We start from the raw sequence: 47,788 nt of genomic DNA on the forward strand, positions 1-47,788 counted from the left end.
CGAAAACCGAGCATCGGGTTCTCCTCTTTCGGTTCGTAGCGGTTACCGCCAATCAGATTGGCATATTCATTGGACTTGAAATCGGACATGCGCACGATGACCGGCTTTCCGGTAAAACCGGCGGCGAGGGTGGAGATGCCCTCCACCAGTTTTTCTACATAGAACTCCACCGGGCCGGGATAACCGGCAATCTGTTTTTCTATTCGCTTTCGAAGTGTCTCCGGCAGTTGTTCATACTCCATCAGTGCATGGGGGTGGATGCCGATGGTGGTGTTGATGATGAACTCGACTCGGGCGAGCCCGATACCGGCGTTGGGGATGCGGCTAAAACCGAAGGCCCGCCCTGGATTGCCTACATTCATCATAATCTTGGTGGAGAGCGGGGGCAGGGTGACCTTATCCCCCTGGGTCACGGTGTATCTTAGCAGGCCTTCATAGATCAACCCGTCGTCTCCTTCTGCACAGGAGACGGTCACCGCCTCGCCATCTTTCAATTTGGTGGTGGCATTTCCACAACCGACCACCGCAGGGATACCCAGTTCCCGAGCGATAATGGCGGCATGACAGGTGCGTCCACCACGATTGGTGACGATGGCCGAAGCCCTCTTCATGACCGGTTCCCAGTCGGGATCTGTCATGTCTGTTACCAGTACATCGCCCTCTTCGACGCGGGCCATCTCCGAGACATCCGCAATGATCTTGACGGAGCCGGAGCCGACACGCTGTCCGATGGCGCGACCCTGCACCCGCACCACCCCCCGTTCTTCCAAGTGAAAACGCTCCACCTTGGCATGGTCGATGCGGCTCTCAACCGTCTCGGGTCTTGCTTGAAGGATATAAAGCTGGCCATCTTCACCATCCAGTCCCCACTCGATATCCATCGGACGGCCATAGTGTTCTTCAATGGTCAGTGCCTGGCGTGCCAGCGCCTCGACCTGTTCATCGGTGAGTGAAAACCGGCGTTGCGCCTCGGTAGCCACATCCACCGTGACCACGTTTTCCTGCGCCCCCTTGCCGTAGATCATCTTCAGGGCCTTGCTGCCGAGGGTACGGCGCAAAATGGCAGGGCGCCCGGCTTTCAGGTTGGCTTTGTGAAGATAGAACTCATCAGGATTGACTGCCCCCTGCACGACGGTTTCGCCCAGACCATAGGCGCTGGTAATAAAGACTACGTCGTCGAAACCGGATTCGGTATCCAGGGTAAACATTACGCCGGCGGAGCCGATGTCCGAGCGCACCATGCGTTGAATGCCGGCGGAAAGGGCGATCTCATCATGATCAAAACCCTGATGTACCCGGTAGGCGATGGCACGGTTGTTATAGAGAGAAGCGAAGACACGCCTGATGGCGAGGAGTATCTCATCGATGCCGGTAACATTGAGATAGGTCTCCTGCTGTCCCGCAAAGGATGCATCCGGCAGATCCTCTGCGGTAGCGGATGAGCGTACTGCTACTGCAGGATCTCCATCGTTGTCGCGCGCCAGTTTCTGATAACCGGCGGTGACGGCATTTTCGAGCACTGTCGGCAGGGAAGCATCCATGATTGCCTGACGGATGGCGTGGCCGACCTTTGCCAGTGCCTCTAAGTCGTTAATGTCGAGGGGGGACAGTAGAGAATCAATGCGTTCTTCAAGTCGATTGTGGTGGATGAACTCACGAAAAGCGTGGGCAGTTGTGGCAAAACCGCCGGGTACGCTGACGCCCATCTCAGAAAGTGTGCTGATCATCTCTCCCAGCGAGGCATTTTTCCCACCGACTTGGTTGACCTGCTGCATGTTGAGATTTTCGAACCAGATGATTTGCTCGCTCACCGTTTGTCCTCCGTTATCGGCGTGATGGGATGGTTCACACATGGTAGCTCCCCTTCTATTGATTGCCCTTGTTTTTTTGTTGGCAACTGCCACCGCTGCAAAGACAGCTCTTTCCGCAGCCGGCCCCCTCTTCACGTGCCGGCCCCAACTCGGGGTGTGCCTTTGAAAAACGCCGGCTGACGGACTGCACCAACAACCAACAGAGTAGCAGTGTGGGAATCAACACTATTGCAATAAGTACGTCGCGCAACATGACTATTGCCCTCCAAGCCCTGCAAAGCCCATAAACGACAGGGAGAGCAGGCCGCCCAGCATCAGACTGACGGCTGCGCCTTGAGTCACACTGGGTAAATTTGAAAGCTCAAGTTTTTCCCGCAGCCCGGCCATCAACATAATGGCCAGAATAAAGCCGGTGCCCGCTCCCAAAGCGTAGACCAGTGACTGCAGGAAATCATACTCCTTGAAGGTTTGGAAAAGCGCCAGGCCAAGAATTGCGCAATTGGTGGTGATCAGGGGAAGGAAGATACCCAAAGCGCGAAACAGGCCGGGGGAGAATTTTTTCAGTGTCATCTCGACCAGCTGGACCGCACTGGCAATCACTACGATGTAGGCGATCAAGCGCAGAAATTCGATATCCAAACCGACCAGCACGATATTGATTCCGTAGGCACAGACCGAACTCACCAGCATCACGAACATCGTCGCCAGTCCCATCGGCACAGCGGTGTTCAATTTCCCGGATACGCCCAGGAAAGGGCAAAGGCCGAGAAACAGAGCGAGCACGAAGTTGTTGGCCAGCACGGCATTCAGAAAGATAAAGCTGAGGGATTCATAATTCATCTGACTTCCACCACTGCGTCTGATTCACTCTGTGCCTTTCGCTGTTTGAACCATTCAAACAATAGCAGCCATGCGCCGAGCACGATGAAACCTCCGGCAGGCAATACCATGACGACCCAGGGTTCGAACTGCGGCCCGAAGAGGTCGAAACCAAAGAGCTTGCCGGCGCCCAACACCTCTCTGACGACACCCAGGCAGAGCAGGGCAAAGGTAAAACCGGCCCCCATGCCCAGTGCATTGACGAATGCCTTCAGTGGTCTGTTCTTTGATGCGTAGGCTTCAGCGCGTCCCAGTATCATGCAATTCACCACGATCAACTGGATGAAAGCGCCGAGTGCGTTGTAGAGATCCAACGAGATGGCCTGGATGGTATAGTCGACGATGGTGACAAAGGTGGCGATGATGACGATATAGGTGGCGATGCGCACCTGTTTGGGAATCTGCCGGCGGAGCAATGAGATCAGAATACCGGATGCCAGTAAAACAAAGGTGGTTGCAACCCCCATCGCCAGTGCATTGATTGCGGAGTTGGTGACGGCCAGTACCGGACACATGCCCAGGAGCATGGCGAAAACCGGGTTCTCACGCCAGAGGCCTTCGGAGAAGGTGTCCCAGGTTATTGTGTTGTTTTGTTTTCTTGTCATGTTTCAATCTCGGATTGAAAAGTCTCTGTAAATTTAGGTAACAGGATTCAGGTGACAGGTTTCAGGATTTTTTGGTCCCCTCCCTCGGCCCCGGCTTCCTGCTTCGCTCTACCTCCTGCATCCATGCAGTCGTGTTCCTCCCAAGGGAGGGGACCATTCTGCGAGGGCGGAGAAATAATGTGATAGTTTCCTCTTGACTCGAATAATGCCCCCGCAATAATCCTGCTGTCACCTGTCACCTGTCACCTGTCACCTGTTCCACACTTCCCGCCTCGATGACTTTAAGATGCGGTACCAACATCGGTAACAGTGCCTTTGCTGATTCGTTCAATGCCTTGCCTACCGCCTTGGATGAGATAGTGGCGCCGGAGATGGCATCGATCTCCCATGGATTTTGTTTGCTGCCGTGTTTGACGGTAACTATCTCATTGGCCAGCGCTTCACCGTCTTCAGCGAGTGTAACGTCCAGTGCCTCGAAGTTGGCCACGAATGCCGGGTCGGTAATGATCTTGTCACCCAGTCCAGGGGTCTCAGCCAGTTTCAGTACCTTGATGCCGCGAATGCATTGACAAGTCGGGTCGTATCCGTAGAGCAGGTGGATCAGGTTGGCATAACCCTGGGCCCTTGTATTGGCGGCGATACCGAGCAACTTTCCCTTGTCGTCGTATCCGGCGTAGAACCGCATGCCACCGGGTTGCTTCTTTTCCGTGGCGGGAGAGACACCCTTTTCCGTCACCACAAAATCCCTCCGCGTCACTGCGCCGGGGACTACCTGAAAGAGCGCCGCTTCTATGGCGCGGCGCTGGTTCTCGTCAATATAGGGTTTAGTGAAATGGAAGGTGAGCACCACCAGCAAACCTGAGAACATGGCGACGCCCACCAGGGTTCTTATCATAGGGCCTGCCGGGGTGGCCGGTTGCTGCAACTGCTCTTCCACGACACTCACTTACTTGCCCTCTGCCCGAAGACACGGGGTTGTGTAATCTGTTCGATGAGCGGTGTGGCCGCATTGCCCAGAAGGATGGCGTACATCACCCCTTCGGTGAGTCCGCCATAGACACGGATGACAACCGTCAGAGATCCGATCAACAGACCATAGATGAGAATGCCGAGCGGGGTGACCGGTGAACCCACCATGTCGGATGCCATGAACCAGGCACCCAGCATCAGACCGCCGGAGAGCAGCATGAATATCGCATCGGGCGCCCGTTCAGGATCAACGAGAGACAGCAGAACAGATGTCAGAGCAACGCCGCCCATCACAGTGAGCGGAATTCTCCAGTCGAGCATTCGCCGAAAGGCAAGATAGAGGCCACAGACCAATATCAACAGTGCTGAGGTTTCCCCTGCAGAGCCCGTTGTCATACCGGTCAACAGTTCGATGGTATCAGTCTGAATGCCTTCGAATTTGTGCAGGGCAAGGGGAGTGGCGCCAGAGAAGGCGTCTACCTGCAACAGCTCGACCCAGCTATCCACACTGGGCGGACGAAGAAAGGGCAATGCCAGCGTGGAGGGGACAAACTGGCTGAAACGGCCGTCGAAGAAGGCAGGGGTCCAGGTTGTGATGGCCACAGGAAAAGCGGCCTGTACAAAGGCGCGTCCCACCAGGGCGGGGTTGAGCACGTTCATGCCCAGTCCGCCAAAGAGCGCCTTGCCCAGTGATATGGCGGCAAAACCTGCAACGGCTCCCATCCACAGCGGAAAGGCGGGTGGCAGCGTCAGGGCCAGCAGAATGCCGGTGATAGTCGCCGACCAGTCTCCAAGGCTGTTGGAACCACTGCTCATCCAGTTGAAAAAACGTTCTGTGAGCAGACAGCTGAGGGTGACCGTGATCAGTAGTGCGAGGACGCTTAGACCGAACTGCCAGATAGCGAAGCCGACAATTGGCAGCAGGGCATAGACCACGTTGCGCATGATGCGCACCACATCATCGGGTGCGTGTGCATGGGGCGTCGTGCGCAGTTCGATTTGTGGTTTGGTTTTCATTTTATTTTTAACCGCAAAGGGCGCTAAGGACACAAGGATGATGTCTTGTGAATAGTGGTAGCTGTTTAGAGAGCAAAAAGCACTTAACGCTCTTTGCGCTCTTCGCGGTTACAAACAAGATCATGCCGCCTGCTCCCGGTTGACCGCCTTGGCGATGCGGAAATACTGCACCAGCGGGATGTTCGAGGGGCAGACATAGGAACAGCTGCCGCACTCGAAGCAGTCGTTCAGGTGGAACTCATCGGCCATGGTTGCGTATTTGCGTTTTGCGGCGAGCTGGCCCAGGTGTGAGGGGTTGAGGTGCATCGGGCAGGCGTCGAGACAGCGGGCGCACTTGATGCAGGGCCAGATTCGCAGGGTCTCGGCCTCGATGTTCGGTTCGTTGAGCACCAGCAGTCCAGAGGTACCTTTGGAGACCGGCGTATCCAGCGCAGAGACTGCGGGTCCCATCATCGGACCACCGAGAATGAATTCGGTTTGTGATCCTTCATAACCCACCTGATCCAAAACGAATCCGATAGGTGTGCCCAGGGGCACGAGATAGTTGCCGGGATGTTTGACTCCAGGACCGGCAACGGTGATGACACGTTCGATCAGACCCTCCCCTTTGGGTAGTAACTGGCCAAGAGCGGCCAGGGTGCCGACATTATTCACCACGACACCAATTTCAGCCGGTATGCCACCGGCAGGCACCTCGCGACCCAGTAGCGATTTGATCAGCATCTTTTCCGAGCCTTGGGGATATTTGGTTTCCACAGCCTCGACACTGATACTGCCGTCTCTGGGCAGGTTGGCGCGCAGCGTCTCTACTGCGTCCATCTTGTTGTCTTCGATGCCGATCACCGCCTGTTTGGTCCCGGTGGCGCGCATGGCATAGCGAATGCCGCGCATCAGTGCACGGGGATGCTCCAGCATCATGCGGTGATCGCAGCTGAGATAGGGTTCGCATTCACAGCCGTTGACTACCAGTGTGTCAACAGACTTGTCTTCCGGAATGGTGAGTTTGACGTGAGAAGGGAAGGCTGCGCCTCCCAGTCCCACCATGCCGCTGTTCTGAATGGCCTGACGCAAGGCCCCATCCGACATGTCACCAATTGTCTGTTCCTCTCCCCAGAGCACTTCCTGGGTGGCGCCCTCATAAACTTCGAGAAGAATGGACGGTGCATTCCGGCCCTGGGCAGTGGGCATCAGTTCGATGCCTTTGATTCGCCCGGTGGCAGGCGCGTGTATCGGCACTGAAACAAACCCATCTGCTTTTGCGATAGGCTGTCCCCGTACCACCTCATCACCCTTTCTGACGATCGGGATGGCAGGTTTGCCGATATGCTGGTTGAGGGGGATGACCAGCATCCCGGGAAAAGGCAGACGACGTATCGGCGTCTTGCCTGTCACTGTTTTGTTGCTTGGCGGATGGATGCCGTGATTGAAGCTTGGGCGTCCAAAAAGATTAAACAGTGACATTGCTTTGACCTTATCCCAGGATCCTGTGGACGTTATCAGCCCAGGGCTTTCAGTGCAGCGTCGTAGTTGGGCTCATCGACGATCTCGGGAACCTGCTGGGTGTAGGTCACTTTGCCGTCTTCAACGATGACGATGGCGCGGGAGCACAAGCCCTCCAGAGGGCCGTCGGTGATCAGCAGGCCATAGTCTTTGGCAAATGCCTTGCTCTTCATCAGTGACAGAGAAACCACGTTTTCGAGGCCCTCTGCGGTACAGAAGCGGCCTTGTGCGAAGGGCAGGTCACAGGAGATCACCAGGCAGACCGCATCATCGCGATTGTTGAAGTTCTCATTGAACTTGCGGGCCGAAGCGGCGCAGGTTGCTGTGTCCAGACTGGGCACGATGTTCAGCAGTACCTTTTTCCCGGAAAAATCCTCCAGTCCTTTGCTGGACAGATCCCCTGCGGTGAGGCTGAACGCCGGGGCGTCGGAACCGACGGCAGGCAGTTCACCGCTGGTGTTGATCTCGTTTCCTTTGAGTGTAATTTTAGCCATGTTTATTTCTCTACAGTTTGGTCGTTAAATATCGGAGCACAGATTTTAATAGGTTTTTGCCCTAATTTGTTACTGAAATTTCTCAGCCCGTTTGACCAGCTTTTCGATATCCTTCTCGCCCATGTTCCAGGGGGTACCGGGATGCAGGCAGCCGGCGGTGCACTTCTCTGCTGCCTTGACGATGTCCTTGTAGGTACCTGCCTGTGGATCCATGACCACGGCGAGCTTGTCGTCGTTGTAGGCGAAGATCTTCGGATTGATATCGGTGCACTCGTCGCAGGCGGTGCATTCCGGGGTCTCGATCCAGACCGGTTCATAATCTCCGGCAGGCGCGGCGCCTATACCCCCACCAAGGCTGCGGCCATTTGCTGAAATCGATCCCGCCAGCGCAGTTGCATTGCCTGATGCAGCCATCGACAGCAGGGTGGAGCTGAGACGGTTGGCCATATCGACCTTGGCCTGCTCCACCAAAGCGTTGACATCGACCTTGTCGAGTTCGCCGGCGATGTCCTTGAGCTGGTGCCAGAATTGGCGGCGCTCTTCGGCGGATTTGACAATCTCTGCGGAGCAGAGGATGCGCATCAGGCGGTTTTTGCCATCAACACCCCAGATGTAGGGGTAGTTACCCTCGCGCTCGTCTTTGTCCATATCGAGGAACTTGTGGAAGGGGATCATCTCATCGCCCCAGGTCTCCAGCGGCGCTTTGCGAAAGTGTTTGCGGAAGCGGCCTTCGGAAACGGCGAAATCAGCGAAGGTCATAGGCACATCCAGTTTCGCCTCCTGATCGTTCTCATCGATATAATCGAGGCTGTAGGAGGGCCAATCTTCCTCAATGGCGGGATTGCCCTCCAGGTCGATGCAATCCTGCAGAGTCTCGCCGGCATCCGGGTCGAACTTTATCAGCGGGTAGGCGCGGGATTCCACTGCCATTTTCGACTGGCGTGCGGTGGCGTCGTCGGCCACGCCATGCTCCGGCTGGCAGACTGCGTAGATGTTGAAGAGTGCCGGACGGCGGCTGTTGAGGCCGTCGATATAGCCCTCGATCAGATGGGTGGTGTTGCTGACCGAGCCCTGTAGTACATACGAGGTGCGATGTGCCATACCGATCAGGCTCATCTCCTTGCGGATCTCCTCTTTGCCTTTCATCGCTTTGCCGTAGGGGGACATGTCGGCCACCTGAGAGATGAAGCCCGAGGTGCAGGCCTGACCGCCGGTGTTGGAGTAGACTTGGGTATCGAGCACCAGCACCTTGATCGGCATCCCTGATGCAAGTGCCCGGGAGAGGTTCTGGAAGCCGATGTCGTACATGGCGCCGTCGCCGCCTATCGCGACCACCGGCGGGCACATCAGCCACTCTTCGTCTGTAAACCCTTTCCATCTGTACTGTTGGAAGAAGGGCTCATGTTCCGCAGGGTTGTATTTGCCGGCCAGCTCAAGCTCGGCGCAGCGGATTGCCTTGAATCCGCCCGCCATCTTCGCCATGTGGCCTTCGAACAGCCCCATTGCTACGGATGGGCTGTCCTGGAACAGATGGCTGGTCCAGGGGAACGGATAGGGGTTGAATGGATAGGTGGATCCCCATACCGAGGTACAGCCGGTGGCGTTGACAATGCCCAGCTCGGCGCGGCCGTTCTTGGTCGGTCCCTCGCGGTAACGCCAGTGTAGATCGCGCAGGTCATTGAGTACGCCGGTGACCCACTTTAGCCACTCCTTGTCCACCAGGGTGTTTTCGTGGTCTGGGTCGATGCTGTCGCTGAGGCGGGAGAGGGTCAGGTCGCCCTCGTTGCTGTCCGCTGCCTTGATGAGGGCGTCCGGGTCACTCAGGTCGACACCGGAGGCGAGCTTGAGGCGGATGTGTTGTTCCAGACTGGCGATCAGATTGTCCAGTTTCGTCAGTTGCTTTTTTACCCGTGGCTGCATCAGCGCGGTGACTGTGCCGGTGAAGAGATGGGTGGCGGTCTTTTCGCCGCAGCCGAGGCAGGAGCCGTCGCCGCAGTCCATCGAGCTGTAGTTGTGCTTGTCGAGCAATAGGGTCTGAAGTGCGCCGATCTTCTCGTCGAGGTCATCGATGCGGTTGTAGGCCGCGTTGCTGGTGGGCAGGTCGAGCCAGAAATTCCAGTCGTTGCGCATCTTTTCGATGGCTGCGTTGTCCTGCGGTTCGGCGACCAACGCCAAGTCGTCACAGACATCGACGCACTCCATGCAGCCCTTGCAAGTGTAAGGGTTGATGGTGATGGAGAAGAGTCCGCCAGAGTTGGGTGCCTTCTTCTCTTTGAGGTTCCAGTAGGGTTTTGTGGCAGCGAAATCGAAGCTGCCCAGCGCATCGACAAAGCGGCCGAACTCTGCTTCCAGGTCGCTTCTGCGTGTTTCAGCGCCCTCGGTCTCCTCTTCCTGATCACTGGCAGCGATGGTTTCGAGGATCGCCCGGTCGAGCAGGCTGCGTACCTCGGCGCTCTCTCCCTGTTCGTTGATCAGTTCGCGCAGTCGTTTCTCCACCTTGCGGGTTTCGCGGCGCAGATACTGAGTCGGCATGCCCCCCGTCTCGATCTTGTTGATGACCGACGTGAAGATCTCGCCGATGGTGTTGACCAGGCCGGGGATCGAGGAGTCGGGGCAGATGGTATAGCAGTCCCCGCAAGCGGTGCAGTTTTCTGCCACCCACTTCGGATATTCGAAGCGGATCTGGGTCATATCACGGAAGATGCCAGTGGAGGCGGGTACCAGCGACAGTGCCTGATAGGGGTCGGCCAGGTTGTCGGAACCCTTGCCGCTGGCGTAGAAGCTGCCGGTCTGTTCCCAGAAGCGGTGTATGTCGGAGATGCCGCCGTTGCCCTCGGGCAGTTGTTTCAGCATCACCGGCAGGCCGATCTCTTTCTTCAGCTTGCTGCTGCTTTGGGGACCCACCTGCATGTTGGTGATTGAGTGGATCTCGTCGAAACCACGGTGCACGATGCGCAGGTTGTCTTCCACTACGCGCTGACCTTTGGCGCCGAACTTATCCTGCAACTGGTCTTCGATCGATTTGAAAAGCTTGTTCTCGTCGAGACCGGCCATCTCCATCAACGGCGAACCGGCGAAGAAGGCACCCTGAAAGGCGTTGCCCTGCATGCGCAGCTGCAGTTCCGGGTTGCTGGCCTCTTCCCGGGCGATCTTGAAGCCGTCGATGTAGAAGATCTGGATCTCGTTCTCCAGCGCCTGCTGCTGCATCCAGCGTGGAAAACTGGTCCAGACCGCCTCGGGGCTCTCCAGATTGGACTGGATGATCAGGGTGCCGCCTTTTATCAGACCGGAGAGCGGGTTGGAATGGCTATATACGTTGGGATCGGGACTCAGCACCACGTCCACATAGTGGTATTCGCAGTTGAGTGGGATCGGCGTGGGGGCCGCTGACAGATAGTAGGTGGTGGGTTGACCCTTCTTCTCGGATCCATACTTCGGGTTTGCCTTGATCTCGTAGCCGAGCAGGTCGTAGAGGGTCATCACCAGGTTCTTGCCGGTAGTGATGGCGCCCCAGCCCCCCACCGAATGCATCCGCACCGTGATGGAACCTTCCGGCATCAGATTGGGATTTTCGGAGCCGTGCACCGAAAGCTTGCCCACATTGGGATAGGCATCCAGCAGTTTCTGGATGTGGATCTCCTGCTTCGGGTTGGCCGCTTCTTCGCGCACGAAATCGATGCCGAGGTAGAAGAAGGTCTTCTGATCGCCATCGGGCAGCATGTTCTCAATCGCGCCGATCAGCCCCTCTGGCTGCAGGTCGCGAGAACCCATGCCGTAGGCGCCGGAGTAGAGGCGCGGCGCGTCTTTCAGGGTTTTGTAGGTGGCGTAGTCGGGATAGGGTTGTTTACCGTCAGCCTGACCGTTCTCCATGCACTTGGAGAGGGCGGCGCGTATTTCACGCATCAGTGGAAGATCTTCCGCCAGTGGCTGGTCGGTGCGCTCAAGCACTACTACGCCTTTTTTGCCCTGCAGCGCCTTGCCGAGCAGGTCGCCGGGGAACGGGCGGAACAGGGTGACATCGATCACGCCTATTTTCAGTTGGCGGGTCTTTGCCAGATATTCGGCTACGCTGCGAGCCTGTACCACCATCGAGCCCATGCCTACGATCAGATAATCGGCCTTGTCGGCATTAAAGCTGCCGATGCGGTCATAGCGGCGGCCGGTCAGTTCATAGTATTCGTCCATGACCTGTTCGGTGAGATCGGTGATATGGTCGTAGAAGTAGGGACGCTGCGCCGCCTGGGTCTGCATATAGGCGTCCTGGTTCTGTACCCCGCCTGACTGCATCGGGTTGTCCACGTCCCAGATCATGGGGATGCGGCGGCGTTTCTCGCCGTAGAGCATCTTTTGCGCCGGGGTGGGGGATTCGATCTCGTCATCGGGACGGCCGAGGAACTCCGCGATCAACTCGCGTTCGGGCACCTGCAGAGGTTCGATCAGATGGGTGGTGAGAAAACCATCCTGGGCCACCACAGCAGGCGTTAGCGACAGCTCGGCGATCTTGCGACCGATCAGATTGAGGTCGGCAGCGCCTTGGGCATCGTTGGCGAAGAGCTGGAAAAAGCCGGTGTCGTCGATGCAGTGAAAATCATCGTGGCCGCAGTGGACGTTGAGGGACGCCTTGGTGATGGCGCGGCAGCCGATGTTCAGCACGTAGGGAAGGCGTTTTCCGGCTGCGGCATAGAGGGACTCGTGCATGAACGCGACGCCCTGGGCCGATGAAAAGTTGGTGGAACGCAGACCGGTCATTGACATGCCTGCGGTAACTGCGGCTGCAGCGTGTTCAGATTCAGGTTCCACGAAGATCAGAGCGCGGTCCGAGATATTCACATGTCCCTTGGCCATCTCTTCCGCCCAATATTCACCCATCTGGGTCGACGGTGTGATGGGGTAGGCGCCGGCTGCATCGGATGCCTCACGCTCGCACATGATGACTGCAGTATTACCGTCCATCGCCATGCGGATGCCAGGGTACTTGAAGGTCTTGGTCTCTTTTTTGCCGAACATAGTCTCTGTCTCGTTTCAGTCAGCCTGGGTGTTGGTAACGCGGAGGCCGCAATGCCGCAAAGAACGCGGGGTTATATTTTTTCCTGTTGCTTCTTTGAACAGTTCAGGTATTGGTATCTTGAGTAATTTCCCTCTAAAAAACTTTACGCTTTACGCGTTGCTGCAATCTCAGTGTTAGATTACAGAGTGCTGGGGCAACGCCTCCTTGCGCACAATATGCTTTGCCTGACGGCCCTTGATCGCGATGTCGCCATCCAGCCAGACTATGGCGCCGGTGGGGCAGCGTTGGGTGGCTACGGGGGAGGCCAGGGCATTCTTTTCGTAGTCGATCACTGCAAGGTTGTCGTGGATGGTGATCAGCGCTTCCGGACTGTCTTTTGCACAACGCTCGCAGGCAGTGCAGGCCACGGCGCAATCGGCTTCAGCCCCGTCACCATTATCCAGGTTTTTACACGCCACCCATAACCTGTGGCTGATTGGCTGGATGGAGAAGAGTTCCTTAGGGCAGACATCGACACAGTCCCCACAGGCCGTGCACTTGGCATTAGTGACCACGGGGAGGCCATGTTGATCCATGGTGATGGCGTCGAGTTCGCAGAACTCAGCACAATCGCCGATTCCAATACATCCCCAACTGCAACCTTTCGGACCACCGGCCACAACGGCTGCTGCCCTGCATGAAGAGAGGCCTTGGTAATGCGCCCGCATACGCGCGACATGGGTGCCACCCGCACAGGCGAGGCGAGCCACCCGCTGTTCCACTTCACCCGCCGCTACGCCAAGGTAATCCGCAATCTCTTCAATGGCATCCTGCGAATTCACCGTGCACTGCGCCGGTTCCAGACTGCCGTCGACCAATCCTTCAGCAAAAGGGCGACAACCCGCGGTACCGCAGGCGCCGCAGTTGGTCAGTGGCAGCATCTCTTCGACTTCATCGATGCGAGGATCTTCGAATACCCACAGCTTACGGTTTGCAATGGCCAGGGTAAGAGATAAAACAAGCCCCAAACCGCTCATGAAAGCGATTGCGATAGAGATATGAATAAGGTTGTCGTAGTCCAAATTTCCAACCACTTTCAGGTTGTCATCAACGGGTAACAAAAACCGCAGTATTACTGGGAGTCTAAGGGAGGGAGATGTATTAATCTAGATAATATTATTAATACTCAGTATTAAAATTAATGAGAGGAATATCTAGCATTGAATTATTAAATATTAACCTGATAACCTCTAAAATTCAGCCATGATCGGAGAGTTTTTTCAATCCGCAAATAACGCAATTTTCCCTTGTACATTAAGTCATTGCATCCGTCCAATAAGCCCTATTGTGTAATCATTAAATCGGCCGATGCAGATGAATAACCATCAGGTTTTCATACAAAATCAATGCATTTGCGTTGTTCGCGGACAAATCTCTTTCCCTAAACGCAGCTGTGTTATAGGGGTAATCAGTATTAATGGCTGATCCCGAAAAAGGCTTGATCTCGTGGGTCTGCCACGTGCGTTCCTGAAAATGTTCATGGCACTGTGGGCATGACAAGGCGTGGCGAACAGAGTCGCCCATCGTGAGACTTCTTTTCCTGTTTCCGCACAGCCACCAGGCAATAACAGTCGTTGAGGTATTTACCCAGGAGGCGTGGTTGTTGGCGGAAATGAAATGAAGAGTGGAAGATACCGGGCGGCCAGATAGGATATTGCTCTTCTCCGGTATCCTCTTGTTGTTGCTGTATTCAGAAGCACTTATGCGGATCGCTCAAGTCTTCTCCCGTATTTAACTCCTTCTGCAACAATAGCTTATAGGTCTTTAGTATCAGACGCTCATGAAGCGTCTTTGGCGGACTCATTTCATCGACCACCGTCTGAAAACGATCTATTTTCTTATTGTGAGACATTTTGGAATTTTGCTGCACTGTCATAGTCATATTCCCGATCCCCTACTCACTTTTAAGTGTAGGTCTATTTTGGAAGAAAAATAATCGGCAGCGCCTGATCTGAGTGTAGGAATTTTCCGATATCAGAGGATTGAGAGATCGCGATTAGAATAATCGCCGGTTTGCCTATCTCCCTGTGGGCGCTGGTGAACTCCGGATTTAGCGGGAAGGCTTGTCGATATTCGGTTTCCGCTTCGTCCAGCCGTCCCTGTTCCTGCAGAAAGTAGCCCATGTTTTGTGTGCCGCCACGGAAGAATCGCTTGCAGGATCTGACTGTTTGATCGAAAATGATCGAGTCTCAAAGTCACGAAAGTGGCGAGATGACTAAGGGAGTCAGCCTAATGGCAAATAATCGCATTCCCGGACCGATTGGCATGGCAGCAGATCCATCCATGGTGGATAGCGGTACATTGTGCATTACGGCCAGCTCGTCCCCCGGTCCACTCTCCCTGCAGTCCCCCACAACAAGCCAATTTGTAGCACTTGCCCTCGCGCGGCTGGTAAATGCAACCCAGCACTTCGCCGATAGGCGGATCCAGAATACTCAACTACGTAGAAAATATCTGGCCGAATGCAAGCGATGCATTCAGGCACTGCCGCCGCTGTTTCAGCAGCACCAGATCAGCGACAGGCATGCACAGCGCTTCGCCAGTGGGTTAAGCCACGAGATAGCTGGCCTGCAGGCGCTGATCGGCGCCGGAACCGTTCCGGCATACTACAAACTGCTGATCACCATTCGCGGCCATGATGGAGCGGGCATCCAGGCGCTCTTGCATACCCACTTCATCCAGTTGGGTGACGCCGAAAAAGAACACTTCTGCTTGGGGCTGATCAATACCCTTACGCCCAATCTCTTCGGTCTGCGGGGGATAGCCGGTCTGTTCAGAATCGAGGTCTGGCTGCGATTTATGACTGCCTGTCTGGTTTGGATGCAGGAGGCCAGCCGCATGGCCGAGGCCCTCACCTGGCGACCGGAGCTTATTCGAGTCAGCACCTATCGGCTCGTGGAACACAAAAGCACGACCCGGCCGCCCCCTGCGCCACGTGCACGACCCAGCCCACCGCCACCAAAACCGACGAATGATGAGAACCTGGCTCAGGTTGACCAGAACCAACAGGCTGCGACGTTGGAGAGTGCCGCAAAGGATGGCGCCCCGTTCTGCGAAGAGTGCGAGAAGGCCCGCCGCAGCCAAGAAGCGGAGGCGCAGGGTGCCGCATGAGTGGTGACAGTGTCCAACAGATCATCGATTACCTGTGGCCGGAAGGCGACAGCCTGACCGGCCCTCAGGTCTACGCAGTGCTGGACGGGGGGCGCGACCGGCGCATCGAGCCGATGGTACGACTAAGCCGCCTGGAACACGCCTGCCTCTTCTCAGGACGACTTACAGCACGCATGCAGGCAGCTGCCCCCTATGTGGTTCACCTGGCACCCGATGCACGTTTCACCCGAGAGTTGCTGGAGACAGGCTGGGGAGAGAGCTGGGGCTTTTTCACCATCGTGCCGGTCGATGTCACGCTGGAGCAGCACCGCCGCCATTTTCGCACGCTGTTGCGGATCCAGGACGAGTCGGGCCGTATCTTGATGTTTCGCTTCTACGACCCGAGAGTGCTGCGAGTCTATCTGCCGACCTGTACGGGTGACGAGGCGAGGCAGTTTTTTGGGCCAGTGCCGCAGATGGTTGCCGAAGCCGAGGATGGCGGCAGTCTGGTCACCTATACTCCCAAGACAACGGGCGTCACTGCGCAGAGCCTCTCTTTCAAACCCGCTCCGTCCCCTGAACCTGCAGATTGATGAAAGGATGGCCATCCGCATGCTGACTATCCGGGCAACACAGAAAGAGATTCTGGCGAGAGCCTCATTTGAGAGATGGCTTGTCGACCACGCGCGACAGTTTTTTCCGACGGAGTGCGCAACGCTCGGCACCGGAGGCACGCTCGACTTCATCCGTGAGATGGCACAGCAGGCTCGGCGCCGTGGTCTCACCGAGGGGCCGCAAATCTGCAGTTATGTCGACCTGGCGTTCACCTTCGAGCGCGATTTCGAAACCCGCCCGTGGGCCGCTGAACTCGTCGCCGAGGCGGCCGGCGCCTGGAGTGAGTTCACCATGGATGCCCTCTTCGAGGCGGCCATGGCTGAGCTGGATCCGGAGGCAAGCCTCGGGGTTGAGGACGAGGAGGACTTTCAGGTAGTCGAGGAGGATGAGACGGACGAGGATGAGTACGCAGAGGCTGAACCGGAAGACGAAGAAGAAGACGAAGAAGACGAAGAAGAAGACGACGAAGATGAGGGTGAAGGCGTGAATCGCGACGAGCAGCCGCTGGGACCCGGGAGTGGGGATGGAGGACCGGAACGATGAATGGGCCTGCGGTGCAGAACAGGGCCGGTAACCTCAGGGCGGCAAAGGCCGCTTCCAACGAGGCCAACAACTCCGGTGAGAAGCCTTGCCCACTTAACCACGTCACACCGCACATCGAGTTCGAGCACAAGGTCGTCCTGCTCGATCGCAAGCTATACAAGCATCAGACTAGGGAGCCGAAGAAGCGCCACATCCACCCCGACCCCACGTACATCCTGGTGTGGGCCACACAGAGCAACAAGGGCGAAAAGCCCTGGGAAAAGAAGGGCAAACTCACGGTCTCCCCCGCGAATGTGGAGGTCTTCCTCGATGAGAAGTGCAGGAAGAAGCTCAAGAAGGGCCTTACACACAAGCAGCTCACGGGGGGGACAAAGAAGAAGCTGTGGCTTCGCGGCGTCACCGCGGGCAAGTTCAAGGTAAAGCTCACGCTGGAGGATCCCGGGGATGCGAAGATAAAGCTCAAGGACAACCCCGCCGAGCAGGAGATGGGGGTTGCCGAGCTCGAGTTGTTGGTCCATCAACACGATCCAGCGGCCGTGGCTGCATTGAGGGTCAACCCCGACGAGGAGCCACTCAGCACCTACCATACAAACCTGAAGAACAAGGTGCTGCCGGATCAGAAGAAGCTGTCGGACAAGGAGAAGGTCAAGAAGGGGCGACTGCTGCACGAGCAGTCGGGAGCGCACTTTGGCCGCGCGAAGCTCATCATCAAGAAGCTCGATGCCAGTCAGTGGCCTGAAGGCACTGACGCCTATGAGGTGGTGTTGGGCGAGAAGAACGATTCCGGCTCCCTGGCGATCTTCGACAAGGAGTTTGACGGCACGAAGAAGCCGTTCCCCCTGAAGTACAAGGTTTCTGACCTCAAGGCGGCGGAGAAGACGGTCTGGCTGGAGGGAGGTTCGAGTACGAAGCGATGGCGCGACGCGCGCCTTGACCTCGGTCTGGATCGCCCCGCCGGCGGACTGCCCAAGAAGGCCAAGCACAACGGCGACTGGTCACGCTGTACTGTCGTCAAGATCAAGGAGGTGAAGCTTGAGTACAGACCCCCGAGGCGCAGGGCGAATGCCTGGGACGCGGTAAATAACCGCTTCTTCATCAACATGAAGTCCGATCCGAACGGGCGCAAGATCACGCTGGGTGTCCAGCTCACCGAGAAGCTCAGAGGTGTGGTAGTGCACTTCATGCTGGTCGAGCACAAAGACAATCGCAAGGCGGCCAACTGGGGTAAGGACATGCCGACCGGTGCGCCGTCGAACAAATGGGTCTGGAAGGACATCACGAAAGCCGTCAAGCACAACGACAAGAGCAACCGACAAAAGATCCTGCACCTGTCGAAGAAGACAAACAGGAAGGGTTATGCGAAGAAGGAAGTGACCCTCTCACGCTTCGGCGGCGACAAGTTCTATCTGGCAGCGTACATCGAACAGGATCCGCATCTGGCGAAGTATATCGATGGTCATGCCGATCTCGGCAAGCGCAAGCCGGTAATGCGGGCTGATCCGATCCAGGTTTGGCGGAAGTTCTGGTACAAAGAGGTCAAGGTCAGGGGAATCACGGTGAGGGGGTTCGGCAACGCGGCAGACACCTACTCAGACGTGAAGGGGGTCATGTTGGCGGCACGGCGCGTCGAGATGAAACGCAGAACGGCAAACCGCTTGCGACCCCGTGTGATCTACCCCAAGCACATGGTGAGCTACTATTGGGACTCCGCCACCAACAGGTACGTGAACAACTATCCAAACGACAACGGCGATGCGCTCGTCGTGGGCGACGACAATGAGAGCAAATTCTTCAAGTTGGCGAAGAGCGAGAAGGACAAGCCGGTGATGGTCCCGATGCTGAATGCCCACGCCCTCTGGATCAAGGGCGGCAACACAGCTTCCAAGAACATCGCATGGCAGGAATCAACGGTTTTTCCGATCACGGTCGATGTCGGAAAGGGGATCCTCGATCCACCCTTGGCTGGCGGCACGCTCCTCAAGCAGGGGCGATGGGAGGCGGAGGACTGGACGCCGCCTGCGGTACCGCCAGGATCCCCCCCCGGGACCCCGCCCACTCCCGGATCCTGGGGCAATCGCAGCAGCGGGAACCTGGCAGCGCGCGACCTGGATCTGAACCCAGGTCGCAGTGATCCCGAGACGGTCAGGATCAAGGTTCCGGCGGGTGTTACGGTCGCCGTCAGCAAGACCCGGATACGTATTCGCGGACTCGCCGTGCGTCATTGCCAATCGTTTCTCGGCACTTCTTACGCCGATGGAATCGTGAACGCGTACACGCCGAATGACGAGCAGGACTTCATCAACACGATCAACCACGAGCTTGGGCACTCGTTCAAGCAGGTTGCGAAGGTGCGGCCGGCGGGCATCCCTGTTCACAAGCTGCAATATGACAAGGATGGCTCGCACTGCAACTTCGCGGGCAAGAAATGCCTGATGTATGAGAGTGGACCGCAGCCGGGATCGCTTAACCGCTACTGTTCTGTGTGCCATCCCTATGTGCTCGTACAGGACATGTCTTCGGTATGATTCTGCTGCGTTCTGTTCTAATTTCTCTACTGCTCGCATCGACCATTTGGTTTGGTGCAGCAGATGCAGACTGGTCGAGCGCCAACAGTGAGGGGCAAGAGATGATTACAGTAAATGAACGGATAGCTGAGTTGCTGCGCTTCCCCGACGAAGCGTACTTCTCGCTGACCGATGACCAACTGCTCGACCTCCAGGACGCCCTGTCCGAGATCGTCGAGAGCGGGGAAACAGGCGCAGCGGATGCATTGCGACCGCAGGTGGCGCTTGGGGCTCCTCGACGAGTGGATCTGCAGGCGCAGAGTAGGGTTCCCCTCTTTCTGGGCAGGTTTCAGACGGGTCTGCGCGCCTGGCAGGTTAACCCTGACCCAAACACCTATTTCTTCGTGAGGAACAATAGGACAGGTGCGCTCATCTTCTCTCTTCCTTTCATCGACATGCGTCGTGGGCACCAACAGCGACCCTCGGGAGTGGGAGAGCCGCCAGACGAGCTGAATGCCACTTCCACGAGTTCGGGGGTCGATGCGGTAGATCTACTTGAAAAAATGGCCGGCCGGTTGAACCCCGGGCTAAACTCCATAACCGCAGTGGTTTACGATATCTGCTCAAACACAGTCGACATCCAACTCGACGGAGTAACCAGGACAGAGCCATCCATGTCGCTGGAGAGTGACTTCGTTCGTCATGAGCTGGATTGCAGCCCAACCGTCGACACCGAGATCACAGTGCCGGCGACCGGCTCAGCGAGCCGCGGTATCGAGATTCGCGTAGCCGCCCAGATGGCGACCAGACAGGGTCTCGTCCGGGCCGAGGGGGATCGACTGCTCCTCTCCTGGCATCTGATCCTCGTCCGTCTCGATGCGCCACCGGTCATCGTCTCCGCATTTGTACCGGTTCAAGAGGCCAGGAACCCAGAGGGCGAAACTGTATACAATGCCCGGTTCGTGGCCGAGCTCGGAGCCCAGGGGCACCCGGTTCCGCCGGGGAACTACCAAGTCTACAGCGATCTTGGCGCTGGGTTCCGGGGACCTTTCCCACTCGCTGTCACGGAGTAGGGGGTTCTGGAAGATTGAAGTGCCATTCTACTTGCCCCCCAATTGACCAGCCAGGCAAGTGGGGGGAGGGAGTGAAAATCAGAATGTGGCGTTATGCTTTCTTGCGGCGACGGGCGAAGCCCACGCCGGTCAGGCCAAGTGCTGTCAATGCGAGGGTCGAAGGTTCGGGGATGTTAAATGTGATGTTATCAACGCGAAAGAAGTCGTTGCTTCGCGAACTTAATTCAATCCAAGTGAGATTGGTATGACCGGAAAATGCTACCGTAACCGGTTCTGTAAGAAAATCGCCGAAAAGTTCTGACGTACCATCAGAAAATGTAATACGCCCGCCAAAACTCGAAGACACGAGACTCTGAAAATCAAACAATGCACCGAACATGTCTAGTTTAACTGTACTCTGCTCGATTCCGTTGTTAGTTCTCTCTAATGCCAGATACTGACCATCTCCAATGAAGGAATCTGAAGGGTTCACGTCATAGTCGCCTACAAGAACTGATAGTCGAAAACCGTCTTCGATGTAGTTAGCTGTTTGATCTGTTCCAATAGTTGCCGATTCAAAGTCGATAACTACAGCCTGTGCAGCATGCATGAATGTCATTGAAACTGTCACAAGTAACATTACCAACAATCCGTAGGATGTCTTTATCATTACTTTTCTCCGAAAGTGCGAAATTTGCGGCGCAATATTTACGCCACACAAAGAGGAAATTACAGGGGACAGGCCACAGTCACAACTTCTCATCGCACAAGACTGAAGCCCTACTCCTCCCTTCAGACAAATCAGCGCTCCTAATCTCTGTATAGACTATATCTGGGAATATGGTTCGATATATTTTCGTTCATAGATTGATCTGAGTCAGGTTATAAGAATTCCACTTTCACCTCCTGCCACCTTTTCTTCCTGGAGTTGAGTGAAAAGGGGGGATTACTATTCAGTACGGTTGTATTTTTTGTGTACGCCCGGCATGGGCATGAACTAGGGAAAGTTCATGCTCTTATCTGTGGAGATCTGCTTAACAAGCGATCGGCAGATACCCAGCCCTCTGTATACGGATCGCCTATTGGGGACAGTGGCGAAAACCTCGCACCAAAGTAAGAAGCTTGATGAGACTCGGTGTTAGCGTCCAATCAGCGGTTGCCTGTGGCATTACCAGCAAAGGCCCATGGCGCAGTTCAAACACGCCGGGGATACAGCAGGCATTATCCAACGCCTATCTGAAATCTCAGGGGCTATATGCGCTGCGTGATGGTTGGATCAAGCTTCATCATTCCAAGTGAAACGCCCTGTGCGGAGCCGCATGCAGGGTGTGGTGGGGGCTGGGGGTTAGAAACCTCCGGCTACCCGATTAGGCGCTGGTCTTCTATGTTTAAGCCGCATAGTCTCTATTTTTAGCGCTATGCTTTAAAAGACTCTCCGCAGGAATAGAGAAAGTTTCGTGTAGCCTTTCTATCATGCGGAGAGTCAACGGGCGTTTTCGAGCTAGAATTTCGTATACACGATTTTTGCGCCCAATAGCAGGTACAAGATCATCAACTGTAAGACCCTGTTGCTCCATGCGGAATTTTATAGCCTCAATGGGATCAGGGAAGTCAATTGGATAATGAATTCGCTCGTAGGCTTCGACTAACGTAACCAAGATATCCAGATGGTCACCCTCTGGTGTATTGGCTTCGGCAGACATGAGCGATTCAATTTCCTTGAGTGTATTCTGATAATCAGCTTCGGATTTAATAGGATGAATTTCCATGGGTACCTCAGATTGTTTGGGCAGCGATATCATCGTATTGCCTGTGAGTACCGAAAAAACGAATATAAACAACACGGTAAGGATAATTAATCCATACTATCAAACGATATTTATTACCAGCAATGTTAAATACAACTCTTCCACCCTTGAGAATACTGGCATTCGAGAACTGGGCTTTGACTTCATTTGGTGTAGCCCAGTCGGCCTTTAAGGTTTCCCGATACCAAGCCATTCCGGGCTCGATTGAATCTGAATAAGTCGGTGAATTTGTCCAAAATGCTTTCAGGGTTGACAGAGCAATAATACGCATGAATTTAATGGTAGTCCCGTATTGGGACTGCCGCAACTCAAATTTTAGTATTACCCCGTGTTCAACGCCTATCTGAAATCTCAGGGGCTAGATACGCTGCGCGATGGTTGGATCAAGCTTCATCATTCCAAGTGAAACGCCCTGTGTGGAGCCGCATGCAGGGTGTTGTGGGGGGCTGGGGGTTAGAAACCTCCGGCTACCCGACTGATGTACTGTGTATTGTCACTAGTGCAGGGGTCGTCTGACTGACACGATCAGTCCCTCCACCGGCCTGCCTGCTTCCTTACGCAGGACATGGTTCTCGATGGATAACAGATCGAATCCGCAGACCGACAGCAGATCACGCAAATAATTTTCCGCATGGCTGTATCTGCCGTGGGGAAGCAGGATGAAGGTGTCACCCGGTTGCGGGTCGACGATCATCTCGATGGAGAACAGCAGCAGTCCACCGGGTTTCAACGCCTCGAAAGATGCATGGGTGACTTCCTCAAGCGCGCCAAAATAGCACAGCGTATCAGCGGAGACGATCAGGTCGAAAACAGACTCCCTTGCTTGGATATAGTGGGTCAGCTCTTCAGCAATCAGTTCGTCGTAGGCCTCGCAACCCGTTGCCTTCTCCAGCATGGTTCGGGAGAGATCGACCCCGACCAGGCGCCTTGCATATGGGCGCAACAGGGGGCCGCACCAACCAGTGCCGCAACCGACATCGAGTACCATGAGTTCCGCGTTTTGTTGTGGGATAAGGGTTGCAACTGCCTCTGCCAAGAGTTCCGGTGCCCGGTATTCGAGTTTTTTCAGGACCTTGTCGAAGCTGCCGGCAAATTTGTCGAAGATCTCCTCGACGAAGGCGTCGGAGGCCCGCTCCGGTATATTCTCTCCGGTAGTGGCAGCCAGCATATGCCGTGCAACGGGATTGTCAGGATCGAACAACAACCACTCTCGAAAAACATCTACCGCCTCCTCCAGTCGGCCCAATCGGTAGAGCGAATAACCCAGCCAGCGGTAGGAGGCGGAATTTGGGGCATTGAATGAAATCGACTTGCGGTAGGCATCTATCGCCTCCTCGTAGCGCTCCAGTTCAACCAGGATGCTGCCGATGTTATGCCATACATCCGCATGTTCGGGTGAGACATCGATGGCCTGTCGATAGCACGACATCGCCTCCTGATAGTGAGCCTGTTCTCTGAGCACGGTTCCCAGGTTGTTGAGTGCATCGGCGTTTTTTGGATCGAGGGCAAGGCAGGCCCGATAGGCCGCCTTTGCCTCATCCAGTCGACCCAGTTCCTTCAGCACGTTGCCCAGGTTGTTGTGGGCCTCCCTGTAGGCCGGGTTTGATTTGATGGCGTCACGAATCAGTTTGACAGCTTCCTCTCCTCGTCCGGTTTGGTGCTGCAGAACACCCAGATAGTGGAGCGCATCCGGTTGGGCGGGAGCCGCCTCAAGTATTCGTCGGTAGAGGGTCCTCGCGTCGTCGATTTGCCCTTCGCGGTGAAGCGTCACTGCCAACTTGACAGCATCGTCGAGAGATATTTTTTTATTCGACTTATCCATTTATTCCATAACTGTGTTATTTCTTGTTGGCAATCACCAGCAATCCCGCCACCGGTTTGCCCATCTCCATCCGGAGGGTTTCGTTAGTGACAGTGATCTCCCCAAACCCTGATTCCTGCAGGATGGATTTTATGTAGGACTCTGTATGGCTGTAACGCCCGTGGGGAGAGAGATGAAAACCTGTCTCGGTCTCCTCTTCAAGCCGTTCCAGCGTAAAGACGATCAGGCCCCCGGGTTGCAGGGTGAGCCAGGCGGCGGAGATCACCGGTTGCAGGTCGCCGAAGTAGACCAAGGTGTCGGCGGAGACGATAAGGTTAAAGCGCTCTGGTGTGGTTTGAAAGAAGTGGGTCAATTCCGCTTTTATCAGCTGTTCGTAAATCTTCCGTTCTGCAGCCTTCTCCAGCATCTTCCGGGAGAGGTCGACACCGATCAGACGTGAGACGATGGGCTTGAGCAGTGGGCCACAGAGTCCTGTGCCGCAGCCGGCATCAAGCGTGGTGCAGTCGTTCTCAGACGAGATGCGCTTGATGACCGCGTCGGCGATGACTTGGGGGGCGCAATACTCCAGTCCTTCGAGTCGTGCATCAAAGGTGGGAGCGAAGCTGTCGAACAGCGACTGCACATAGCGATCAGTCGCCCGCATGGGGATCTCCTCGCCACTGCAGGCAGCGAGCATGTGCTTGGCAAAGGGGTTGTCCGGTTCCACTTCTGTCCAGCGCCGGAACGCTTCCGTTGCCTCCCCAACCTGGCCAGTGGCTTCCAGCATCATGCCGAGATGATGTAGGGCATCGCAGCAATCGGGATCGAGTGCGAGGGCTTTGCGGCAGTGTTGGATCGCCTCGGCGAATCGGGCCTGCTCCCGAAGGATGCGGCAGAGGTTGACGTAGGTATCCACACCGTAGGCCACCGATTTTTCCAGGGCCGCCTCGGCTGCTTCATAGTCACCTTGGGCCGCGAGGACCAGTCCCAGGTTGTGGCGGGCCTCGGCAAAATCGGGTTTCAGATCTGACGCCTGTTGCAGGAGTTGCCGGGCCGCTTCCAGTTTGCCCTGTTCCTTCAACAGGATGCCCAGGTTATTCAGAGCCTGGAAATGACCGGGTTGCAGTTCGATAGCGCGGCGCAGGATCGGTTCCGCCTCATCCCATCGCTCCTGATTCTTGAGTACCGCCCCCAGATTGCTGTGGGCGTCGGTGAACTCAGGATTTAGCGAGATGGCTTGTCGATATTCGGCTTCCGCTTCGTCCAGCCGTCCCTGTTCCTGTAGAAAGTTGCCCAGGTTGTTGTGCGCCGCCACGTAAGCGGGGTCGAGTCGAATAGCCTGTCTGAGATTCTCTTCTGCCCCTTCAGCGTCTCCCGACTGAACCTTGATCAGCCCGAGAAAGTGGTGTGCCTCGGCGTACTCCGGCGCAAGGTCGAGAATACGCTCGTAGATGAGTTGCGCTTCCGTCAGTCGACCTTGCTGATGGCGTTCGAGAGCAATCTGCAGAGCTTCGCCGATGGTGACTTCAGAACCGTCTGCGGCGTCATCTTCTTGTTGGTCGGTTGTTGTGTGCGAGGTCATTAGCAGTGTCCGGGGATGGATCCGTAGACTATGTACTTTTAGTGCAAGGACTTTAGTATGCGGGATTATGAGACCAAAAAGAAAAGCACCCATTCAGTTCATGATCTGAAGGTTCACTTAGTCTGGATTACGCAGCACTGATCCTTGTTGCTGAAGTTATTTTTGCCTCCTGTGCAAAACTTCACTACTATCAGTTTACGAAAAGAGTAAATAATAAAATCAATTACTTACATGGCTTACTGGACTACCTACAAACGAAATTCACTTTTGCCCGAGTCGCCGGGAGAGTGGGAGATCGTCGCTGATGAGGATGCGCAGACCGTGTGGTCGAGGATCCCGCAGCTCCAGCGGAGCGCGTTCCCGCAGGTCGAAAGTCTTGCCTACCGCGTGCTCAGAATTCCGCTGCCTTTCTATCCCGGTCACCATCTCTACGAATTCGTCATTCCCGAACTGACGCCTGTGTTGCCCTGTTACGCACTGGTCGGGCCGGACGAGATGCACATGCTTGACTGGACCAATTCCACGATTTTGAGGCTTGGCCTGCTTGGCAGCTTCCGCATCAACGAAGAAACTGTACTTGATTATGTACGTTTCTTCTGTGCACATGTGGCACATGTGGCACATGTGGCAGGACGCTACGGACGCTTCCTGCTGTTGGAGTCCTCGGATATTTCAAAACAGAAAGGGTTCGCCGACGAACATATTGAACTGCTGGACAAACATTTTATGCCGTTGACCACTGCGGCGCTGACCAGGGGAAGGGAGGATGATACCTTTCATTTTCCGGCCATGATCCGCTCCCAGCGCAGTATTGCAAGGGCAAAGGTGAGTGTGACACTGACAGGTCAGGTAAATGTCGAGCTGGGTGAATTTGTCGCCGGCTTGTTTCCCCTGGTCGAGGGCCGGCCAACCGATGCAGATTATCCGGGTAAACCAACATTCGACTTCAGTGCAGGATGGAAACCTCTGGGCAACATGGATTCGGTACTTCGCAAACGGCTGGGTGGTTTCGACAAAATCGCTGCATCACCATCCAGTGATGCGCTGGCATATCAGAAATTATCCTTTTTCAAAGACACCGTCCTGTTGCGTATTCTTGCAGAAAAACCCGGAATCGGGTTTGGCATGTATGCACTTTGGTCTGCTCAAGGACTGTTTTCGCTCAGCGGCCGCTCGACACCGATTTACGAAGCTATCGAACGCGAACAGTTCGTGCTCGATAATGGTAGCGTGATCGACTACATGCAGTTTTTCTGCACTTTTGTACATGCAGAAGAGGGTCCATTCCGTGTGGTGAACCGGATGGATGAGCTCAATGTCATTGAGCAAGATGAGAGCAAAGAGGCATCGGTCTCCGTCGGTGGAGGCCCACGACAGTACGAGCAACTTTTCGAAGACAATCTGGAGAGTCTGCTGTTTCCGGTCGTCTGGTATGGTGATCCGGAAAAAACACAGTGGCATTTCAGTGCATTCAATCAGTATGGTGGTGACCTGTTTCGCAACACTTTTAAACTGAAACCGAGCGGCGAGTTGCAGATGACCGACGATACGCCTGTCGTCACGGACATACCCTACGACCCAAAACGTAACAAGATACAGCAGATAAGCGGCACGATTCCCGTTACGGGAGATGGTGGTGTCGAGCCTGCCGATATGGCTGCGCTGATCAGAAAAACCAGCCAAATGGGCAAGTGGCCCGGTTATCTTAACGAGCGTGAACTGGAAGCATCCATCCTGAGCGAATGTGTGCGGCTGCAGCTGCTGCATGCGTTACGGGCCGGGCAGGCGGCGCCACTATTCGAAGCCAACCTGGAAGCTGATGATGAGAGTCTGCTGCAGGTCTTCAGCGATTTTGTTTGCCGCCTGTACCCTGTCATGGTGCTGGAGTCCTCGATATCTTTTATCGAAAAAATCGTCGGCGACTTGCTGGAGAAGCGTTCCAGCGGTGTGCGCTTTCGTACGAAAGTGGATGCCTCACCAAGCGACGAGCTAAAGTGCGTTATCCCTGACCTCGACGACGACTCCCTGCTGGTGTTATCCATGCATCACTACAGGAGTATCGTGCGTCCCGAGGTCGTGGTGTACCAGCTGGGAGTAACGGATGCGGGACTGCTAATCGGCTGCGATGCCACATCCATCATTCCAGCCGCGCTGCAACGGGTCACGGACGTGACCCTGACACTGGGCGCTATTGAGCCGGGACAATTCAGGACACTGTTCTGCACACTGTTCGATTGCGAGTGGCCTGCAGATGCCGATGAAAATCCATTATGGCAACACTACGTTACACCCGGAGACTTTTACCAGCCGGTACGCGAAATGCTGCAACGGCGCTACAACACGACTGCTACCCATGAAGAGGCCGGGCCGGCCTGGTCGGTAGCGGATGCGCTGGCGGCAATTGAGGCGCGGGTAATCGGACGACTCTCCGAGGTTGATAGTGATGAGAGCCTCGGACTCGATGAGTTGCATGGTCTGGGTGAGGCGAAGGCCATTCTCAAGGACCTGCTTGTTGATATTCGCGCCGCAGCAGTCGGCGAAATGCCCTGGTCGGATATGGATCGCGGTATGCTGCTTACCGGGGAACCCGGCACCGGCAAAACGCTACTTGCGCGCGCCCTGGCGCGTGATTGCGGAATACGGTTTATCCAGTCGAGCGCAGCACGCTGGATCGCCGGCACGGATGACCTCAGTGGACATCTGCGCGCTATGCAGGCGAGCTTCGCGGAAGCGCGTCGCAACGCCCCCTGTATCCTGTTTATCGACGAACTCGACTCCATCGGCAACCGTGAGTTATTCGAGGGCCGCAATCGTGATTACTGCACCCAAGTGGTGGATGCACTGTTGCAGGAACTGCAGGGAGCTGTTGACCGTGAGGGTGTCTTTGTCATCGGCGTGACTAACCATGTTCGCAACATCGATCCGGCACTGACTCGTGCTGGGCGTCTTGACCAGATTGTGCAGGTACTGCGCCCTGACCGCCATGCCCTGGCCGAAATTATCCGTTTATACCTCAAGCCCCATGCTGAGGAGAACAACCTTGACAGCGATGTTGATGAAAAGGCTCTGGCCGGGATGGCATTAGGGGCCACCGGTGCGGATATCGAATTTTTTGTACGTGACGCTGCCCGTCGCGCACGCAAGGAAGGCACATCCATTAGCCACCGCCACCTGGCTGCGGCCATTACCCGTGCACCGCGCAGCCCGGACACTACCCGTGTCGTTTCCCCGCAGGAACAGGCACGTACTGCGGTACATGAGGCCGGCCATGTCATTGCGATGCTGTTGTGCAAACACTACCCTGTGCGCATCAATATGGTCTCGATCATTCCGCGCAGTAATGGCAGCCTGGGTTTTACCGGGGCCATGCCGGAAGATCGTCATTACCTGACCCGCAGTGCCTGTCTGGAATACCTCGAGGTGTTGCTTGCAGGACGTGCTGCTGAAGAGTTGGTGTATGGCAAAGAGGGAATCTCGGGCGGTGCGGGCGGTTCAAATGAAGGCTCGGATCTGGCTGTCGCCGTGCGCTGGACTGAACATATGGCCTGCAGGCTTGGTTTTGGTCCCGCGGGCCAGTTACGCTGGCAACAGCAGCCCGGGTCGGAGCAGTGCATCGGAGAAGTCCAGGAGCTGCTCGAACAGGCCTATCTGCATATCCTGGAGAAGCTGGCTCACCACGAGAAGATGTTGCATACACTGCGCGATGTTTTGCTGGAGAAGCACGAGTTGTTTGAAACAGAGCTGAAACAACTGGCTGCGGCGCACGGGCTACAGGCTGATAACAGGCCCGGTGTGCAAGTATCCCGACGGGAGGGAATGGTATGACGGTGGCCAGAAAGAATCTGGCCAAGGTCGACCACCGTGTCTACAAGACCTGGCTCAAGGTACTGTTCCGTACTGCGCTCACCGATAACACCGAGTGGCAGCGCCGCATGCGGATCGAACCCGGTGAGGACATTATCGAACACTTTGCAAAATATATCGAACGTGTTGTCCCGGTGATCGCAATCGAATCCTCGCTGCCTTACGCGGAGCACCTGCTGATTGAGCTGATAGGGGAACATGTCAAGTTCAATCGACCGGTGTTTCTGCCCTCGCTGTTGTCCGGCCACTGGCAGACCAGCCATGGCAAGCCATTTGATGCACGTACCCCACTGGTACTTTCATTTCATGAGTCGCAGAGCGTGGAAAACAGTCTGATGTTGGTACACGGTATCGAAACCTCGGATAACCCGGTGCTGATCGGTTGCAACCGCCTCAACCAGTTACCATTGGAGTTCCACCGTCTGATCGACATTACTCTGTCTCTGCCCGTGGCCTCTGCGCAGCACTTCGAACAGATCTTTGAAGATCTGTTCGAAGAAAAACTTCCATCGGACTCGGCGGATGATGGGCGCTGGCACAGTTTCGTGCTGCCCACCGATATACAACCACCACTACGCCTGGGACATAGTGCCAGCGATGCAGCTTGCTACATTCGTGCACGGGTCACGACACGCCTGTCACGGCTGGATGTGGAGGACGCACCGTCGCTGGAAGAGTTGCATGGCCTGGGTGCAGCGCGCGAAATCGCCCTCGACATGAAACGGGATATACAGCTTGCGCTGGATGGTCACATTGACTGGAATGACGTTGATCGCGGCATACTGCTGGCAGGTCCACCCGGTACCGGCAAGACGACACTGGCCATGGCGATTGCAAAGGACTGCGGTATAAAATTTATTGCGGCCAGTGCATCCAAATGGCAATCAGGCAGTGGTCTCGGTGAGCATTTGGCACTGATCCGCGAGTCCTTTGAAGAGGCCAGGCGTTTTGCGCCGTCGATCCTGTTCATCGATGAGATTGATTCGATCGGCAACCGTGAGAAACTGGACAGTCACGGCCTAACCTACCAGGCCACGGTCATCAATTATCTGCTGGAGCAACTCGATGGTTTCTCGGGTCGTGGCGACATCATCGTCATTGGTGCAACCAATTACGCAGACAATATTGACCCGGCACTCAGACGGGCCGGGCGGCTCGATCAGGTAGTGGACATTGGTTATCCGACGGTGCGGGCACTGGTTGGAATCTATAACTACCACCTGAAAGAACTAAAGACAGCCGGTAAACTTGCCACGGACGTCGACAGTGATGCGCTGGCGCGGGTGTCGTTCGGCCTGACAGGTGCTGATATCGAATTTTTTGTACGTTGCGCCGCCCGGCGGGCACGCAAGCGCAAGGATATCATTCGGCAGGATGACCTGATGGCAGAGATCATGCGTCGTCCTCGTGGCGAAGGGCTATCCGAGCCGTTTGACAGCGAAACCATCCAGCGTCTGGCCGTACATGAGGCCGGTCATGTCGTTATGCGGCTGCTGGGTAAGAACAAGGGTAAAGAGATCAGTTATGTATCCATCGCCCCCCGAAGTGACGGTCGCATAGGCTACACTGCCGCATTTGACGATGAGCGCGTATCCATGACAAGTGAAGATTACCTGCATGAGATACGGATCCTGCTTGCGGGACGAGCCGCAGAGGAGGTGATATTCGGCATAAACGATGTATCGGATATGGCAGGCAAATATGATTCGAAAAGTGATCTGTCACAGGCCGTAAGCATGCTGAATTATCTCAACAAGTACTCCGGACTGGGTGAGCTGAAAGACATCGTATTCCGTGTTGGTCTTACACAGGAAGCGGCGCAGGAACACGAGCAGCGCATTGAGAGGAAAATCACGGATCTTTACAGGGATCTGGTCGATGAAATGGGTCGCTCGAAGCCGCTGATCAAGCGGATTGCCGACAGGCTGGCGGATGAACAGGTGCTGGACGGGTCTGAAATCGAACGGTTGGCGCGGGGATAGCGGGGCCTGACGCAGGCTGGATGATGGCTGCTTTGGCCAGCTTGATTACACGGCCAGTGTTTTTCTGGATGGGAATCAGGACCGGCAACCGGTGTGAGGTTAGAAGGCATGATGATGGAAATCAATGCAAACGCTGTGTCGGATTTCCTGTCACAGCATGAGGTGGCGGAGCCAATCATGATTAAACGGCAAGGTGTACCGCACGCTGTGATGATCCCCTATGAAATCTTCCAGGCGATGCACAGAGACAACCGCCGCGCGTTGCGTGTCGAAGAGCTGACCGACGAAGATTTGGAAGCCATATTCAATAGTCGGCCGCCAACTGAACACAATCAATACAATGATGAGTCCGAAGACTGAGTACGTGGTTATACCTGTATGGTCAATAAACCAATCCGTAGAGTGGTATCAATGGCTTAGCACTTATTGTGCGTACCTTAATGATTTTATGTCTTGCCTTGATCGAGACTTACAATCGGACGATCAATCATATTTGGTGGTGGGGATAATGTGAATTATTAACCCGGCAATACTATAGAGTGTGCCGCTTACTGATTATCCAGTAATTTACGGCGTTTCTTAACAATATTGCAACTTAAAGAATTGCCGGATTAATAGGTTCGTCTACTGGTCTATGTTACCGGGACAGTGGATCAGGAACTCTTTTTGCGTAATGTTATTTCAACACTATTAAATCAACGAATCATGTTGACGGATCAGTTAGTCTTGTCGCATTAAGTTCTCAACCTTGCTTCTGAAAAACTTCTCGCTCCAAAGCTTCAGGCTCTGTTTCTCCGCTGAATTCAGAAATCGCTCAACGTCCGTAGCGGCCTCTTTCCAGTCCACCGAGGTGACTTTCTCCATCATCGTATGATGCAGCCAGTCACTGTCGACTTTGACACTTTCACTTTTCCAGGGGCCAAACTGAAACAAAGCGGCCTGTAAATGAGGAAGATTAGGTTGTGTCTTGTGCTTCACATACCAGTTAAAGTCATACCAATCGCGTCCTTTTACATAAGGTCGGCAAAGTAAGGCGTGAATCTTTAGGGCGAAATTACTGCTCAGATCCTGGTGACACACTTCAAAATCCAGAGGGAAATCCAGGTAGGCGTATTCATAACCAGAATCTTCCGGAGGGTTGATATCAATTTCCAGCTTGATTGTCAGTTTCTTCCCGGGTTGGCCCCGATAGAAAGAAAGATTCAGTTGATTACTTACTGAATTATCTTTCAATAACGCTTTTTTCACCCGCTGATCCATGCGGCTTTTATCCAGTACCTCGGATTGAAGGCCAAACTCTTCGAGGCCACCTTGGAGCATTTTGAGATAACCGCTCCATTCAAAATCGAGGTTGGGTTCCTTCAGGATGAAATCCAAATCCTCGGAGAATCGCGGCAGCTTGTGCAGAATACGCAAACTGGTGCCTCCCTGAAATGCAGCTACCTCAAAAAAACCCGCGCGCCACAACGAATACAACGCAACTTCCTGCAGGATCTCTTTGGTAGCCTGTTCCTCTTCCACTGGGTTGCTGGCTTTGTAGCTCTCCAGTCGCTGTTGGATTAATTCAATCATTGCCTAGCTCTCTGGCTAACAAATCGAGAAATCGGATTACGCGCTTATGCTTGTAAACCAGTTTCAAGGTTCGGATATCGGCACCCGTTACTTGCCGTAGAGACTCGTAATCAATACGCAAACTTTCATCCAGCCATTCCACCCCCTGCCATTCGACCTTTCTTAGGCAGACTAGGTCCATCAATGCCCGGATAGGCTTAGCTACCAGCATGCTCTGTTTCCTGGACTGTTCGCGATCCACCAGTTCCAGAAAATACCCTGGCTGAATGGCCAGCGGATGGAAGGAGAAGTGTCCGAACGACCCGTGTTGGTATTCGAGAGACTTTCTCCCCGGCGTCACACTGGTGGTGGTATATACGGCTTCGGGAATCCAGCCATGGTGGGCCAGGGCGGTTTCATAGGACACATAGCTTCCTGGTGCAAAGGCCTGGGCTAGGGCAAAGGGGTGGACGGGGTGGTTCCGAAAAGGTTCGGCCAGCAGGTAGCTGCCCCGGCGCAGACGCAGCAGTTCTCCGGCCTTGATTGCCCGGTTCACCAAGTGATAGCGGCGCTGTTTGCTGCCTTCAATCACCCGCTCCAGTTGGGCATCCGTAAATACCCGGTTGGCCAGTTTCAGCTCTATAAGTTGTTTCGTCAGTGTCTGCATGGCTGGTATCTATTGATATTCTATCGGACCATAAAATTCCAGAAACTTCCACTATCTGGAAGTTTACACCTCTATTTGGATAAAGCAATGAATGGAGTAGATGCGCTACTGCAAATTAACTCTTGACATTAATAGCGGAATAGTCAAAATGGCCTCAACCACTATGCAATAGAGTCTCTACTGAATAACTTCAGGAAAGCTCAAGAGGTGGGATATGCGGCAGGCTGGCACCTGCCGCACATGTTCAAGTCACAATCAATTTCGAAACGAGGTAATAAGAACGATGCGAGTGTATCAAATCAGTTACGACCTGCGAAAGCAGAGAAATTACGACGCGCTCTATGAGCGCATTAAAGCCTACCCCTGGTGCCATGTGCTGGAGTCCAACTGGGTCATCACGACTCAACAGTCTGCGGAGCAGGTCAGGGATAACCTGGCGCAGGTGATGGATCAGGATGACGGCTTGCTGGTAACTCGCCTGAGCGGGGAAGCTGCCTGGCGAAATCTGGGTGGCCAGATCTCACAGTGGCTGAAGGAGAAACTGGAAGCCACTACAGTGTAAGACGGAAAAGGAGCGCCAAGGATGGCTCTTATCAAGAAAACCATTATTTATATGCGTAAACCACTAAACACGATTGCCAACATCCGGGCGGGGTACACCTTTCGCGGTAGGGTCAATGAAGATCCGACGGGGAATATCCCCGTACTGCAAATCAAGGATCTCAAGGATCGGGTAATGCTCACTGGGGATCAACTGCCCAGGATCAACTGGCCTGATACGAAGAGGGCCGCGAAGGAGGCTGCGACCGTGCAACCCGGGGAGATCCTGTTACCCGCCCGTGGCGAGTATTATCGGGCTTCGATCCTGCTGGGCGATGAACCGGTTATTGCCACCAGTCAGCTATTTGTATTGCGCCTCACAAGCAAAAAGATCACGCCGGAATATCTCAACTGGTACTTGAACCAAAGTACGGCGCAGCACTATTTTCAGACCCATCGTAGCGGCACCAGCATGCCCATGCTCAACAAACAGAGCCTGGGCGCACTGCCGGTAGCGATTCCACCCCTGTCGACACAGGAAAAAATTGTCTCTGTACAACGCTGTTGGGAACAGGAACAACAACTCACCAAACAGTTACTTGCCAATCGCGAACAAATGCTTAACGGCATTTTTCAACAATTACTGGAACAATAAACGCCATGTCCAAAGAGAGCATCGACCAAAAGCAGATCAACAACGCCGTCTGGGCGGCCTGCGACACCTTCCGTGGCACCGTCGATTCCAGCGTGTACAAGGACTACGTCCTGACCATGCTGTTTCTCAAATACCTCTCCGATGTCTGGCAGGATCATTATGACGAATATCAGAAGGAGCACGGCGACAGCCCGGAGCTCATCGAGGAACTGCTGAAGAACGAACGTTTTGTGCTGCCCCGATCCGCCAACTTCTATTCGCTCTACGACAAACGCTACGAACCGGGCAACGGCGAACGTATCGACAAGGCACTGCATGCCATCGAAGACGGTAACAGCAGTAAACTGCGCGACGGCGACCACGGCGTGTTTCAGGATATCTCGTTCAACACGACCAAGCTGGGTGACGAGGCACAGAAGAATGATGTGCTGCGTCACCTGCTGGAGGATTTCAATAAACCCGAACTCGACCTGCGCCCCAGTCGGGTGGGCAAGAGAGACGTCATCGGCGATGCCTATGAGTTCCTGATTGACAAGTTCGCCGCCGGCGCCGGAAAAAAGGCCGGGGAATTCTATACTCCTGCTGCCGTCTCCGAACTTATCGCTGAGCTGGTTGAGCCAAAAGAGGGTGACGACATCTGTGACCCGGCCTGTGGTTCCGCCTCTTTGTTGATGAAATGCGGTCGACAGGTCAAAAAACATTTCAACGGCTCAAAGAGATATCAGCTCTACGGTCAGGAAGCCATCGGCAGCACTTGGGCGCTGGCCAAGATGAACATGTTTCTGCATGGCGAAGACAACCACATCATCAAATGGGGCGACACCCTGCGCAACCCGCGCCTGCTGGACAGTAACGAAAACCTGCAGCACTTCGACGTGGTGGTGGCCAACCCGCCTTTCTCTTTGGACAAGTGGGGGCAGGCATCCGCTGGGGATGACAAATATGGCCGCTTTCGCCGCGGCATCCCGCCCAGAACCAAGGGTGACTACGCCTTTATTCTGCACATGATCGAAACCCTGAAGCCCAAAACAGGGCGCATGGGGGTGGTGGTGCCTCATGGCGTACTGTTCCGCGGTGCCAGTGAAGGCAAGATCCGTAGAAAACTCATTGAAGAGAATTTATTGCATACCGTTATTGGTCTGCCGGAAAAACTTTTTTATGGCACCGGTATCCCTGCAGCAATTTTGATATTTAAAAAGAAAAAGAGAGACGACAAGGTGTTCTTCATCGACGCCAGCCGTGAATACCAGGATGACAAGAACCAGAACCACCTCACCGAAGAGCATATCAACAAGATTGTTGCTACCTATGCAGCGCGTAACAACGTCGATAAATACGCTTATCTCGCCGATCTCGCAGAGATCAAGGAAAATGATTTCAATCTCAACATACCTCGTTATGTGGATACCTTTGAGGAAGAAGATGAGATTGATTTGGTGGCGGTGCGGAAGGAGCGAAAAAAACTAAAGGAGGATTTGGCAAAGCTTGAAGTCGAAATGGAAGGGCACCTCAAGGAGCTGGGTTATGGTCTATGAGGGAAACCAAAAACTTGGTGACCTGTTTGTTAGCAGGCGTGAGAAAGGGAAAGCTGGCCTTCCAACCCTGTCTGTGACGCTTAATGATGGTCTTGTGAATCGTGAGATATTAGAACGAAAGACAGATACGAATCTTTCTGAAAGTGAGCATTTATTGATTAAGCAGGGCGACATCGTCTACAACATGATGCGAATGTGGCAGGGTGCTTCTGGCCTTGCAGAGAATGACGGCCTGGTGAGTCCGGCCTATATCGTTCTAGCTCCGAAGGAAAATGTAGATTCGCTTTTTGCAGCATACCTTTTTAAGACGCAACGACTGATTTATCTATTCTGGGCGTATTCCTATGGGTTGACCTCAGACAGATTGCGTCTCTACTTTAACGATTTTTCCAGAATCCCGGTTGACGTCCCCCGAATTGAAGAACAAACCAAAATCGCCCAAATCCTCTCCACCTGGGACAAGGCCATTGAAACCACCGAAAAGCTGATTAAAAACAGCAAGGCGCAGAAAAAGGCGCTGATGCAGCAACTGCTGACGGGGAAGAAGCGGTTTCCGGGGTTTGAAGGAAAGTGGAAAGAAGTTCAGCTATCTATCATTGTCGATATCACAATGGGGTCTTCGCCAAAATCTGAATCATATAACCGTGACAAAGCGGGCCTTCCATTAATTCAAGGAAATGCGGATATACGAAACCGTTTCTCCTCTCCTAGAGTCTATACCTCACAAATAACGAAAGAATGCAGTATTGGTGACGTTCTACTGAGCGTGCGCGCGCCAGTAGGTATGGTTTCAGTTTCTAAGCACCATGCTTGTATAGGACGTGGCATAGCAGCTATTACTGCGAAGACGTCATCGTCAACAAGATTCATTTATCAACTGCTTCTTGCGCACGAGCCAAAATGGATAAGGTTGTCTCAAGGGAGTACTTTTGACGCAGTAAATGGAGCCGATATCAGAAAGTTTCGGGTTTTCATTCCAAATGAAAAAGACGAGCAACTACGTACCGCAGTGGTATTAGATGATCAGGATAAAGAAACCAAGAATCTTGAAAAACAGTTGTTTTCTCTCAAGGGCCAAAAAAAAGCCCTCATGCAACAACTCCTCACCGGCAAACGTCGTGTGATATTGGATAAGAGCGAAATCGATGAGAATTGAGTGATGAATAAGGAAGTTACACAACACCATCAAACCTTTGAAAGCCTGAAGCATACGCAGGATGGAGGTGTAGAGTTCTGGACTGCCAGAGAGTTACAGTCAGTGCTTGACTACAGCAGATGGGAAAAATTCGAGCGTGTCGTCAAAAAGGCCATGGCGGCCTGCAAGAAATCGGGCCAGGCAATAGGAGACCATTTTCCCCAGATGGTGAATATGGTCATGCTGGCAACTGTTTAACGATAATGTCTACGCTCCCTGAAACCAAAGAACAATACAGCAGCCACATCCCGGCGCTGAAGACCTTGCTGGCCCTGGGCTGGGAGTATCTCTCTCCCGCAGCCTGCCTGAAAAAACGCGGAGGCAACCGCTCGGTAGTGCTAAAGGATGAGTTGATCGAAAGCCTGAAGAGACGCCGTTTTGAATATAAGGGGGAAGAGTATCCGCTCTCCCCCAACGCCATTGAACAGATCGTTCGCGAACTCTCCTCCCCCGGCCTGAACGAAGGCCTGTTGACCGCCAGTGAACGCATCTATGACAAGCTGTGTCTGGGTATCACTGTCACCGAGTTTATTGACGGCAAGAAACACTCCCCAACCATTCCGGTTATTGAGTGGGATGAGATCACAAACAACAGCTTCCTGGTCACGGAAGAGATGGAGGTGCTCAGCACAGCCGGAACCCATACCCGTCGTCCCGATCTGGTCTGCTTTGTAAACGGCCTGCCGCTGGTGGTGATCGAGGCCAAGCGCCCGGATTCCGGTAACCCCAACAAGAACATGATCGACGAGGGTATCAGCCAGTCCATCCGTAATCAGAAAAACGATGAAATCCCGGGTCTGTTCGCCTATGCTCAACTGCTCCTGTCTATCAGTAACACCGATGGACGCTATGGAACGTCCAAGACCATCAGGAAATTCTGGGCTCGCTGGCGGGAAGAGGAATTTGCCGAAGCGCACTTCCATCAAATCAAGAATATGCCGTTGAAACCGGAAGCGCACGCCGGCCTGTTCGCTGACAAACCTGCCAGGGTGTGCAGCTATTTCGAGCAGCTTTGGGCCGGTGAGGAGCTGCCGACCGAGCAGGACCGCCTGTTGATCAGCCTGTTGGCACCGCACCGCTTGCTGGAATTTGTGCGCTATTTTGTGCTCTACGACAGGAAGATCGGAAAGATTGTGGCGCGCTACCCCCAGGCCTTTGGTATCAAGGCGCTGATTGAGCGGGTCAATCAACATACGCCCAACGGTGGTCGTGAGGGGGGTGTACTCTGGCACACCACGGGTTCCGGCAAGTCGTTCACCATGGTGTTTTTGTGCAAGGCGCTATTGTTGCATCCCTCTCTGAAGGAAAGCCGCATTATTGTCGTCACCGACCGCATCGACCTGGAGAAACAACTGGCCAATACCTTTTTGTCCGGCGGCGCCTTCGGTTCCATCATTGCCAGCAAGAAAGAGGGTGAGAAACGTCCAAACCAGAGAAAGCGTGATAACACAAACCGTGTGGAAGAGGCGAACCAGAATTTGGACCAACTCATGGACATCGCGTTTACGTCGACGAACTTCGTGGGAATCCACGAGGTTCAAAAGAGTCGCTTGCCGCCTCAGTCCGCACCGAAGCTCATCAATCTGCTCCAGCTACCCAGAACAACAAGTGGGTCGACATCATGTCGATGGTGCCGGCAATCGTAGACCAGACGCTTCTTGAGTGGATTGGCAGGAACGCTGAGCTCGCCCGCGCCAATGACGACGGCGCAGCTGTGAAGAGATTCCAACGCATGAGCCAGCTCGCGCAAGGGATGATGGAGCCCTGAGCGGTAGCGGGTGTGGCTCGTGAAAAAGGTCGAGAATTTCAAGCAGTACGAATTATCGTGAAGGATAACTCAGTCTTCAGACTCATCATTGTATTGGATGCGTTCAGTTGGTGGCCGACTATTAAATATGGCCTCCAAATCTTCCTCGGTCAGCTCTTCGACACACAACGCACGGCGGCTGTCTCTGTGCATCGCCTGGAAGATTTCATAGGGATCATCACAGCGTGCGGTACACCTTGCCGTTTGATCATGATTGGTTCCGCCACCTCATGTTGTGACAGGAAGTCCGACACTGCGTTTGCATTGATTTCCATCATCATGCCTTCTAACCTCACACCGATTGCCGATCCTGATCCTCATCCAACCTGCGTCAGGCCCCGCTATCCTGCGCCAACCTTCCCTTGCGGCTGATTCCTAACTATTCAACAGCAATTCCGCCATTCCATCCAATCGCCCTTTTACGGCCTCCCATTCAGGCATCTGTGTTTTCAGCAAGCGATAGAAGTGCCGACTGTGATTATGGAACTTCAAGTGACACAGTTCGTGGAGCAGCACATAATCAATACATTGTGATGGCGCTTTTACCAAGTGGGGGTTTAACGACAAAATACCTTTCGGAGAGCAACTGCCCCATTGCTTCTTCATGGTCCGCAATTTCCAGGTAGGCTTTTCCTGAACCCAGTTGGTTTCCTGCCACAAAGCCTCCAACCGCCGGTCGAATTGATTGCGGGCATGGTCTTTATACCAATCCCATAACAGGGTTTTAACGCTATCCCGATTATTATTGTCCGTAGTTACCTGCAAGAGTCCTTGCCTGAGTTTTACGCCGGGCTGTTGCCGCTTGCTTTTCCGAACCTTCAGCACGTATCGCCTGCCCAGATAAAAGTGGCTTTCGCCGCTTACATACTCCCTGGGCAATACCCAGATACGTTGTTCCCGTATGCGCTCGATATGATTAAACAGCCAGCGGCTGCGCTTACTGACGGCTTGCTTGACTTCGACCAGTGATGTTTGAGGGGGGGCATCAACCTGCACACGCCCATTCGGGTGAACATGGATGGCGACCTTGCACTGCCTTCCCGGCACAAAAAGTACCTGATAGGGAATTTGCACGTCTCCGTACTGCAGGCACTGCTCAATCAACGACGCTCTCCGCGACTCAAACCCACACGAGTGATCTGAATGACCGATTCAATGACCTCTTTGGCCTTGTCCATCCCAACCAGTTTGAAAAGCTTCGGCAGCAAGCCTTTGCGGATCTCCGCCTCGATACCCTGGGGATTCAGCGACTGTTCTGCAACCGCCCGGTCTACAATTAGGTCAATGACAAGTGCTTCATCCGCCAGGTCGTGAGGCGGGTCATCACCCATTGCCAGGCGCATGGCGCCATAGTAGGCCCTGGCGTGGGGGTTTCCGCTCAGGGATTCCGGAATACCCTCTAGCTGGCGAGCTTCAAGCTTTTCTTCAAAGGTCTTGAACAGGGCATATTGCTTGAGCGGGTGGTCGAACAGGGCCTCAGCCTCGGCAATGGCCTCTTTCAGCAACTGGGAAAATACCTTTTGCGCATAGGGGTCGCCTGCCAGTTCCTGTTCAATGGTTTTCCTGGCGCGCGTACGAATGAGGTCAGTTTCGTTACGGGTCTTTTCTTCGGACCACTCTTCCGGTTTTCCCTGTCCCAGTTCACTGACGATGTAGACACCTTCCGGTTCTTTGACTTCATTGCCTACTACCTGCTTGTCTACCAGACGCCGGATCTGTTCCTCATAGCTGCTGTAGTCCACGGTTTCCTGAGCATCCTGGCGGGCGATCTTGCGCAGATTGGTAAAGAAGCGCAAATCCGCTTTCCATGTTTGAATCATCGCCTCGGTAACAGTGCCATCTTCAAAAAACGATTGGGAAGACAAGGCGAGTTTCAGACACAGACCAAAATCGGTCAGGGCAGAATAGAAATCTTCACGGACCTTTTGCCGCTTGTCATAGCTGTTGCCATCGCTGTCTTCACCGTATTCAGGGATCAGGATCTGTCGATACTGCTCCAAGTCCTGGCGATTCTTCACGCCGGTAAAAACCGCCCATAACTGATCATGCAGTCGTGGCAGGCGCTTATACTCGGTACTCATCTGGCCGTATAAGCCATCGATATCCTCAATGTCATAGCCGCTCTGTGTCCGGCTGGCCAGATCCTGAAATTGCTGAATGGCCGTATCCAGCTCTTCGAGAATGCCGCGGTAATCAATAAGCAGACCGTATTGCTTCTCTTCGTGCAGACGGTTCACCCGGGCGATGGCCTGAATGAGGTTATGTTCCTTCAATGGTTTGTCGATATACAACACCGTGTTACGAGGCTCATCAAAACCCGTGAGGAGTTTGTCCACCACGATCAACAAGTCCGGATCACCGGGTGTGGAAAAATCGTCCAACACGGATCGCTCATACCCATCCGCATCGTGGCCTGCATTCTCTTTCCACCATTGCTGCACTTCCGGTAGTTTCTCCTCATCGACATCTTTATGCCCCTCGCGGGTGTCTGGCGGCGATATCACCACAGCGCTACTCACCAGCTCAGTTTCGTCCAGGTATTTTTTGTAGCGAATGGCGCTTAATTTACTGTCGCAGGCGATCTGGCCCTTCAGGCCCTGGTTCAGCTTTTTGATATTCTCGTTAAAATGCACCGCAATATCCCAGGCGATCAGTTCAATGCGGTTTTGGGATTTATAGACTGCGCCTTTGCGGGCGAACTTTTTCTTCAGATCGGCCCGTTGCTCCTCGGAAAGCGCCGCCGTAATCTTGTCGAACCAGTTATCAATGGCCTTCTCATTCACCGCCAGATCCGGCTGGCGCTCTTCATAAAGCAGGGGCGTGACGGTGCCATCCTCCACCGCCCGCTGCATGGTATAGGCATGGAGAATCGGCCCGAACTTGTTGGTCGTCTTGTCATCCTTCAGCAAAGGCGTACCGGTAAACGCGATATAGGCGGCATTGGGCAGTGCTTTGCGCATGCGTTCGTGGTTTTCACCCCCCTGGCTGCGGTGACCTTCATCGATGAGCACAATCAGATTGTCTGAAGGGTTGTAGCACTCGGGCTGTTTCGAGGCCGTGTTGAACTTGTTGATGATGGAAAAGATGATGCGCTCGGTACCCTGACCAATGCGCTTGGCCAGATCCTTTCCGGAACGGACCCTGGCCTTCTCACCCTCTTTCTTGCTGGCAATGATGGAACCGAAGGCGCCGCCGGACAAAAAGGTATTGGCCAGTTGTTTCTCCAGGTCGATGCGGTCGGTGACGACAATAATGCGGCTCTCCTTTAAAGATGGATGCAGCAGCAGCGCCTTGCACAGGAACACCATGGTGAACGACTTGCCGGAACCCGTCGTGTGCCATAGCACGCCGCCCTCGCGGCCACCGTCTGGCGTGCGCTGATTGACACGATCGATCAGCGCCTTGATACCAAATGCCTGGGGATAGCGCGCCACAATCTTGCCGTTTTTTTTGTCGTAGAGCACAAAATAGCGGATAAATTCAAGCAGCCGTTCCGGCGTCAGCAAGCTGATCAACAGGCGGTCCTGCTCGGTAGGCAACTCTTCACCGGCCCAAAGCTGCTCGAAATAGTTGCGCACCCTGGCAGGTTTGTCCGCAAACAGGTCAGCATGCGCTTCTGGTTTCAATGGGGTGTTCTTTATTTCATGAAAGTGCGCTTCGGCAAATGCCTCTTCCCGCCAGCGAGCCCAGAATTTCCTGATGGTCTTGGTCGTTCCATAGCGTCCATCGGTGTTACTGATAGACAGGAGCAGTTGGGCATAGGCGAACAGACCCGGGATTTCATCGTTTTTCTGATTACGGATGGACTGGCTGATACCCTCGTCGATCATGTTCTTGTTGGGGTTGCCGGAATCCGGTCGCTTGGCCTCGATCACCACCAACGGCAGGCCGTTCACAAAGCAGACCAGATCGGGACGACGCGTATGAGTGCCCGCTGTGCTGAGCACTTCCATCTCTTCCGCGACCAGGAAGCTATTGTTTGCTACATCACCCCACTCGATAACAGGAATGGTCGGCAAATGTTTCTTGCCGTCAATAAATTCCGTCACCGTCACGCCCAGACAGAGCTTATTGTAGATACGTTCACTGGCGGTCAACAGGCCTTCGTTCAAACCGGGGGAGGAGAGTTCGCGAACAATCTGTTCGATGGCGTTGGGGGAGAGCGGATACTGTTCACCCTTATACTCGAAGCGGCGCTCCTTCAGGCTTTCGATCAACTCATCCTTAAGCACTACCGAACGGTTGCCGCCGCGTTTTTCCAGGCAGGTTGCGGGGGACAGATACTTCCAGCCCAGGGCCAGCAAGGTCTTCAGCGCCGGGATGTGGCTGCTGTATTGTTCTTTGGTTTCAGGGAGTGTAGACATTATCGTTAAACAGTTGCCAGCATGACCATATTCACCATCTGGGGAAAATGGTCTCCTATTGCCTGGCCCGATTTCTTGCAGGCCGCCATGGCCTTTTTGATGACACGCTCGAATTTTTCCCATCTGCTGTAGTCAAGCACTGACTGTAACTTTCTGGCAGTCCAGAACTCTACACCTCCATCCTGCGTATGCTTCAGGCTTTCAAAGGTTTGATGGTGTTGCGTAACTTCCTTGCTCATCGTTCAATCCCCGTCGATTTTGCTCTTATCGTAAGTTCTCAAAAAGTCCGTGCAGGAGGGTATGTAGATGCCACTTCCAGGAGACGCTGTAAATACATCCCTGTACGCTTGAAGGCGGCATCCCTGCCGCCAACACTCCTGGAAGTGGCATCTCCATACCCTCTCGCAAACATCTGCACGGTGTTAATAAGAACTTACCTCTTATCCAACTTTACCCGGCGTTTGCCAGTGAGGAGTTGTTGCATGAGGGCTTTTTTTTCAAGCCTCAAATTCTCTACTCTAGCCTCAAGAAGAATTACTTGATCGCTTGCTACCGCTAGGGAATAAAGGATTCTCCTTTGCTCGTCTAGTGTTTCGGGAACTAAGACTTTCAACGATTTAATATCGGATAATCGAATTTTTTACAGTACTTCCGGTTCCAAGTTTGCCCAAGACATGAACTAGGCTGTGCATTAAAAAGAAAAGATACTTCGATAAAAGTTTCTTCTTTGGAACCAACGCTTTTAGATCTTGATTAATTGCGACATCAATCACGTTCGTAACAGTTTTTCCGACTGCCATTCTTGTGGACACGATCACACTTCCGGCTGGGATTAAATTACTAGCGCTATTATTGAGGCCTTTTTCTGTAATTCTTTCTTTAGCACCATAAATTACTGGGGCACTCAAATCTTTTACCGTAGCCCACGGGATGTCACCACCCCAATACTGTGGGTTGCTACGATCCGGTGTCCCACCACCGATTATCTTGACAAGGAAATCGCCCAGTCGCGCGTCTGACCACCCCCCATTAAACCCCGGAAACCGCTTCTTCCCCGTCAGCAGTTGCTGCATCAGCGCCTTTTTCTGCGCCTTGCTATTTTCAATCAGTTTTTCAGTAGTTTCAATGGCCTTGTCCCAGGTGGAGAGGATTTGGGCGATTTTCGTTTGCTCATCACCACCCGGCATAGGAAACTTGAGATTTGTGAATTCTTTTTGCCCCAGAGTTTTATTCCGACCTGCGCCGCCCGGTGAGGCAAGCTCCAGGAGGTACTTACCTTTTTTCGTCTTAAAGAAGTAGTTAAGGAAATCCACATCACATCTTTTTCCTTTCGGTCTATACATTGGAAAACGATGCGACGCTATCATTCCAACTTCATTATCTGTCGTTCTCGCAACAGCCTGCTCCCAGGCAAATACGATATTGACAACAAAACAATCTGGAAATATTTTGAACACGTTTGTTGCCTAGCGTTTTGCCTAGCACAGCTTCTTTATGAAAAATACCCTTCCCATGAGATCTGATACCGATCTCCCTGTATAGAGAATCGAGTTCAGGTTTTACGGGCACAATTACTCGCTCTACAACAGAGCCAAGCCTTTTTTCACTCCAACCCTCAGGCACCATAACCTAGCTCCTTCAGATATCCCTCCATTTCGACTTCAAGCTTTGCCAAATCTTCCTTTAGTTTTTCCCGTTCCTCCCGAACCACCATCAAATCAATCTCCTCTTCTTCCTCAAAGGTATCCACATAACGCGGGATGTTGAGATTGAAATCGTTCTCCTTAATCTCCGCTGGGTCGACAATATAGGCGTATTTATCGACGTTATTACGCGCTGCATAGGTATCGACAATCTTGTTGATATGCTCTTCGGTGAGGTGGTTCTGGTTCTTGTCATCCTGGTATTCCCGGCTGGCGTCGATAAAGAGCACCTTGCCGTCTCTCTTTTTCTTTTTAAAGATCAAAATTGCTGCGGGGATACCGGTGCCATAAAAAAGTTTTTCCGGCAGGCCGATAACCGCGTCCAACAGATTTTCTTCGATGAGTTTTCTACGGATTTTGCCTTCGCTGGCCCCACGGAACAGCACACCATGAGGCACCACCACCCCCATGCGCCCTGTTTTGGGCTTCAGGGTTTCGATCATGTGCAGAATAAAGGCGTAGTCACCCTTGGTTCTGGGCGGGATGCCGCGGCGAAAGCGGCCATATTTGTCATCCCCAGCGGATGCCTGCCCCCACTTGTCCAAAGAGAAAGGCGGGTTGGCCACCACCACGTCGAAGTGCTGCAGGTTTTCGTTACTGTCCGCCGCGGTTACATGTTCGGAAGTATTATGGGGATTATCACAGGCATTTCGTTTTCAAACAGGATAGCCTGCCACTAGCGCCGTGACAGAAACCAAACGCAAACGCTGTGTCGGATTTCTGTCACAATACGAGGTATGGTTTCAATCATGACAAAACGGCAAGGTGTACCGCACGCTGTGATGATCCCCAAGAAATCTTCCGCGATGCACAGAGACAACCGCCGCGCGTTGCGTGTCGAAGAGCTGACCGAGGAAGATTTGGAGGCCATATTTAATAGTCGGCCACCAACTGAACGCAACCAATACAATGATGAGTCTGAAGACTGAGTTATCCTTCACGATAATTCGTACTGCTTGAAATTCTCGACCTTTTTCACGAGCCACACCCGCTACCGCCAGGGCTCCATCATCCCTTGCGCGAGCTGGCTCATGCGTTGGAATCTCTTCACAGCTGCGCCGTCGTCATTGGCGCGGGCGAGCTCTGCGTTCCTGCCAATCCACTCAAGAAGCGTCTGGTCTACGATTGCCGGCACCATCGACATGATGTCGACCCACTTGTTGTTCTGGGTAAGCTGGAGCAGATTGATGAGCTTCGATTGCGGACTGAGGCGGCGAAGCGACTCTTTTTGAACCTCGTGGATTCCCACGAAGTTCGTCGACGTAGACGCGATGTCCATGAGTTGGTCCAGAACCTGGTTCGCCTCTTCCACGGTTTGTGTTATCACGCTTTCCTCTGGTTTGGACGTTTGCCCAGAGTCTACCTGGATTAAAAGCTCCGATTCAAGCAGTGATCCCAGAACTGGATTTGTGCACGAACAGCGGACAGAATCTGCTCGAGTAGAAGAGCGGCTGCCTCTTCCTCGTTGAGCCGCCTTAGGGCGAGCTTCTTCTTCAGGTGGCTGATCAGTTCGTCATCGACCAGTGCTGGCACCAGGTCTGGGATTTGAAGCCAGAGCTGGGGTTCGCCCAGGGTTTCCATAAGCAGGATGAGCTTGGAGCGCCTGCTTGGTGTTTGTAGGGCAGGTGCCAAGATCCTGTCCTGCTCGAGCTGCAAGTTCAGGAAGTCGTCTACGATGTGCTCGGCTTCCTCCTCGGTCTGCTCGTTCCGTCGCGACTTGGTGCGCTCCCAGTCGTCCATGTCGTAGGCTTGCTGGGCGGCCTTGCGGCCCTCGATGTCCTCGGGCGGTACAGTGACCTGGGGCGGAGTGATCCACGCCGTTGGATTCATCTCCATGGCCTGCGCCAGAAGCCGTGCGCACCGTCGCCAGCTATCCACCCTATCGAGTTCCACCGTCCATTCGCGATCAAGGCTTAGAAACGGGTTTGTGGCGAGGTACTTTGCGAGACGCTCCGCCGTATGATCGCCGAGGACGACCGTGACAATGGGTTTATGCGCATTGGTTCCGATCTCCTGGCTGACGACGGGTCGGCCGATGCTGTTGGGTGTTGCGATGTAGAGCAGTGCTTTCGAATGACGCGCATCCTTGAAGAAGTAGTTCGCATCCTCCTCCGCGCGCTGGACGTCGTCTGGATCCGAGATGAAGAGCCTCGTGTCCGGCCAGGTCTGCCTGACCCAGGATGCAATGCGATGCGCAGCGTCGGCATCGAGATGGCAGTAGGATATGAAGAGGTCGTGACGAGGCTCGGTCTCCTTGAGGGAGGCAGGGCTCTTTCGGTCGATCAGGCGGCCGTTGTCGACGCACAGCGCACGAATCCTTGCCCCGCTGAACAACATCGATCGGTTAGACGGAATGATGCTCGGAATTGGAAACTTGATCGCGTAACAGAAGATCTTCCGATAGGTGTCCTCGGCCGCTCGAAGCTTCGGACCATCGTGCGCAAGGTTGTAGTCGCTCAGGAAAGAGACAACTTCGTTGATCTCGGAAATGCGTTCGCGTTGCTCCCGCCCTATTGGTACGCGCCGGGCGAGAATCACGTACCCATTCCCGTCGAATACGACGAGCCCGCAGGTACGGCTCTTCTCGCCAAAGCTACATAGGATCTCG

Annotated in this window: 39 protein-coding genes and 1 pseudogene; 16 read left to right on the forward strand and 24 right to left on the reverse strand. The window is 54.1% G+C overall.

The window, feature by feature from the left end:
• The 10 genes from ppsA to G9Q73_RS18005 form a co-directional block, all read right to left on the reverse strand.
• Positions 1-1,811: phosphoenolpyruvate synthase (gene ppsA, locus G9Q73_RS17955; protein WP_439654702.1), on the reverse strand; the 1,811-nt coding region annotated here is incomplete at its 3' end.
• A gap of 255 nt (positions 1,812-2,066) precedes the next feature.
• Entirely contained in the window at positions 2,067-2,651 is a 585-nt protein-coding gene (locus tag G9Q73_RS17960) for an electron transport complex protein RnfA (RefSeq protein WP_177420997.1), read from the reverse strand.
• Entirely contained in the window at positions 2,648-3,295 is a 648-nt protein-coding gene (gene rsxE, locus G9Q73_RS17965; protein ID WP_177420998.1) for an electron transport complex subunit RsxE, read from the reverse strand. Before rsxE ends, G9Q73_RS17960 begins: the two co-directional genes overlap by 4 nt.
• A 235-nt stretch (positions 3,296-3,530) precedes the next feature.
• Positions 3,531-4,241: an RnfABCDGE type electron transport complex subunit G gene (locus tag G9Q73_RS17970; protein WP_177420999.1), complete on the reverse strand. Its 711-nt coding sequence runs from the start codon at positions 4,239-4,241 to the stop codon at positions 3,531-3,533.
• Positions 4,238-5,281: an RnfABCDGE type electron transport complex subunit D gene (locus G9Q73_RS17975; RefSeq protein ID WP_177421000.1), complete on the reverse strand. Its 1,044-nt coding sequence runs from the start codon at positions 5,279-5,281 to the stop codon at positions 4,238-4,240. Before G9Q73_RS17975 ends, G9Q73_RS17970 begins: the two co-directional genes overlap by 4 nt.
• Positions 5,282-5,401: 120 nt before the next feature.
• Complete coding sequence (gene rsxC, locus G9Q73_RS17980; RefSeq protein WP_177421001.1) at positions 5,402-6,742, reverse strand: electron transport complex subunit RsxC; 1,341 nt, start codon at positions 6,740-6,742, stop codon at positions 5,402-5,404.
• Between the two features lie 35 nt (positions 6,743-6,777).
• Complete coding sequence (tpx, locus tag G9Q73_RS17985; RefSeq protein WP_177421002.1) at positions 6,778-7,275, reverse strand: thiol peroxidase; 498 nt, start codon at positions 7,273-7,275, stop codon at positions 6,778-6,780.
• A 69-nt stretch (positions 7,276-7,344) separates the two neighbouring features.
• On the reverse strand, positions 7,345-12,282 hold the full coding sequence (locus tag G9Q73_RS17990; protein WP_177421003.1) for a 2-oxoacid:acceptor oxidoreductase family protein: 4,938 nt from the start codon (positions 12,280-12,282) through the stop codon (positions 7,345-7,347).
• Positions 12,283-12,456: 174 nt separating this feature from the next.
• Positions 12,457-13,356, reverse strand: a complete 900-nt coding sequence (locus G9Q73_RS17995; RefSeq protein ID WP_369408923.1) for an RnfABCDGE type electron transport complex subunit B — start codon at positions 13,354-13,356, stop codon at positions 12,457-12,459.
• Positions 13,357-14,238: 882 nt separating this feature from the next.
• Entirely contained in the window at positions 14,239-14,445 is a 207-nt protein-coding gene (locus G9Q73_RS18005) for a hypothetical protein (protein ID WP_177421004.1), read from the reverse strand.
• A gap of 109 nt (positions 14,446-14,554) precedes the next feature.
• Between G9Q73_RS18005 and G9Q73_RS18010 the strand changes: the two genes are divergently transcribed.
• The 5 genes from G9Q73_RS18010 (at position 14,555) to G9Q73_RS18030 (ending at position 20,147) form a co-directional block, all read left to right on the forward strand.
• Positions 14,555-15,433 (forward strand): hypothetical protein, encoded by an 879-nt coding sequence (locus G9Q73_RS18010; RefSeq protein WP_177421005.1) that lies wholly within the window; start codon positions 14,555-14,557, stop codon positions 15,431-15,433.
• Positions 15,430-16,005 (forward strand): DUF4123 domain-containing protein, encoded by a 576-nt coding sequence (locus tag G9Q73_RS18015; RefSeq protein WP_177421006.1) that lies wholly within the window; start codon positions 15,430-15,432, stop codon positions 16,003-16,005. The genes G9Q73_RS18010 and G9Q73_RS18015 overlap by 4 nt, the downstream gene beginning before the upstream one ends.
• Positions 16,006-16,165: 160 nt before the next feature.
• Positions 16,166-16,570 carry a hypothetical protein gene (locus G9Q73_RS18020; protein WP_178941537.1) on the forward strand — a complete coding sequence of 135 codons (405 nt, stop codon included), beginning with the start codon at positions 16,166-16,168 and terminating at the stop codon, positions 16,568-16,570.
• Entirely contained in the window at positions 16,567-19,095 is a 2,529-nt protein-coding gene (locus tag G9Q73_RS18025; RefSeq protein ID WP_177421008.1) for a hypothetical protein, read from the forward strand. Before G9Q73_RS18020 ends, G9Q73_RS18025 begins: the two co-directional genes overlap by 4 nt.
• A gap of 101 nt (positions 19,096-19,196) precedes the next feature.
• Positions 19,197-20,147, forward strand: coding sequence for a hypothetical protein (locus tag G9Q73_RS18030; RefSeq protein WP_177421009.1), 951 nt, complete (start codon positions 19,197-19,199; stop codon positions 20,145-20,147).
• A gap of 91 nt (positions 20,148-20,238) precedes the next feature.
• Here G9Q73_RS18030 and G9Q73_RS18035 read toward each other — a convergent pair whose 3' ends face one another.
• The 5 genes from G9Q73_RS18035 to G9Q73_RS18055 form a co-directional block, all read right to left on the reverse strand.
• On the reverse strand, positions 20,239-20,796 hold the full coding sequence (locus G9Q73_RS18035) for a PEP-CTERM sorting domain-containing protein (RefSeq protein WP_177421010.1): 558 nt from the start codon (positions 20,794-20,796) through the stop codon (positions 20,239-20,241).
• A gap of 718 nt (positions 20,797-21,514) precedes the next feature.
• Positions 21,515-21,895 carry a helix-turn-helix domain-containing protein gene (locus G9Q73_RS18040; protein ID WP_177421011.1) on the reverse strand — a complete coding sequence of 127 codons (381 nt, stop codon included), beginning with the start codon at positions 21,893-21,895 and terminating at the stop codon, positions 21,515-21,517.
• 7 nt (positions 21,896-21,902) lie between these two features.
• Positions 21,903-22,205 carry a type II toxin-antitoxin system HigB family toxin gene (locus G9Q73_RS18045; protein ID WP_177421012.1) on the reverse strand — a complete coding sequence of 101 codons (303 nt, stop codon included), beginning with the start codon at positions 22,203-22,205 and terminating at the stop codon, positions 21,903-21,905.
• 225 nt (positions 22,206-22,430) lie between these two features.
• On the reverse strand, positions 22,431-23,756 hold the full coding sequence (locus tag G9Q73_RS18050) for a tetratricopeptide repeat protein (protein ID WP_177421013.1): 1,326 nt from the start codon (positions 23,754-23,756) through the stop codon (positions 22,431-22,433).
• Positions 23,757-23,772: 16 nt separating this feature from the next.
• A complete protein-coding gene (locus tag G9Q73_RS18055) occupies positions 23,773-25,317 on the reverse strand; it encodes a tetratricopeptide repeat protein (RefSeq protein WP_177421014.1) in 1,545 nt (514 codons plus the stop codon).
• A 231-nt stretch (positions 25,318-25,548) separates the two neighbouring features.
• On the opposite strand from G9Q73_RS18055, the gene G9Q73_RS18060 reads away from it, so the two are divergent.
• The 3 genes from G9Q73_RS18060 to G9Q73_RS18070 all read left to right on the forward strand — a co-directional run bounded on the left by G9Q73_RS18060 (position 25,549) and on the right by G9Q73_RS18070 (position 31,523).
• Positions 25,549-29,142 carry an AAA family ATPase gene (locus G9Q73_RS18060; protein WP_177421015.1) on the forward strand — a complete coding sequence of 1,198 codons (3,594 nt, stop codon included), beginning with the start codon at positions 25,549-25,551 and terminating at the stop codon, positions 29,140-29,142.
• On the forward strand, positions 29,139-31,163 hold the full coding sequence (locus G9Q73_RS18065) for an AAA family ATPase (protein WP_177421016.1): 2,025 nt from the start codon (positions 29,139-29,141) through the stop codon (positions 31,161-31,163). The genes G9Q73_RS18060 and G9Q73_RS18065 overlap by 4 nt, the downstream gene beginning before the upstream one ends.
• A 108-nt stretch (positions 31,164-31,271) precedes the next feature.
• Positions 31,272-31,523 (forward strand): hypothetical protein, encoded by a 252-nt coding sequence (locus G9Q73_RS18070; RefSeq protein ID WP_177421017.1) that lies wholly within the window; start codon positions 31,272-31,274, stop codon positions 31,521-31,523.
• Between the two features lie 360 nt (positions 31,524-31,883).
• Here G9Q73_RS18070 and G9Q73_RS18075 read toward each other — a convergent pair whose 3' ends face one another.
• On the reverse strand, positions 31,884-32,684 hold the full coding sequence (locus tag G9Q73_RS18075; protein ID WP_369408924.1) for a nucleotidyl transferase AbiEii/AbiGii toxin family protein: 801 nt from the start codon (positions 32,682-32,684) through the stop codon (positions 31,884-31,886).
• A gap of 43 nt (positions 32,685-32,727) precedes the next feature.
• The gene (locus G9Q73_RS18080; RefSeq protein ID WP_177421019.1) at positions 32,728-33,381 is read right to left on the reverse strand and encodes a type IV toxin-antitoxin system AbiEi family antitoxin domain-containing protein; all 654 of its coding nucleotides are present in this window, start codon (positions 33,379-33,381) and stop codon (positions 32,728-32,730) included.
• Between the two features lie 283 nt (positions 33,382-33,664).
• Here G9Q73_RS18080 and G9Q73_RS18085 point away from each other — a divergent pair, with 283 nt between their 5' ends.
• The 7 genes from G9Q73_RS18085 (at position 33,665) to G9Q73_RS18115 (ending at position 39,485) form a co-directional block, all read left to right on the forward strand.
• Entirely contained in the window at positions 33,665-33,943 is a 279-nt protein-coding gene (locus G9Q73_RS18085) for a hypothetical protein (protein ID WP_177421020.1), read from the forward strand.
• Positions 33,944-33,964: 21 nt separating this feature from the next.
• Positions 33,965-34,576: a restriction endonuclease subunit S gene (locus G9Q73_RS18090; protein ID WP_177421021.1), complete on the forward strand. Its 612-nt coding sequence runs from the start codon at positions 33,965-33,967 to the stop codon at positions 34,574-34,576.
• 5 nt (positions 34,577-34,581) lie between these two features.
• Complete coding sequence (locus tag G9Q73_RS18095; RefSeq protein WP_177421022.1) at positions 34,582-36,111, forward strand: type I restriction-modification system subunit M; 1,530 nt, start codon at positions 34,582-34,584, stop codon at positions 36,109-36,111.
• Complete coding sequence (locus G9Q73_RS18100; protein ID WP_177421023.1) at positions 36,101-37,267, forward strand: restriction endonuclease subunit S; 1,167 nt, start codon at positions 36,101-36,103, stop codon at positions 37,265-37,267. Before G9Q73_RS18095 ends, G9Q73_RS18100 begins: the two co-directional genes overlap by 11 nt.
• Positions 37,268-37,270: 3 nt before the next feature.
• Positions 37,271-37,504, forward strand: a complete 234-nt coding sequence (locus G9Q73_RS18105; protein ID WP_177421024.1) for a hypothetical protein — start codon at positions 37,271-37,273, stop codon at positions 37,502-37,504.
• Between the two features lie 5 nt (positions 37,505-37,509).
• The gene (locus tag G9Q73_RS18110) at positions 37,510-38,952 is read left to right on the forward strand and encodes a type I restriction endonuclease (protein WP_177421025.1); all 1,443 of its coding nucleotides are present in this window, start codon (positions 37,510-37,512) and stop codon (positions 38,950-38,952) included.
• A gap of 134 nt (positions 38,953-39,086) precedes the next feature.
• Positions 39,087-39,485, forward strand: a complete 399-nt coding sequence (locus G9Q73_RS18115; protein WP_177421026.1) for a hypothetical protein — start codon at positions 39,087-39,089, stop codon at positions 39,483-39,485.
• Between the two features lie 3 nt (positions 39,486-39,488).
• Here the strand turns inward: G9Q73_RS18115 and G9Q73_RS18120 are convergent, their stop codons facing one another.
• The 5 genes and pseudogenes from G9Q73_RS18120 to G9Q73_RS18140 form a co-directional block, all read right to left on the reverse strand.
• Entirely contained in the window at positions 39,489-40,217 is a 729-nt protein-coding gene (locus tag G9Q73_RS18120) for a M48 family metallopeptidase (protein ID WP_218649982.1), read from the reverse strand.
• The gene (locus G9Q73_RS18125) at positions 40,214-43,477 is read right to left on the reverse strand and encodes a type I restriction endonuclease subunit R (protein WP_177421027.1); all 3,264 of its coding nucleotides are present in this window, start codon (positions 43,475-43,477) and stop codon (positions 40,214-40,216) included. The genes G9Q73_RS18120 and G9Q73_RS18125 overlap by 4 nt, the downstream gene beginning before the upstream one ends.
• A gap of 5 nt (positions 43,478-43,482) precedes the next feature.
• Complete coding sequence (locus G9Q73_RS18130) at positions 43,483-43,716, reverse strand: hypothetical protein (protein ID WP_177421028.1); 234 nt, start codon at positions 43,714-43,716, stop codon at positions 43,483-43,485.
• Between the two features lie 378 nt (positions 43,717-44,094).
• Positions 44,095-44,934, reverse strand: coding sequence for a restriction endonuclease subunit S (locus tag G9Q73_RS20615; RefSeq protein ID WP_177421029.1), 840 nt, complete (start codon positions 44,932-44,934; stop codon positions 44,095-44,097).
• Positions 44,935-45,092: 158 nt separating this feature from the next.
• Positions 45,093-45,773 (reverse strand): annotated as a pseudogene (locus G9Q73_RS18140) (N-6 DNA methylase); the annotation flags it as partial.
• 156 nt (positions 45,774-45,929) lie between these two features.
• Here G9Q73_RS18140 and G9Q73_RS18145 point away from each other — a divergent pair.
• Positions 45,930-46,109, forward strand: coding sequence for a hypothetical protein (locus G9Q73_RS18145; RefSeq protein WP_177421030.1), 180 nt, complete (start codon positions 45,930-45,932; stop codon positions 46,107-46,109).
• Between the two features lie 62 nt (positions 46,110-46,171).
• Here the strand turns inward: G9Q73_RS18145 and G9Q73_RS18150 are convergent, their stop codons facing one another.
• Both G9Q73_RS18150 and G9Q73_RS18155 read right to left on the reverse strand, forming a co-directional pair.
• Positions 46,172-46,507 (reverse strand): hypothetical protein, encoded by a 336-nt coding sequence (locus G9Q73_RS18150; RefSeq protein ID WP_177421031.1) that lies wholly within the window; start codon positions 46,505-46,507, stop codon positions 46,172-46,174.
• A 41-nt stretch (positions 46,508-46,548) separates the two neighbouring features.
• Positions 46,549-47,788, reverse strand: a 1,240-nt coding sequence (locus G9Q73_RS18155; protein WP_218649983.1) for a hypothetical protein, incomplete at its 5' end; no start/stop codon positions are given.

This window comes from endosymbiont of Lamellibrachia barhami (assembly GCF_011947365.2).
Lineage (GTDB): Bacteria > Pseudomonadota > Gammaproteobacteria > Chromatiales > Chromatiaceae > QGON01.

What these genes read in the sequence shown, in the direction of transcription:
- G9Q73_RS17960 (WP_177420997.1), bottom strand. Translation starts at nt 2,651, where the DNA reads ATGAATTATGAATCCCTCAGCTTTATCTTTCTGAATGCCGTGCTGGCC.
- rsxE (WP_177420998.1), bottom strand. Translation starts at nt 3,295, where the DNA reads ATGACAAGAAAACAAAACAACACAATAACCTGGGACACCTTCTCCGAA.
- G9Q73_RS17975 (WP_177421000.1), bottom strand. Translation starts at nt 5,281, where the DNA reads ATGAAAACCAAACCACAAATCGAACTGCGCACGACGCCCCATGCACAC.
- rsxC (WP_177421001.1), bottom strand. Translation starts at nt 6,742, where the DNA reads ATGTCACTGTTTAATCTTTTTGGACGCCCAAGCTTCAATCACGGCATC.
- tpx (WP_177421002.1), bottom strand. Translation starts at nt 7,275, where the DNA reads ATGGCTAAAATTACACTCAAAGGAAACGAGATCAACACCAGCGGTGAA.
- G9Q73_RS17990 (WP_177421003.1), bottom strand. Translation starts at nt 12,282, where the DNA reads ATGTTCGGCAAAAAAGAGACCAAGACCTTCAAGTACCCTGGCATCCGC.
- G9Q73_RS18005 (WP_177421004.1), bottom strand. Translation starts at nt 14,445, where the DNA reads ATGGGCTACTTTCTGCAGGAACAGGGACGGCTGGACGAAGCGGAAACC.
- G9Q73_RS18010 (WP_177421005.1), top strand. Translation starts at nt 14,555, where the DNA reads ATGGCAAATAATCGCATTCCCGGACCGATTGGCATGGCAGCAGATCCA.
- G9Q73_RS18015 (WP_177421006.1), top strand. Translation starts at nt 15,430, where the DNA reads ATGAGTGGTGACAGTGTCCAACAGATCATCGATTACCTGTGGCCGGAA.
- G9Q73_RS18020 (WP_178941537.1), top strand. Translation starts at nt 16,166, where the DNA reads ATGGCACAGCAGGCTCGGCGCCGTGGTCTCACCGAGGGGCCGCAAATC.
- G9Q73_RS18025 (WP_177421008.1), top strand. Translation starts at nt 16,567, where the DNA reads ATGAATGGGCCTGCGGTGCAGAACAGGGCCGGTAACCTCAGGGCGGCA.
- G9Q73_RS18030 (WP_177421009.1), top strand. Translation starts at nt 19,197, where the DNA reads ATGATTACAGTAAATGAACGGATAGCTGAGTTGCTGCGCTTCCCCGAC.
- G9Q73_RS18035 (WP_177421010.1), bottom strand. Translation starts at nt 20,796, where the DNA reads ATGATAAAGACATCCTACGGATTGTTGGTAATGTTACTTGTGACAGTT.
- G9Q73_RS18040 (WP_177421011.1), bottom strand. Translation starts at nt 21,895, where the DNA reads ATGGAAATTCATCCTATTAAATCCGAAGCTGATTATCAGAATACACTC.
- G9Q73_RS18045 (WP_177421012.1), bottom strand. Translation starts at nt 22,205, where the DNA reads ATGCGTATTATTGCTCTGTCAACCCTGAAAGCATTTTGGACAAATTCA.
- G9Q73_RS18050 (WP_177421013.1), bottom strand. Translation starts at nt 23,756, where the DNA reads ATGGATAAGTCGAATAAAAAAATATCTCTCGACGATGCTGTCAAGTTG.
- G9Q73_RS18055 (WP_177421014.1), bottom strand. Translation starts at nt 25,317, where the DNA reads ATGACCTCGCACACAACAACCGACCAACAAGAAGATGACGCCGCAGAC.
- G9Q73_RS18060 (WP_177421015.1), top strand. Translation starts at nt 25,549, where the DNA reads ATGGCTTACTGGACTACCTACAAACGAAATTCACTTTTGCCCGAGTCG.
- G9Q73_RS18065 (WP_177421016.1), top strand. Translation starts at nt 29,139, where the DNA reads ATGACGGTGGCCAGAAAGAATCTGGCCAAGGTCGACCACCGTGTCTAC.
- G9Q73_RS18070 (WP_177421017.1), top strand. Translation starts at nt 31,272, where the DNA reads ATGATGATGGAAATCAATGCAAACGCTGTGTCGGATTTCCTGTCACAG.
- G9Q73_RS18080 (WP_177421019.1), bottom strand. Translation starts at nt 33,381, where the DNA reads ATGCAGACACTGACGAAACAACTTATAGAGCTGAAACTGGCCAACCGG.
- G9Q73_RS18085 (WP_177421020.1), top strand. Translation starts at nt 33,665, where the DNA reads ATGCGAGTGTATCAAATCAGTTACGACCTGCGAAAGCAGAGAAATTAC.
- G9Q73_RS18090 (WP_177421021.1), top strand. Translation starts at nt 33,965, where the DNA reads ATGGCTCTTATCAAGAAAACCATTATTTATATGCGTAAACCACTAAAC.
- G9Q73_RS18095 (WP_177421022.1), top strand. Translation starts at nt 34,582, where the DNA reads ATGTCCAAAGAGAGCATCGACCAAAAGCAGATCAACAACGCCGTCTGG.
- G9Q73_RS18100 (WP_177421023.1), top strand. Translation starts at nt 36,101, where the DNA reads ATGGTCTATGAGGGAAACCAAAAACTTGGTGACCTGTTTGTTAGCAGG.
- G9Q73_RS18105 (WP_177421024.1), top strand. Translation starts at nt 37,271, where the DNA reads ATGAATAAGGAAGTTACACAACACCATCAAACCTTTGAAAGCCTGAAG.
- G9Q73_RS18110 (WP_177421025.1), top strand. Translation starts at nt 37,510, where the DNA reads ATGTCTACGCTCCCTGAAACCAAAGAACAATACAGCAGCCACATCCCG.
- G9Q73_RS18125 (WP_177421027.1), bottom strand. Translation starts at nt 43,477, where the DNA reads ATGTCTACACTCCCTGAAACCAAAGAACAATACAGCAGCCACATCCCG.
- G9Q73_RS18130 (WP_177421028.1), bottom strand. Translation starts at nt 43,716, where the DNA reads ATGAGCAAGGAAGTTACGCAACACCATCAAACCTTTGAAAGCCTGAAG.
- G9Q73_RS18145 (WP_177421030.1), top strand. Translation starts at nt 45,930, where the DNA reads ATGACAAAACGGCAAGGTGTACCGCACGCTGTGATGATCCCCAAGAAA.